Source organism: Myxococcus sp. MH1 (assembly GCF_059738865.1).
The window spans coordinates 10639010-10694967 of sequence record NZ_AP026947.1; the positions used below are offsets into that span (position 1 = coordinate 10639010).

Consider the following 55958-nt stretch of genomic DNA (forward strand, 5'->3'; position numbering starts at 1 on the left):
ACCGACCGCGAAGACCCGGTTGAGCACCATCGTGACGGACAGGACGTTGCGCTCCGCGCGCATGGAGCCGCTCCCGGTCGACCAGGTCCCTCCGAACACCGCGTAGCGCGCCGAGTCGCCGAGGCCCGTCTCCCCGTTCGCCCCGCCTCCCATCACCAGGACCTCGTCCCCGTCCGGCAGGAGCACCGCCCCGTGGCTCGCGCGAGCCGATATCGGCAGGTCCGGTCGGGGTGAGGTGCCCGAGGCCGGGTCATAGAGTTCCACGCTCTTCGTCGGAGTGGCCCCCGCGCGGCCGCCCACCACCAGCACCTTCCCTCCGGAAATCAACGTGGCGGTGTGCTCACCCCGAGCCACCTGCAGGGGCGGCAGGCTCGTCCACGAGCCGCCATTCCGGGGGTCGTAGAGCTCCACCGAGGTGAGCGCTCCCGTCCCACTCGCGTTCGAGAACCCGCCCACCACCAGCACGCGCCCATCCGCCAGCAACGTCGCGGTGTGCCCCGTCCGCGCCGTGTTCGGCGTCCCCGCCGCGTCCCATCGGGGACGCCCCGCGTCGGGACCTCCGTCAGGGCCCGCGTCACCCGCGTCGGGGCCTCCGTCAGGGCCCGCATCACCCGCGTCGACACCTCCGTCGGGCCCCGCGTCCCCGGCGTCTCCTGCATCGTGGGCGCCCGCGTCCGCGTCACAAATCTCCGGGTGCTCCCGGCAGAAGCGCGAGGTCCGCTCCTCCACGTCGACGCACGAGACGACGGCCTGGAGGCCGAGCACACACGCCACCGCCACCACGAACCGCATCCCCGTCCTCACGGCCACCTCCCGGACACGAAGGCGGACGTCCCATCCGTCCCCACCGTCAGCGCCAGCGGTGCCCGCGGCGCCCCCAACAGGTACATCCCCGTCCCCACCCCCAGCCCCACCACGCCGCCCACCAGCAACCCCACGCTCACCGACTGGAGCGACCGCGCACGCGACGCCACCTTCCGCGCATCGTCCCGGGAGCGGAGGTCCGGTGAGGGCTCATCCAGCTTCGACTCCTCCCGCGACGCCAACCACCACATCACCCCGCCCCCCGCCGCCAGCGCCCCGCCCACGGCCGCCGGAATCCACGCCCGCTCGCGCAGGGAGACGGCCCGCCCGGACAGCGCGCCGTCACCGCCAGGCAGCACCCGGTCCGAGTTCCCCGTCGCGGACTCGTCGTCCATGCGCGCACCCACGCCCTCCCCGTCCTCCTTCCTCAACGGCTCGGGCCGCTCACCCCGCGCCGCCAGCTCCGCGAGCACCTTCTGGCGCACCGCCTCGAAGCGCGTCCTCAGCTTCGGCGACACCGCCAGCGGCAGCTTCGCCTCCGGGTCCAGGAAGAGCGCCGCCTGGAACGCCGCGTCCGCCTCCTCCTTCCCGCGGCTCAGCTCCGCCAGCACCACGCCCTCGTAGAGCGACACCGCCACGTCGTCCTCGGGCCCCTTCGACACCTTCTTCGCCCGGGAGATCTGCTCCAGCGCCCGCTCGTGCTCCAGGTCCTCCACCAGCCGATGGATGGACAGCAGGTAGCGCTTCACGTCCGGGGACACCTCCGCCCTCGACCCGAACGGCAGCAGACACAACCCCAGCAACAGGACCCCGACCCCCACCCTGCGAGCCCAACCCACGCAAATCCTGCTCATTGAGATGGATTCCATTTCCAGGACATCCATGCTCGATTTCCCCGAGGGGTACAAGAGGCCCCATGGGCTCTCACGCCCCGGGAAAACGTCAAGGGCCCCGAGAGTCTCCACCGAGTGGAGACCCGCGAGGCCCTCGAGCCGAAGCCGTCACTCGCGCGCGCGTCACCGCGCGCCGGACGTCACCGCACGCCCGTCACCACCACCGCGTCCGTCGTCTCCGTCACGGTGAACTTCTTCAGGGGCAACGTCGCGGGCCCTCTCGTCACCGCACCCTGCAGCGTGAAGGTCGAGTTGTGGCAGAAGCAGATGTAGTCCTGCTCGGCCTGACGCGCGGACACCTCGCAGGCCTGGTGCGTGCACAGCGCGTCCACCGCGGACAGCGAGCCATCCGAGGCGCGGGCGATGAAGATCTTCTTCCCGTAGCCGCCAGGGACACCCTCCACGAAGCTGCCGTTGTCCTTGAGCGTGGGGAACTGCGAGAAGGGCAGCCGCACCTCGCCGTTCACCGCCGAGGGGAAGCCGCCCTGACCCGCGCGCAGCTCGATGGTCAGCTCGCGGTTGCCCGGGTTGTACGTGGAGGCGAACTTGCGCAGGCCCACCGTGGCCGGCCGCTGCGTCACCGCGCCGTCGATGGGGTTGAACTTGGACAGGTGGCACGGGCACACCACCTCGCGCCCGTCGAAGCCGAGCGGGCACGCGGCGTGGGTGCACAGGTTGGACAGCACGGAGAAGGTGTCCTGCCCGGAGTGCGTCACCAGCAGGTCCGTCTCCTCGCCCGCCACGCGCAGCGTAATCGCGCCGCCCACGCGCTCCAGGTCCGGATAGCGCGAGACCTGCAGCGTCACCACGCCCTCGGCACTGGCCGTCACGTCCGTCACCGGCGCCGGGTCGATGTCCGGCGCGCAGCCCGGCAGCGCCGTCGCGGCCGCGCCCGCCGCGCTCGTTCCGAGGATGCCCTTCAGGAAGCCACGTCGCGACGTGCTCACGTCCCCTCCACCACGAAGACCAGCTTGGGCTCCAGCACCAGCTTGTCGTCCACCTTCACCATGAGCAGCGACGGGCGCTCGATCTTGAACTGCTCCAGGCTGACGGTGAACGAGCCCTCCGTCGTCACCTCCGTGGCGGACTTGAACAGCACCGTCACCGGCACCTCCACGCCCTGCTTCTCCCCGTGGAAGAGCAGCTGGCCCTTGAGCGTCACCTGCACCTTCGAGGGGAAGGTCGCGGGCAGCTTCACCCCCGTCGCCACGCCCTTGAAGTCGACGATGGGGTGCTTGGCCACCTCCGTCACCTCCCACATGTGCTGGTCGCGGTTGGCGTTGCCGGAGTCGAAGTCCTTGATGTTGGCGCGCACTGCCACCTGCAGCGTGCCGTCCGCCTTCAGCAGGGCCTTGCCGTCGCTGGGCTTCGCGGTGCCGACCACCTCGTGCGCGGGGTGGTGCAGCTTGTAGGTGAGCGTGCTGGCGTCCTTCTTGAGCGCGTACGTCTTGGCCCCCCCCTGGGCCAGGGCGGGCACGGAGAGCAGCAGGGTGGTGAGCAGCGCGAGTCGTCGAACGGTCATGTCCGTCTCCAGGAGATGCAGAGGTCGTCCCTCCGAGGCCAACGGCGCCCGGGGGAAAAGATTCAGAAGAAGAGGGTGAAGATGCCGGCCGTGACGGCCCCGAGCGTGGTGTAGCCGACCACCTGGTGCGCGGTGGCCAGGTCCGTCTCCGACAGCCGGCCGAAGCGGTCCGTGGCCATGATGCCGAGGATGATCTGCGCGATCATCCCCGCGGTGGCCAGGGACATGAAGAGCTTGTGGAAGGAGATGGTGTCCCACTCGGCGTTCTGCTTCTCGAAGGGCTCCGGGGCGAGCAGGCCCAAGAGGCCCACCGAGGCGAAGACCACGGAGGTCCCCACGGCGAAGCCGCGGTGGAGCCCCAGCAGGTTGCGGTCATCGCCGCCGCCGCGGAACGAGTCGTTGAACTGGAGCTGGCCAATCACCGTGGTGGTGACCAGGCCCGCGGCCAGCGCGAAGCCCAGGCCCTGGTGCAGCTTGAGCATGGTGCGGCGCCGGTCCAGGCGCTTCTGCAGCTCCGGGTCCACCTGGGCGGCGGCGACGTCCTCGGCGGGCTCCAGCAGGTCGAAGTCCAGCGAGGGGTCCTCCGCCGGAGCGGCCTGCTCCTCGGCGGGGGCCTGCTTCGTGGGCGCGTCCTTGGCGGGCGGCGACTTCTTCTGTTGGGCCTGGGCGGTGGTGGTGGACAGCAGCGACAGGATGACGAGGACGGCGGCGAGGCGGTTCATCAGTGGGTATCCGTGAGGGGCTCGTGGCGGAGGGGCGGACAGGTGCGGCAGGGGTGCCGGGGGCCTGCTTCCATCATGCCGACGTGACTCACGAAGAACCCGGAACCGATTGCAAAGTCGCCGCAACGGGGACCGGCCAGGGGTTTCGTGGACGCGATGTGGAAGACGAGAGGCGGCCGGAGACGGCCTGCATGAGGGGACCCGAACGAAACCTCCCAACCAGGTGGTGACCCCGGAAGCATGACTCCGAGGCCCAGGGGCGACGGTAGCGCCACACTCCGCGTTGCGGAAGCCGCATGACGGGCGGCGGACTCTGTCCGACAGCCACCTTCCTCCGGGCTCGGGGTCGGAAGACCCCGGCCGGTGTGTTCACTGCCCGCGCGGGGGACTGACGGGCGCCCGACAATCATCCGCCCGGGGCCGGAAATCCGGCTCCGGATGCGTTTCAGTGGAGGCAGCCCGGGGTGTCACCTGCGCCATCGGGCAGCCGCGCATGGAGAAGCATTCGTCCGTCAGCCTCCGCTTGCCTCCTCCCGACGAGGGCCCGGGTCCCAGCGTGGAGCTGCTGGCGGAGAGCCGCCGCGCTCGCGCCAGCGCCGAGCTCGCCAGCGCGCGCATGCGAAGTCTGCAGTCGCTCACGCTCGCCCTCTCCGGCGCCCTCACCTCCGAGGACGTCGCCCGCGCCGTCGTCGTGGAGGCCGTGCGCACCCTGGAGGCCCAGACCGGCGGCCTCTACCTGCTGGAGGCCCGGGGCTCCACCCTGGAGCTGGTCCACACCGTGCGCTGCCCCCCGGCCATCGAGGCCGCCTTCACCCACGTCCCCCTGGGCGCCAACGTCCCCGTGGCCGAGGCCGTGCGCACCCGCGCGCCCCTATGGCTGTCCGACTTCGCCACCCTGGCCGAGCGCTTCCCCATCGCGGCCGACCCCGCCCGCCCCGAGCACGGAGACCTGTCCATCGCGTGCCTGCCCCTCATCGCCCGCGACAGGACGGTGGGCTGCCTGGCCTTCATCTGGGGCCGCGCGCACGACTTCGACGAGGAGGAGCGGGCCTTCATCGACATGCTGGCCCAGCAGGCCACCATGGCCCTGGAGCGGGCCCGGCTGCTCGCCGCCGAGCGCAGCCAGGTGGAGCGCGTGGGCCTGCTCCAGCACGCCACCGCCATGCTCGCCACGTCGCTGGACCTGGGCCACACCCTGCGCGGCGTCGCGCTGGGCCTGGTCCCCACCCTGGGCGACTTCTGCATCATCGACGTGATGGGGCCGGACCACGAGGTGCGCCGCACCTTCCACGCCGCCACCCCCGAGTGCGCCGGCCTGCTCGCCGCCAGCCACTGGCGCCCCCCGGAGCGCCCCGGCACGCCCATCTGCGCGCTCGCCAGCGGCCAGCCCGTCTTCGCCCCCCAGGTCGACGCGGCCTGGGTGGAGTCCACCGCGTGCGGGCCGGAGACGCTCGCCCTGCTGCGCACCCTGGCCCCCACGTCCTGGCTGTCCGTCCCGCTGGACACGCCCGAGGGCGTGCTCGGCGCGCTCACGCTGGGCCACTGCCTTTCCGGCCGGCACCACACGGCCGAGGACCTGGAGCTGGCCATGGAGCTGGCCCGCCGCGCCAGCGCCGCCGTGCAGAACGCCCACCTGTTCCACCAGACGCAGCAGGCGCTCCAGCTGCGCGACGAGTTCCTCGCCATCGCGAGCCACGAGCTGAACACGCCGCTGACGGCGCTGAAGCTCCAGCTGTCCCGGCTGCGGCGCATGTCCTCGGACGGGGAGGTGCGGGCGCGCACCACGTCCGCCGTGCAGCAGGTGGACCGGCTGGGCCGGCTGGTGCACGAGCTGCTGGAGGTGGCCCACCTGTCCGAGGGCCGGCTGCACCTGACGCCCGAGCCCGTGGACCTGGTGGACGTGTGCCGGGAGGTGCTCACGCGCTTCACCGAGGAGAAGGAGCGCGCGGGCGCCACCATCTTCCTGCGCGCCGACGGCGCCGTGTCCGGGCGCTGGGACGCCTCGCGCGTGGACGGCATGGTGACGCACCTGCTGTCCAACGCGCTCAAGTACGGCCTGGGCCGCCCGGTGGAGGTGGAGGTGGCCTGCATCCCCGGAGACCTGGCGCGACTGGTGGTGAGGGACCGCGGCATCGGCATCCCCGCCGAGCAGCTCGCCCACCTGTTCCAGCGCTTCGGCCGCGCGGTGCCGCTGAGGCACTACGGCGGCTTCGGCCTGGGGCTGTGGTTCTCCCGTCAGGTGGTGGAGGCCCACGGCGGGCACATCCACCTGGAGAGCTCACCGGGGCTGGGCACCACCGTCACCGTGGAGCTGCCCAGGACGCCGGAGACGACTTGAGCCCCAGGCCCGCTCACGCCGGAGCGGTGGAGGGCACCTGGGAGCGCTGCGCGGTGCCGTGCGCCAGCTCCTCCCCCAGCGCGTGCGGGTCGAAGTACGCGTAGAAGCGGCGGATGTGCTCGCCATCCCACTCGAGGATGGAGACGCCCTCGTAGGCCACGGCCGCGCCGTTCTGCGCGGTGCCATGGGACTCCCACTCGAGCGCCACCCGGTCCCCCGCCTCAATCATGTTCCGGAAGGACGACTTCACCTGGCGCAGCGTGGCCTTGTACTCGCGCCAGAACTGACGCGCGCCCTGCTTCCCCTTGAACACCCGGGAAGAGGCCAGGTTGCTCACCTGGGCATCGTCGCTGAAGAGCGCGACGAGCGCCTCCAGGTCGCCGTCCTCCTCCAGGCTCGACAGTGCCTCCACGAACCGCTGCGCTCGCTCCGTCGCCATGCGCGTGTCCTCGCTCGCCCCTGGGTGGAAGGGGGCCGATGGAAGGAGACTGCGCATGCGCCATCCCGGGTGCCTCCCCCTCCCGCCTGCCCTCCGGTACGACGGGGGAGCCCCGGTCAGCACGCTGTCCAGGCACTCAGGTGCCCCGGGCCCGGGACCACTCCTCGCGGTTCCAGCCGTTGCGCAGGTAGCGTTCACGCTTCGACTCGGGGAGCGCCTCCCAGGCCACTCCCCGCGCCAGCTCCGGCGGCGTGTCGAAGAGGCCCACGTGCTGGCGGTCCACGGCCTGCGTCGCGCGCTTCGCCGTGAGGCCCTTCATCTCGTAGCCCAGCCGCAGCTCGGCCTTGTTGCCCTGTCCCTTCACGTCGACGAAGACGCCCCCGCCGAACTCCGCCTCCCTCAGGTTCAGCTTGCTGTAGCTGCCCGCGTGCTTGCCCACGCCGACGGACAGCTTGAGGTCACCGTCCGAGGAGTGGCTCACCGAGAACAGGCCCAGGTCCACCTTCACCTCCGACTGGAGCTGGCCCTTCGAGTCGCGCGTCACCTCCAGCCCCACGGGTCCGCCCTTGAGCGCCACGCCGCCCGAGGACTTCAGGTCCACGCGGCCCCGCGAGTCGAGCCGCGCCTCGCCGCCCACGAGGAGGTGGTCGTGCTGCAGCTCCGCCTTGCCATTCAGGGAGAAGGTGCCGCCGGGGCGCTCGCCGAGCAGCTCGCGCTGACGGGCATTGATGGCCTGGTAGACCCAGCCCGTGGACCCCGCGGTGCCCACCGCCAGGCGCCACTCCTTCGCGAGCGCCTCCCGCCGGGGGTCCTCGCGCGACAGCCCCAGCATCGAGTCCGACAGCCGCGCCTCCCGGGGCGGGCCCAGCTTGCGCAGCTCGTGGAGCCCCTGGGACTGCTCGACGGCCTGGACATAGCGACCGAGGTAGGCGGCGTGGTCGGCCAGGTACGTCCTGCCCGCGGTGACGGCGTGCTCGCTCACGGCCTGGCGCAGCGAGTCCGGCAGGGCCGCGTCGTGACGGAAGAAGGCGGGTCTGCCCGGGTAGCCCAGCGGCCCCGACGCGGGCTCCCCCGCGAGCCGCTGGAGCATGCCCTTGGCGTGGGCCTGCTCCAGGAAGGACGCGCGCGCCTGGGGAGACTGCTCGGCCAGGAAGGTCTTCAAGAGGCCCTCGCGCTCCATCCGCTCCAGGGTGGCGCGGTAGCCCTCCGGCGGGAGCTGTCCCAAGAGCGTGTGCACCGTGCGCACGTCCGCGTCGCTGACCGTCCAGTCGCCGAGGCTGCGCGTCAGCCTCGCCTGGAGGTCCGGGTAGACGTCCGCGGGGACCTCCGCGCTCCGGGCCCGGAGCCTGCCGCCCAGCGCCGTCAGCTCTCCGGCCGACACGGTGGGGCCGGTGTCCCGGGACGTGCTCCCTGGCTGCGGAGGGGACGGGGACTTCGAGGTGGGTTCCTTGAACGGCTGCACCGCGTTGCGCTCACGGGCGGCCGGGGTGGGGGGATGAGGAGGGGGCCGCGCCGGCGTGGGCACCTCGTCAGGGACCAGGTCGAGGGCCAGGGCGTTGCTGCCTGCTGTGTCGATTCGGGACATGCGCTCGCTTCCGCAAAGGGGACCTCCGGCCGCACTGCACCGGGCACACCAGGGTCCACTCCGAGCGGCGCGCGGGCCCTCGGCGCCTCACGCCATCGCCAGTTCCGGACGTGAAATCTCCCGGCACGGACGTCCTCGCGCGCGAGGTCGGCGCGAGTCAGGCGACCACGGCGGCGACGGCCCGGGAGTCGAGCGGCAGCTCCAGCGTGAAGGTCGTCCCGGTGCGATCCCCGCTCTCGATGCTCACCCGTCCACCATGGGCCTGGGCACAGCCCCAGACCAGGGTCAGCCCCAGGCCCCAGCCCTTCGAGGGCCCCTCGCGCGCGGAGCGCGTCCTCGAGAACGGCTTGAAGAGCAGGTCCTGGTCGGACTGGGAGAGGACCCGGCCCTCGTTGTGGACGGAGACCCTCGCGCCTGAAGCCGTCCGCGCGACGGTGAGGGTGACGGGGGAGTCGCTCGCGCCGTACTTCACCGCGTTGCTGGTCAGGTTCCAGAGTGCCCGGCGCAGCTCGTCCTCGCTCCAGAAGCCCTCGACGGGCGCCTCGGCCACGAGGAGGAAGCGCTCGCCGTGGATGGTGCTCAGCTCCTCGATGACCTCCCGGGCGATGGCCCGCAGGTCGCACGGCGCGAACTGGAGCGAGAGCTGCTCCCCAGCGCGCAGGCGGTTGGCGTCGAGCAGGTCCCGCACCATGCGGTCCGTGCGCTCGATGTTCTGGTCGATGCGCCGGGCCAGGTCCCGCCGCTCCTCCATCATCTCCGGCCGGCGCAGGAGCAACTGCGCCGCCACCTTCGCCGCCGACAGCGGCCCCCGCAGGTCATGGGCCAGGACGGAGACGAAGCGCTCCCGGAGCACCCGCTCCTCCTGCAGGGTGTCGACCTTCGTCTGCAGGTCCGCGTACAGCTTCGCGTTGTCCAGGTGGATGGTGAGCCGCTCGCCCAGGGACTCGAGCCGCCTCCGCTCCCGGGCAGTGAAGTCGCGCGACGCGGCGGCGCCGACGTACAGCACGCCCCTCAGGGCGTAGTGCGTGGCCAGCCGGATTCCCAGCAACGAGGAGAGCCCCTCGCGCCGCAGGTCCTCGCTCACCGCCATCGGCGTGGCCTCCGCCTCCTCGCCCGAGCCGGGGTCCTCGTCCACGACGCCTCGAGTGGTCGCGTATCGCGCGAGGGCCTCCATCGCCACGCCCGTGGAGACCACCGTGCCGAGACCGGGGAGCGGGGTCTCCTTCAAGAGCAGGGCCGCGCCCTGTCCCCCCAGCGCCTCCATGATGAGCTCGAGGACCTCCCTCAATCGCTCCTGGAGGGAGGCGGCGTCCACCTCCAGGGCCTCGTTGGCCACCTTCTGGATGAGCCGCAGGTAGCGCTTCTCCGCCTGCTCATCCTCCCGCATGTGCTCGCTGAACAGCGCGATGACGCTCGCCGAGGCCGCATGCAGCTCACCGAGCAGCCGCTCGACGTCCTCGACGTCGGGCCGCGCCTGGGGCGGAGCCTCGGCCCACATCCTGGAGATGCACCTGCCCAGGAGCGCGAACTCCTCGACGACCTCCGCGACGTGGAACCCCTGGCGGAGTCGCGCGGCCACATGGCCCTCCACATACTTGCGCCGCTCAGCGAAGGTGGTGGCCGGCGCCTTCGCGTCCTCCGCGAGCGAGGCCAGATAGGTCGGCATGATGTTCTTGAGCTCGGGGGCGTCCAGGCCTCGGGCGGAGGCGGCCCGGGTCGCCTCCTCGGTCCACAGCCGGACGATGGCGTCGTAGTGCCGGTGGATGATGTCAGCGATGCGGTTCATCGTGTGGCCCCATCGTTCTGCCGCACGGAGACGCCATCCCGTGCATTCCTGGAGAGGGGATAAGGCCTGGGCCTCCCGGAGGTGAGCGGGGAGAGCGCCGGGCCCGCGGACCACCGTTCGCTGGCATACACGCCCCGGGGAGGTCGCGACGGGTGCCCGAGTGGGGGAGGGCATCCCGCCCCGAGGACCGAGGACCCATCCCCGAGCCCCCTCGGCGGGCGAGTGGCCCGCCGCTCCATGTCCGCGGCCGCCTCCGTGTCCATCCTCAAGAAGCTCAACCTTCCCCTTTCAAGCTGTCCTTCTCGCGAGTCGCGCGGCGGGCCGCCCGAGGTCCGCCATGCCTTCGTACACGGTCGACATCCCGCTCCATCTCCACCACGCATACTGGCAACTGCCCAATGAGATGCGCATGGCCGTCGCGCTGCATCTGCTGGCGATGGCGGAGCTGGCGCCCCGGAGATACTCCGCCGTGGACGGGGGGCCGAGCCGCAGTGACATCGCCGGCCTGGACGCGGGCGAGCACCTCGTGGAGCTCGGCGGGCTCTGGTTCTCCTATCGCATCACCCCTCAGGAGAACCTCTTGCGGTTGCTGGATTTCGGGGGCACGACGCGGGGTGTCCCCGCCCCCGCGCCCTCCACCTGGAGGAACCACCTGCTGGACCAGGATGTCTGGACCAACGAGGGCGGCGGCAGCCATGCCCTGGCGCGGGGTGACGACGTGGCGGGGACCTGAAGCCTCCCGCGCGCGGAGCACGCGCGTGGGCCCGAGCGGGCGTGGCCTCCTCTTCAGTTCATCGTGGAGCCGCGCAGCCGCGCCCTCAGCACAGCGGCCTCGTCCGTGTCGCGCAGCACCACCAGCGTCTGCACGTAGTACGCGAGCGCCCACAGGTTCTCCTCGGGAATGGCTCCCTTCCACGTCGGCATGGCCGCGCCGCCCACGCCCGCCGCGATGACCCGGTAGAGGTCCTCGCGCTGACGCTCGGGAGTGTACGGCGCGCCTTCGATGGTTTCTCCCACGGGCCAGATAGTGCGCAGGGGCTGGAAGAGGAAGTCTGGCGGGAGCACTTTCTGCGTGCGCGTGGGCTCGCCGTTCGCGTCCACCTCCACCGGGTGGTCCGACTCGCGGACCTGTGCGGTGTAGGGGTCCACCTTGGACAGGTCCACGTCGCGCCCCGTGGCCTTCTTCATCAACGCGGCGAGCTCCGCGCGCGGAAGGTACGCGACATGACAACTGGAGCAGCCCGCGTTGCCCGCGCCCGACACGTGATAGGCGACGCGGCCCCGCTCGATGGCCTCCGCTTCACGGCCTCGCCACGGGTCGGGTGACATCTCCAGCGGCTTGCCGGGGACCTCTTCCTTCCAGCGAGGGCTGAAGGTCTTGAGGTATTGCACCACCGCGTCGAGGTCCGCGTCGGGCACATCCCACGCGAACATCGGCGTGCCATGGAGCCCTCGTCGCAGCGTGCGCTTCAGCGCCTCGTCCGTGGGCAGCTCTCCCACGGAGACACCGCCGAACTTGAACAGTCCCTGACGGAAGCTGCGAGGCACGGGCCGCATGCCCCGTCCCGCCGGGCCTTGTCCGTCGCCCTGCGCTCCGTGACAGGAGGCGCAGTAGTACGCGTACACCGAGTGCCCACGCACCAGCGTCTCCGCGGAGAGGACGCGGCCGTCGGCGAGCTTCAGGGGCTCGAACGTGGGCGAGCTCTTCGAGCGACACCCCGCGAGCGACACCAGGAGCAGCAGGGCCGACAGCACACGAGAGGTCATGGGAGGTACACCGCGATGAAGAGGAACACCCACGTCACCGTCACGAAGTGCCAGCCCAGGGCCCAGGTCCGCCACGAGGCTCGCACGTCCGCTCCGCGCAGCTGACGCCAGCAGCAGGCGAAGAGCCCGACCTCCACCGCGAGCACGTGCAGCGCGTGCAGCGCGGTGAGGCCATGGAAGGCCGACGCGGACACGCCGCTCTCGGGGATGCGCAGGTGCTCGGTCCACCAGGCCCGGTGCATCCACATCGCCTGGAGCACGAGGAACCCGAGCCCCGCGGCCCACACTCCCCAAGTTGCCCACAGGGGACGAGGGCCCTCGCGGCGTGAGCCCAGGTGCAGGGCCGCGCTCCCCGCGACGAGCAGGAGCCCCGTGAGGCCCAGACCCCACGTGGGCACCCGCGGCGACGGCCACGCCTCGCGCATCCGGTACCAGCCCACCGCGAACACGAGCGCCGCGAAGAACATCGCCCACGCGGACAGGCCCAGCACCGTGCCGAGCCACTGTGTGGCCTCGGCCCGGGTGTCCGCTTCGGGCCGCGGGCTCATGACGTGCGCTCCAGGAGGGGCAGCGGGCTGCTGATGGCTGGAGACTCCGCGGGCAGCACCTCCGCCTGTCCCACCCAGTCGCGGCCCAGCTGCTCCAGCACCTCCGGCTGGGACAGGGCATGCGGCCCGCGCAGCACGACGGGGAGCTGCTCGAAGTTCTCGTCGCTCGGAGGGCTGGCCGCGCACGTCCACTCGAGCGTGCCCACCTGCCACGGGTTCGCGTCCGCCACGCGCCCGCGCCAGAGCGTCCACACCAGGTTCACGACGAACAACACCTGCGCGGCCCCGAGCAGGAACGCGCACGCCGTGGTCCACTGGTTCAGCGGCAGCAGGTGCTTCAGGTACGTGTACTGGTACGGGTCATAGAGCCGGCGCAGCTGTCCCGCGTAGCCCGCCGCGAGCTGTCCGCCGAAGACCCCGAGGAACAGCACCGCGCTCGACACCACGTGCGCCTTCGCGAGCCCTTCGTGAAGCTGTCGCCCGAACATCTTGGGGAACCAGAAGTACAGCCCCGCGAAGACGCCCAGGAAGCTGGCCGCGCCCATGGTCAGGTGGAAGTGCCCCACCACCCACAGCGTCCCGTGCAGGGGCACGTCCGTGGCCACCGCTCCCAGCGCGAGCCCGGTGATTCCGCCCAGTCCGAACACCCCCATCGTCGAGAGCGCCGCGAGCATCGGCGAGGTCAGCCGCACGCTGCCGCGCCACAGCGTCATCAGCCAGTTGAGGAACATCACCTCCGCCGGCAGCGAGATGAGCAGCGTCAACACCATGAACGTGCGCCCCAACAAGGGCGACATCCCGCTGGTGAAGAGGTGGTGCGCGTAGACCAGCCCGCTCAGCGCGGACACCCCGCCCATGGCCCCCGCCGTCAGGCGATAGCCGTGCGCGGGCTTGCGGCTGAAGAAGGACACCAGGTCCCCCACCATGCCCCACGCGGGCAGGATGAGGATGTAGACCTCCGGGTGGCCGAACAGCCAGAACAGGTGCTGGTACACCACCGGGTCCCCGCCGCCGCCCACCGCCGCCGCGCCCGCGATGAAGAACTGTGTCCCCAGCAACCGGTCCATCAACAGCAACACGGTGGCGGCCGCCAGCACCGGCACGAAGAGCACGTTCAACACCGACGCGAAGAACAGGCCCCACACGGTGAGCGGCAGTCGGCCCCAGGTCATCCCGGGCGCTCGGCATCGCGCCACCGTGACGACGAAGTTCAGCCCGTACGTGAAGGCCGAGACACCCGCGCACAACACCGCCACCGTCACCAGCGTCTGGCCCAGGCCCGGGGTGAACGCGGTGGTCGACAGCGGAGGGTAGGCCGTCCACCCCGCGCTCGCGGGCCCCAGCCGCACCGCGAACGAGAGGAGCACGAGGGCTCCGCCCAGCGCGTAGACCCAGAAGCCCAGCGTCGACAGCCGGGGGAACGCGAGCCTCCGCGCGCCGATGGCCAGGGGCAACACGAAGTGCCCCAGCGCGCCGAAGAGCAGCGGCGTCACCGCGAAGAAGATCATCACCAGGCCGTGCATGGTGAAGACGGAGGTGTACGTGGGCGGCGTCAGCGCGCCTCGGGACTCGGGCAGCGCCCACGCGAGCCCAGGCACGGGCTGCCCCGGCCACGCCCACTGCCAGCGGATGAGCAGCGCCAGCAGTCCGCCCAGGAGGAGGAAGCCCAGCCCGCTCCACAGGTAGCGCCGGGCCACCTGCTTGTGGTCGACGCTCACGGCGTCCTCCAGTCCCAGCCCCAGTGGGCCGCGACGTCGTCCGCGTCGTACGCCTGGAGCGCCTGTCGCCCCGCTTCGCGCAGCCACGCGGCGTACGCCTCCGAGGACAGGGCGCGCAGCTCACCGCGCATCCGGTAGTGGCTGGTGCCGCAGTGCTGGTAGCAGGCCACCTCCCACGTGCCCTCGCGCTCGGCCTGGAACCAGGTCTGGTTCACGCGGCCTGGAATCGCGTCCACCTTCACGCGGAAGTGCGGCAACGAGAAGCCGTGCACCACGTCCGTGGAGACGAGCTGCACCCAGACGGGGACGCCGGCGGGGACCCGCAGGTCGTTCCACGTCACCACGTCATCGGGCGTGTTGAAGCGGCCGTCCTCGCCCGCGTAGCGCGCCTCCCAGGACCACTGGTGCGCGTTGATTTCGATGCGCACCGTGCGCGGGTCCTCGGCGGGGACCTGGAGGTTCCACAGCACGTCCCGCAGGTAGCCCTCCGAGCCCACCAGCAACGTCCCGTCCACGATGAGGAACGTGGTCAGCGCCAGGCCGAGGACGAAGGCGATGGAGCGCTTGGTGCCTCCGTCCGAGGCCGCGCGCTTCGCGCCCCGGAAGCGCCACACCGCGATGAGCATCCACCCGAGCGCAATCGCCGCGAGGCCCGCCTCGAAGCGGTGACTCCACCCGAGCAGCGCGTCGATGCGAGGGCCGTGGGTGCTCGCGTTCTCGGGCAACGCGAGGGTCTTCAGCCCGGAGGGCGCTTCCGTGTCCGTCGAGACAGGGGAGGACCCTTCGACGGGGGTGCTCATGTCGGGTCCTTCCGGCTGTCCTCATGGCTGGCGCGACGCACGGCCCACACGCCCACGCCCAGGACCACGAAGGGCGTGAGCATCAAGCCCACCACGAGCAGCACCGAGCGCACCGCGGACTCCGGCTCCCTGAGCGAGCACGTCGCGCAGGCCCAGGCCTCCACGGGCAGCAGGGCCAGGAGTGCCAGCGCGAGGGCCGCGGCGGCGTGCGCCTGGCTCGCGACACATCGACGAGACGTGGTGCTCCGTGAGGGCTTCACGCCCGACATCGAAGACCGGGCGGTCCACCGGCGCCAGCCGCCTCGAGGGGACTCGCCGCCTCGGCCTTCCTCGGGCGTCGGGTGGAAAGCCAGAGGCGCGGTGGCATCTCGGAAGGACTCATCGTCCCGGCAGTCCTCCCAGGTTGGGGCGAGCGACGGGCGCGCAGAGGCGCCTCGATGAGGCTCGTGGCCTCGGCCTCCTCTGGGGATTGAGCGTGGCGCGGTTGCGTTTGTTCGGGGGAACTCGTCGACCCAGCCGTCCTCGGGGCAGCACGCCGGTCGAGCCTCGGACCGGACGAAGATGCCTCTGCCCGCTCCCGGGAGGCGGGATGCGGCTCGTCGACCCTGGTTGGAGCGCTCACCGTTCATCACCGCCCTCCCGGCTAGCACGCGGGAGTGACCGTCTCAAGCCGAGGCCCTCCTGGGCTCGGCTGCCCACCGGGGTGACCTGCCACCGGCTACACCTCGCGAGTAGGCGGGTTGGCCCCTGCGACACCTCGGCGCTTGTGCGCACCCAGGCCTTTCGTTAGTCCCAGGCCCATGTCCGCCGAATCGCCCCTCGCGCTCCCCCAGGCCCGTCTCACCCAGCGCCCCGCCTTCTGGGCCGGCCTGGCCGTCATCGCCCTGGGACTCACCGCCGCCCTGGGCCTGTCCCTGGTGCGCGGAAGCAGCGAGCCGCTGCCCCGGCTCGGCACCCTCCCGGACTTCTCGTTCACCCGGCAGGACGGACAGCCCTTCGGCAACGCCCAGCTCCGCGGGCATCCCTACATCGCCAACTTCATCTTCACCCGCTGCCCCACCATCTGCCCCGCGTTCACCCGGAAGATGGCGCACGTGCAGAAGAGCACCGACGCCCACGGCACGGGCCTCCAGCTCGTCTCCTTCTCCGTCGACCCGAAGTACGACACCCCCGAGCGCCTCGCCGAGTACGGCCAGACGCACGGCGCCAACTTCGCCCGCTGGAGCTTCCTCACTGGCGACTACGCCGTCCTCCAGGACGTCATCGTCCAGGGCTTCAAGGTCAGCATGGGCCGCGAGGCCGGCGCCCCCGAGGATGACCTGACCTCCATCTTCCACGGCTCCCACTTCGTCCTCGTGGACTCGAAGGGGGAGATTCGCGGGTACTACGACAGCGCTGACAGCGACTCGACGGACCGGCTCCTCGTCGACGTGAAGCGGCTGATGCGCGAAGAGGCGTGAGGCGGGCGGGGCCCGTGGATCCGGGATGATTGATCCGCGGAGCGGCGCTCCCATCGCGCGTGTGAGGCCGCGAGTTCGCCGCTCCCCTCCGGCCACGCCACGAATCACCTGACCTCGCGAGCCGGGCGGACTCAATCACTCACAGTATGACTCTGGGCTCCCGATTCTCGAGGAATGAGGATCATCAGGTCCGCCCTGCCGCGTGAGCCGAGCCCGAGCGACAGCTCGACCCTCGCGGGTATCGGCCCGTCCGAAGCGCAGGCCGCGCTCCGCATGGACCCAGGACGGGCCCCGTCTCCTGCGCGGGACCCGCTCCCGCCTCCACCCCGTGAAGCCGAAGGTCCGGCGCCTCCCTCTCGAAGGTGCGGCCCTCGTCGCATGCCCACGAACCGAAGGGCGGCGCCTCTCGCTCGGAGGTCCAGCCTCTCGCAAGCACAGCAAAGCCGAAGGTCCAGCGCCTCCCTCTCGGAGGTGCGGCCCTCGTCGCATGCCCACGAACCGAAGGGCCGGCACCTCTCTCGGAGGACCGGCCCTCGTCACATGCCCACCAACCGAAGGGCCAGTCCTCTCTCGGAGGACCGGCCCTCGCATCCGCCCCGCAAAGCCGAAGGGCCGGCCCCGCGTTGGCGGAGGACCGGCCCTCTGGCTAGCCACCTCATCGCGCCAGGGGCGCGAGGTGCCTTACTCGATGAAGGCGGCGTGGCGCTGCGCGATGATGTTCTGCACGTTCTGCTGGCCGAGGACGTTGTCCGTCCACGCGCCCACCTTCTCGGCGCCAGCGCGAACCTGCTCGGCGACCTTGGTCACGTCCTCGATCTTCGAGGTGGCCTTCGCCAGCGCGCCGATGCCGCCGATGGGGCCCTCGCCGACCAGCGACGTCACGCCCTGCTTCAGCAGGCCGTCCACCACCGGGGCCAGGAACTTGCCCACGTAGGGGATCTTGTTGATCTGCTCGCTGATCTTGTTGGTGATGGGCTCGATGATCTCCGAGGCCGGCTTCTTCAGGAAGCCCAGGAGCTTCTCACCGAACTTCGCGATGCCACCGGCGATGCCGCCGACCTTCTCCGCCGCGGTGCCAACGGTCTTGATGACGTTCTGGAACAGCTTCGCGGGGTTCAGCTTGTCGAACAGGCCCATGGTGACACCTCAAAGTTCGCGGGGGACGCGGAAGTTTTTTGGGAGAAGGAAGACTCGAAGTGATTCTCGACAGAGCGGCTGAATAGTTTCCGCCAGAATTTCCGTGAGAATTTCTCCGGACTTCCGCCCCCCGGGGCAGGACCTCAGGCCCTGCCACCACCGCCCCGCTTGATCTGATCCAACATCGCCTGCCGGGCCGCGGCGTCCTGGTTCCCCCCCGTGGAGGGAGCCTGGGTCGTCGTCGACGGAGGCGCGTCCGCGTTCAGGGAGGGCTTGCCCGCGGTGCCCGGGGTGGACTTCTCGAACTTGGAGTTGTCGAAGTCCGGCGCCGACCCGGGCAGCTCGCCCTTCATGCCCCGGATGAGCAGATCCGCGGCCTCATCGGAGGTCACCGGGGTGATGCCGTTCTTCTTGAGCTCCTCGTCGGGGACGATGTTGAGCTCCGGCTCCAGGTCCTTGTCCTGCGCGTACTTGAGGACCAGCTCGACGTAGTCCTCCAGCTTCATGCCGACAGCCTTGGCGATCTTCTTGGTGTCCGCGTCGTTCAGCAGCTCGGCGCGAACGACCTCGATGGGCCGCTTGAGCCCGCGCTTGGGCTTGGCGGGGGCGTTATCCTGAGACATGTGATGCTCCGACGAAGAAAGGACGTGGGCGAAACTCTAGCCCAGTTTTTCTCGTTCACACATTCTCGCCCCCGCCTCCCTCTGACGACAGCGCCGTGAGGGCTCGCTGGTAGGTCTCCAGGTCCGCCTGGGAGAAGAGCACCACCGTCACCTTCTCCAGCTGGGGCAGCCGCCCGAGCGCCGCCCGGATTTCCCGGAGCGCGATGAGCGACGCCCGCTCGATGGGGAAGCGATACACGCCCGTGGAGATGGACGGGAACGCCACCGAGCGCAGGCCGTGCTGCTCCACCAGGGCGAAGACGCTCTTGTAGCACCGCGCGAGCGTGGCCTCCTCGCCCCGAGCCCCCCCGCCCCAGACGGGCCCCACCGTGTGGATGACGTGGCGGGCGGGCAACCGGTAGCCCTTCGTCAGCTTCGCCTGGCCCGTGGGGCAGCCATGCAGCAGGCGGCACTCGGCCAACAGCTCCGGCCCGGCCGCGCGGTGGATGGCGCCGTCCACGCCGCCTCCGCCCAAGAGCGCGCTGTTCGCCGCGTTGACGATGGCGTCCGCGTCGACGCGGGTGATGTCACCTCGGATGAGCTCCAGGGTCATGGCCTCTCCTCTTGCCACGGGTGGGCCACGGACGACGCCTCCGGCGACCGCGCCTGACTCGAGGCGCGGCGGGCCGGGAGCACGGGTCCTCAGCGCGGCGAGGCGTTGCGAGGCGCCGACTTGCGCGTGCTCGACACGGGCTTGCGCGCCTTGGGGAAGGTGCGCGTCACCGTGCCGGGGCGGCGGGCCTCGGCGGCGGCGCGGGCCTTCTCCTCGGCGGCGCGGGCGGCGGCGGCCTTCACCGCGAGCTGCTCGGCCTGGAGCGCCCAGCGCCGACGCAGCAAATCCCGCAGGCCCTCCTTCTGGAGGTCCACCTGCGCCTGATGCAGCCGGTAGTGCAGGTCCTCGCGCAGGGTGCCGCGCGCGAGCGCCGCGTCCGCCGCGCCCGACACGCCCACCACCACCTTGGGCCGCTCCTCCTGCATCTGCAGGCAGCGCAGGATGAGCCCCTGCGCCTCGCGCCCCAGCTTCACCGCGTCCGGGATGAACACCACGCCGTTGCGCTGGCGGAGCGCGTTGGCCAGGTCCGCGGCCTGCCGCACCTCCACCAGCTCCACGTCGAAGCTGCGCGCGGCCTCCTGGGCCCAGCTGCGTCGCTCCTCCTCCGTGCCTCCGTGGATGATGAGCGAGGCACGATTGCAGACGAGCTCTTCTTCTCGGTAACCGCTGAGCGTCACCGGCAAACCCCCTGCTGCCTGAAGCGTGGAGGCCGGATTCTAACGCCCCCCCGGGTCCTCCATTCAACGCCCCGGGTATCCTGGCAGGTGGGGCTCGGAGCGACCCACCTGAAAGCCCTTTCATGTGTACCTGGGTGACAGCTGTCTCGGGGCTGTCACGAAGCAGGGACCACCATGACGGGGCGACGGCAGCGCGCCACCAGCTCCCGGGCCACCACCACGGGCAGCGCGTCCGGGGCCTGGGAGGGCACGCCCGACGTGCCCAGGCACACCAGGTCCACGCCCTCGCGCTCCGTGGCCTGGCAGATGGCCAGCGCGATGTCCTCCCCGGACACGCCCTCCACGCTCCAGCGCAGCGCCCGCGCGCCCTCGTCCCGGGGCACCAGGTCCCACAGCCGCTGGAGCGTCGCCTCGTGCTCGCGCGGGGGCTCGGGCAGCACGCCGGAGTGGTCCATGAAGCCCGTCTCGCCGAAGCGTCGACGGTGCACGTGCAGCAGGTGCACCCGGCCTCCCGGCCCCACCATCGAGCGCGCCTGGGTGATGGCGCGCAGGCACGCGTCGGAGAAGTCCACCGGCACCAGCACGCTCTTGGGAGGCTGCGCGCGACGGGGCTCGCGCAGCGTGTCCGGCACGCACACCACCGCCTGCTCCGCGTTGCGCAGCACGCCCGCGGACACCGAGCCGTGCCACCAGCGCTTCACCGGCCCCTGCGCGCGCATGCCCACGACGACCAGGTCCGCGCCGCGCGAGAGCGCCACATGCAGCAGGTGGTCCGCCGACCGCCCGAAGCCCGGCTCCAGCACCACCTCCACGCTCCCCTCGCCGAGCAGGTCGCCCACCTGCTCGCGCACCTCGCGCAGCAGCACCGTCTGCACGGCGGGGTCCAGCGCCTCCATGTCCCGCAGGCCGGGCTCCAGCACCTCCACGTGCACCGGCGTGTGGATGCCCAGCCGCTCGCGCGCCTCCAGGGGCGAGCACACGTACGTGGCCAGCACGTCGCACGGCCCCACCCGGCGCAGCTCGCGCAGGAAGCCCACCGCCGCGTCGGCCGTGGGGGACAGCGGATCCACGCCCACCACGACGAGCAGCCGCCTGCGTCCGCGCATCCAGTCCACCAGCGCGTCCGCGCGGCGCACCGACAGCACCGGTCCGCAGCCGTGTCGGGCCAGCCGCTCGGGCAGCGAGGCGCGCCGCCACGCCGACGTGCGCCAGCCCTCCGCCGCGGCCACCACCCAGCGCGAGTGCCTGCACTCCTCGTCGGCGAGCACCGCCTCGGTATCCGAGCGCACCCGGCAGCTCACCCGGCCCGGAGGCAGGTGCAGCCGCTCCGCCTGGGCCTCCAGGTCACGCTGGGCCTCCCGGCGCACGGCGTCGGTGAGGGGCTCGCCGTCCATCACGCCCACGAGCAACAGCGGCTCCCCCAGTCGCGCCGCCAGCGCCGCGGCGACCTCCACTTCGCGGGACTCCCGCGCCATCAGCGGGCTCGCACAGACGATGGCCATGGCCGCCCTCCTCGGAAGGGATGGCCGAGACTCCACCCCTGGAGGACAGATGCGCACGCCGCGCGCGGACGGGGCCCCCTCGGCGGACGGGGAGGAGCGCGGGGACCACCGCACGCCTGCTCCCCTCACACCGCGCGGACGCCTGTCCGGACGGCTACTTCACCTCCGGCCGAGGGTGGCCGTCGTGGTTGGTGTGGTCCTGCTCCTCGCCGTTGCCGCCCCGGTCATCGCTCTTGCCGAACGTGGCGAGGAACACCTGGCTGCCGTTGCTGGTGTAGCGGTAGTGCCGGCCCCACGGGTCCAGGGGCAGCGCGGGCAGGTACTTGGGGACGAGCAGCGGCTCCAGGTCCGCCTCCTCCGGCAGCACGTTGCCGTCCGCGTGGTAGCGGTTCAGGGCGTCCTCCAGCACCGCGAGGTCCTGATGGATGCGCTCCGCGTGCACCGCCTTCGAGCGCGTCAGCGCCCCCACCAGCACCGCCCCGACGAGCGCGACGGCGAACACCAGCCCCACCCAGAGGACGGGGGAGCGGCGAGAGGGCGGAGGGTGGGCATCGGAGGCGGGTGCTGTCATGCCCCCACCCTACCCGTTGAGACGCCCCGGGGCGCGAAAGACTTCGCGTGGGGCCCGGCGGCTAGAGCGCGCGGTAGAGCGGCACGGGCTGCTGCTTGCCCTTCAGGCGCACGGGAGGCAGGTCCTCGAAGGCCGTCTCCCGGGCGTCCACCAGGTCCCGGGTGCGCTCGCCCACCAGGATTTCCCCGGGGCCGGCCAGGGCACACAGGCGCGCGGCGACATTCACCGCGTCGCCGATGCAGGTGTACTCCGAGCGCACGGTGCTGCCGATGTTGCCCGCGACGACGACGCCGGAGTTGATGCCCACGCCCAGCTCGAGCACCAGCGGATGGCCCTCGCGCCCGTTGGCGGCCCACTCGGCCTCCGCCTCCACGCGCAGGTCCGTCATCGCGTCCATCATCATCTTCGAGCACTGGAGGGCGCGCAGCGCGTCGTCCGTGCGCGCCACCGGGGCGCCGAACACGGCCATCAGCCCGTCGCCGAGGAACTTGTCCAGCGTGCCGCCGCACGTCAGCACCGCGTCGGACAGCCGGCCCAGGACCTGGTTGAGGACCCCGACGACCTGCTCGGGAGGCAGGCTCTCCGCCAGGCCCGTGAAGTTGCGGATGTCCGCGAACAGCAGGGTGACTTCGCGCTTCTCGCCGGTGAGCACCACGCCGTCGGCGCTCTTGAGGATTTCATCCACCACGGCCGCGGAGGTGTAGCGCGCGAACAGCTTGCGCATGCGCTCCGTCTCGCCGGTGCGGCGCACGACGCTCTCGATGCGCGCGGCGAGCTCGTCCATGGACGCGGACTTGTTGACGTAGTCGTCCGCGCCGGCGCGCAGGCCGCGCACCTTCTCCGCCTCGCGGTCGTTCGCGGTGAGGATGATGACGGGCAGCCCGCGGGTGGGGCCCTCCTTGAGGCGGCGGCACAGCTCCACGCCGTCCAGGCCGGGCATCTCCAAATCACTCAGGACGATGGCGGGCTGCAGGCGGCTCATGCCTTCGAGGGCCTCGAACGGGTCCTGGAAGCAGAGCACCTCGTAGCCCAGGGCGACGAGGCCCTCCTGCACGAAGGCGCAGGCGAGCGGGCTGTCATCGACGACGACGACGCGGCGGCGCCCGTCGATGAAGGGGCGGGGGTTCTCCTGGCGGCCGGCGATGCGGTTCTGCAGGCCCAGGGCCTCGTAGATCTGCTTGTAGGTGCAGTGGCCCAGCTCCACGAGGATTTCGCCCAGCTTGCGGCCGTCGCGGCGCTGGCGGGCGAGCGCCTCCTCGAGTTGAGCGAGCGTCACGTACTTGAGGCCCACGAGCAGCTCGCCCAGCGCGGGCTGGGAGGGGCCCTTGTCGTGGTGCAGGCCCAGGGCCTCGCCGAGCGCGTCCTGAATCTGCTCCCGGGTGACGTAGCCGAGGGAGATGAGGGCCTCGCCCACGCGCTGACCGGTGAGGGCCTGGAGGGCCAGGGCCTCCTGCACCTGCACGGGCGTGACGATGCCCAGCTTGAGCAACAGGTCACCGAAAAGGGGGCTGGATGCGCTCATGTGGGGGCGGCCTTCCGCGTCCAGGAAGCCAGGGACGCAAGGACCGCAGCGTATCCGACCTGCCCCCGGTCCGGGAGGACTCCCACCACCGTGACCAGGACCCTCACGTCCGGAGCGGGCGAGGCATCCAGGACCCGCCCGCGTCGACGCTCAGCGCGGGGCCACGTCCGGCAACGGCAGCTCCACGGTGAAGGTGGAGCCCCGGCCGGGCTGGCTCTCCACGCGGATGCCGCCGCCGTGGGCCTCGACGATGCGCTTGGTAATCCAGAGCCCCAGCCCCAGGCCCTTGAAGTGCTGCGCGGACTCGGTGCGCTCGAAGCGCTCGAAGATGCGCTCCTGGTCCTCCTGCGCCACGCCGATGCCCTCGTCGCGCACCGCGAGCGCCGCCACCAGCCCCCGCGCCTCCACCTGCACCGTCACCGGCCGCCCCGCGCCGTACTTGGCCGCGTTCGACAACAGGTTCACCAACACCTGCTCCAACCGCAGCTTGTCCCAGTGCCCCAGCACCTCCACGTCCGCCACCAGCCGCACCTCGCTGCCCGCGCGCGCCAGCTCCTCGGACATCCGCGACACCAGCTCGCGCGTCAGCGCCGCCAGGTCCAGCTCCTCGCGGTTGAGGCTCAGCCGCCCCGCGCTGATGCGCGACACATCCAACAGGTCGTCGATGAGCAACCCCAGCCGCTGCCCCGCCCGCGCCGCCTTCTCCGCCCGCTCCGCCAGCCCGCTCGCCGCCATCGCGTCCTTCGCCATCCGCGCCAGCAGGTGGATCTGCAGCTGCAGCGCGTTGAGCGGCGACTTCAGCTCGTGCCCCGCCACCGACAACAGCTCGTCACGCGCCTTCACCGCCTGCGTCGCCGCGCCGTACAGCCGCGCGTCCTCGATGGCCAGCGCCGCCCGCGCCGCCAGGCTCTCCAACAGCGCCCGCTCCTCCGCCGTGTACTCGCGCCCCCGCGCCTCGCGGATGACCCCCAGCGTCCCCAGCACCCGCCCCCGCGCGCCCAGCGGCACCACGATGAGGCTCTGCGGCCCGTACCGCTCCAGGAATCCCACCCCCTCCGGCGAGCGGTCCCCCCGCAGCTCCTCCGCGCTCAGCCGCGGCACGAAGAGCGTCTTGCCCGTCGCCACCACCCGGCCCGACAGCCCCTCCCCCACCCGCGCCGGGTCCCTCCGCAACGCCTCCTCCAGCACGCCACGCGCCCGCGGATCCGGATGGTGCGCCGCCACCACCTCCAGCTGCTCCCGGTCCTCCCCGAGCAGCTGCAGCACGCACCCACCCCCCAGCGCCTCCGACACCTTGCTCGCCAGCACGTCCAGCACCGTGGGCAGGTCCAACCCCGCCTCGGCGATGAGCTGGCTGACCTGCACCAGCACGTGCAGCCGCGCCGCGCCCCGGCGGCTCTCCTCCTCCGCCGCGCGCGCGTCCCGGAACAGCCGCGCGTTGTCCATCGCCAGCGCCGCGCGCCGCGCCAGCTCCTCCGCCAGCGACACGTCCGTCACGTCGAAGGGCGCCCGCTCCGAGTCCCGCACGAAGGTCAGCGCCCCCAGCGTGCGCTGCCGCGCCACCAGCGGCGTGAGGATGACCGTGCTCGCGCGCCAGGACGCGCCGGGCTTCGCGTCCCCGGGCGCTCGCATCCCGCGGGTCTCCAGCCGGGACTGCCCGCTCGTCAGCACCCGCGACAGGAGCGACGGCTGCCCCGCGTCCAGCGGGAAGCTGGTCAGCTCCAACACCCGCTCCGCCTTCTCCGGGTCCGCGTGCAGCACCGCCAGCCGGCGCACCACGCCGTCCTCGTACGAGTCCACCGCGCACCCGTCCGCGAAGTGCCCCAACGCCAGCCGCGCCACCCCCGCCACCGTCTCCTCCCAGCTCAACGAGCCGGACACCAACGCGCTCGCGTCCGCCAGCAGGCTCAGCCGAGCCCCCAGCGCCTCCGCCTCCAGTCGCGCGGTGTGCTCGCGCTCGTACAGCCGCGCGCGCTCCAGCGCCTGCCCGCACTGCCGCGACAACCCCACGAGCGACGCGCGCTCCAGCGCGGAGAACGCCTTCTCCCGCTCGAAGCCGAAGGCCAGCGTCCCGAACACCCGCCCCTCCACGAACAACGGCAGCAGCGCCAACGCGCGGGGCGGCCCCTCCCCCAACGGCCCCGCCAGCGTCGGGTAGCGCTCGCGTATCGCCGCCACCGTCTCCAACCACACCGGCGCCTCCGCGCGCTTCGCCGTCTGCGCCAGCAGCTCCTCGCCCCCTCGGGGCAGCTCGCGCAGGGGCTCCACCAGCGCGTCCGGAACGCCCACCGCCGCGACGAGCTCCGAGGCCGCGCGCCCCTCCGCCGTCAGGTGCACGATGCCCGCCGTCGCCTCCACCGCGGGCAGCCCCAAATCCAGCACGACATGGGCCACCTCCTCGCGCGTGAGCGTCTGACCGAACGCCTCCGTCACCGCCTGGAGACGGCTGAGCCGCAGCACCTCCGCCTGCTCCACCTCCGCGCGCGCCCGCGCCACCGCCTCGCGCGTGCCGACCACCGCCCACTCGCGCTCCAGCGCCAGCCCCGCCAGTCGCGCCTGCAATCCCAGCCGCGCCAGCTCCTCGTCCGTCGGCCCCCGGCCCTCGGGCAGCACCGCGCACAGCACCCCCACGCCGCTGCCCGGATCCACCCCCGCGAGCAGCGGCAGCGCCACCAGCACCTCCCGCTCCGCGTCCAGCGCCACGTACGGCAACAGACCCCCGTCGATGTCCCGCAGCCCATCCAGCAGCCGCTCGCCCCGCGCGCGCGCGGCGTCGACGGACAGCCCCGGCGTGACGAGCACGTGCGCTTCGCTTCCGTCCTCTCGCCAACACATGAAGACGTCGGACACGGCGAGGGCGGACGCGGCCTCACGCAGCAGCGCCTCCAGCACCGCCTCCACGGACGGCGCGAGGGACAGCCGCTCCAACGTCCGCGTCACGCGGTCCTCGGCGGCTCCCCGGTTGCTCTCGGGCACCTTCATGCCCACACGTCCCCCCAGCCAAGGCCCACCGGCGGGCCCCACCGCGAATCCCCAGTGTCCCATGTCCGCTGTGCCCGCGAAACCCGCGCGCGCCTTGTACCCGGGAACAAGTCGTCCGGGCGTTCAGTGGACGAACACTCGGCCCTCAGTGGGCGAACACGTTGAAGAAGGCGAAGAAGATCTCCAGGACGATGAGCAGCACGATGACCGCCTCCAGGGTGTGCGAGCGGTCGATGTCCACGTCGCCCTTGAGCAGGCCGTACGTCTGGGCGAGCAGCTGCTGCTTGCGCGTCACCGAGCCCTGCCACGCGGGGATGCGCATGCGGCGCACCGCGGCCTCGTAGACCTTGGCCAGGTAGAAGTCGCCGATGATTTTCAGGCTGTTGTCCACCCGCTCGATGAACTCGTTCAGGTCCACCAGCGTGCCCAAGGTCTGCCGCGTCAGCGTGCGGTACGGACTGCGGAACAGCCGCGTCCACCCGTGGCGCTTGGCCTGCACCTCGTCGTGGATGCGCGCGATGTGCTCGTCCAGCTTCTCGTCGAAGTAGCGGAACTCCAACAGCTGCGCGTTGGCGATTTCGAGCAGGTCCGGGATGTCCCCCGAGCCCGACGGCTCGTAGACGAACGCGCTGTTCCAGTCGATGACGACCAAATCATTCACCGTGTAGCTGAAGCGCACCTGGGTGACGGCCTCGCTCTCCCGGCGCGACAGCGGCGTCTCCCCGTTCTCCCCCAACAACAGCCGCGCCAGGTCCGCCTTCTCCAGGAGCTCCTCCGCGGTGGGGTTGCCCCGGATGCTCTCCGCGAAGATGACCGTGTAGCTCTCGTTCTGGTCCCACAGGTGCGCGCCCTGCACCGCCGGCGCAATCGTGCGCCGCACGCCCTCCACCCAATCCAGCGCCAGGTCCTCCAGCGCCTGGCTGTCGTAGAGCTCGTCCGCCACCCGCGTCAGCTGCTCCAGCGACGTGCCCGGCACCACCGGCACCCTCAGGATGATGGACGCCGCGCCATGGTCGAACAGCCGCGCGGTGGCATCCACCGTGACAGGACCGTCACGAAGCGCCAGCGCCCGGCGCCCCAACTCATACGCCAGCGGCGGATTGGGCAGCTGCAGGTACTGGCCATTCTCGCGCGACAGCTTCAGCCGGCGGGTGTCCTCCGAGACGGCCCTGCGCGCCCGCTCGAGGTTGATCTCCTCCGCGATATCGAAGGTCCGGTAGCACAGGATGTGCGCCTTCTCGAAGAGCAGGGGAGACTCGGCGGCCATGGTGCGCAGAAGCCTAGCCGCTGCCTCCCACCCTTCCGCGCGCCAGGTGCCCTTCCTCGCCCGCATGTCCGGGAGGCGTCATTCCACCCACGGCCACTTCACGCAGGGGCCCCCGGGGGACCACCCCACCCGTCCTCCCACGTCACATTGTCGATGTTTCAGCGGCCGAAGCCTGTCACCCCCGGCTTCGCCTCATTCCTCTCACCCTCTTGGATGTCAGGACAGGCGCGCAACGCCTGCCATGACCGGGGAAGGCTCACCGCGTGGAGGACGGGGGCCGGGCGCCGGGCGGCAAGAGCTCCGTGCGCACGTCCCATAGCTCCGGGAAGAAGCGCAGGTCCAACGCCTTGCGCAGGAAGGACACGCCCGTCGAGCCACCGGTGCCCTGCTTGAACCCGATGATTCGCATCACCGTCATCATGTGACGGTAGCGCCAGAGCTGGAAGCGCTCCTCGGTGTCCACCAGCTTCTCGCACATCTCGTACGCGTCCCAGTGCGCTTCGGTGTCCTCGTAGATGCGACGGAACACCTCCACCACCGCGGGGCTCTTCTCGTACGGCTTCTTCCAGTCGCGCTGGGCGTGGTCCTCGGGAATCGCGTGGCCCTTGCGAGCCAGGTAGCGCAGGAACTCGTCGTAGAGGCTGGGGGACTCGAGCAGCCGCTCCAGCTCCCCGTGCACGTCCGGCTGGTGGCGGAAGGGTCCCAGCGCGTTGGCGTCCTTGTTGCCCAGCAGGAACTCCACCGCGCGGTACTGCCAGCTCTGGAAGCCCGACGCGGGCCCCAGCGCGTCACGGAACTCCAGGTACTCATTCGGCGTGAGCGTCTCCAGCACGCTCCACTGCTCGAAGAGCATCCGCTGGATGTTCCCCACCCGCGCGAAGATCTTGAAGGAAGGCTCCAGCCGGTCCGCCTGGACATAGCGGATACACGCGCTCAGCTCGTGGATGAGCAACTTCATCCACAGCTCGCTCGTCTGGTGCTGGATGATGAAGAGCAGCTCGTCGTGGTGCGGTGGCTGCGAGCGCGGAACCTGCGCCGACAACACCCGGTCGAGCTGTAGGTATTCACCGTACGTGGTCCGTCCGGCCAGGTCGGTGATGATGCCAGGCTCCAGATCTCGTTTGTTCATGGGCCCGGGCATTCATGCCCCTGCGAGCCCCCGCGGGCAAGACTTCCCGTACGGGCGTCCCTCGAACCCTCTCCCGACGACGGAGCCTGGGTTGACGAAGGTGCGCGGTCACTCTCTGCCCGGGCCGGGGCAGCGTGCCGCTGTTTAACCGTTCGCGGCTTGCGCTGCTGCTGCCAGGGCCTTCGACGCGGCGCGGCCACGCGGAAGCTTGATGTCCTCGACGCTGTCAGCGGGGGCGTAATCCACCCACGCGGAGGGCCGGCGGTTGGTCTTCTCCAGCATGCGCAGCTTCTGGTAGTGCGCCGCGCAGTAGCCCTTGGTCCGGCTGGGCTTGCCGCAGCCGACGATGGCGCACGCGCGCGAGCCATCCGCCGCCGCCGCCGCGGGCTTGCGACCCCGGCGCTTGCCACCCACGGGGGCCGCCGCGCTCACCGCGCCACGCGCCGCCGCCGCCGGGCGACCCACGGCCTTGCGACCGGGCTTCGCCGCGGGCAGCTGGGCGCCGAACAGGGGACCCACCACCTCGGCCAGGGGGGCCAGCCGCTCCGCCACGTTGCGCAGCGCATCCAGGTCCGCCGTACCGGACTCCAGGCGGGAGACCACGTCGCGCAGCGGCTTGAGCTGGACCTCGATTTCGTTACGGATCATGTCCCGAAACGCTTTATCCACGGACATTCGTTCAATCCTCGTCTTGGCTAGTCTGGGTGTTGAAGGTCTGGAAGGGGGAGTTGATTTGTGAAGCCGTCCATACCCATACCTTCCAATTTAGGATTTGTCTAAAGGAAGCGATAAAAGGTGTGACTGAAGGACGTATCACCCCCCCCGCCGTCCCAGGTCGGGTCCCATTCCAGTGAGGCGGGAACGGCGCTCAACCCTCCCAGCGCAGGTCATCCAGGAAGGGTCCGGAGCCCGAGAAACCGGCCTCGGAGCCCGAGGAGCGCGTGTCCCGCCGGCACCGGGACAGCTCCTGGGCGAGCGCCTGTTGCTCGCGTGGAGCCATCACCGCGGTGAGCCGGGGCAGCAATGAGGACTCCACTTCTTGGAGATGCGCGACCCACAGGTCCTCGAGCGTGAGGAAGCGGGCCTGCCATTCCGCGCTCTGGAGGGGATGCTCCTCCAGCTCATCCAACAGCTCATGCATGGCCTGCCGATCCCCGGCCTGCTGCCGACCCCGGGCACGCCCCTCCACCCGGGTCACCCAGGGCTGAAGACAGCGCTCCTCCAGCCAGAGGTGGTGTCGCAACAGCGCCACCAGCTCCCGCACGACACCGGATGACCCAGACTCATCGTCACCCGCGCCCAGGGCCTCGAAGCGCTCCTCGAGCTCCCGGTGCTGCTCGACGAGGATGTCGAAAGGGCCTCCCATCCCTGAACCATCTGCACGACGGGGCAGGCAGACAACCAAAGGCGGGCTTCATCCTCACATTATCGAAACTCAAACGATGGGTGGATCGAACGTTCGACAGGGGTGAAACAACCACATGGAATCGTGCCGTATCCGGGGGCTGAAAGCCCATGGGGGTCGACGCCAAGCGTTGCCTACTCAAAGCAACCTGGGGGGTGGGCCGGGAGCATCCCCCCGGGGACGGTGCGTGGGTTTGGGGCGTCTGGGGACATGGAGTGCAGGGGCCCGACTGCCCGGCCGGTCCGGCTGACGTGGCGCCCGGGCGTCTCCATGATGTGTCCCCGTGGAAGCCTCGCTCGCCACCGTGCGCAGGGCCGTGTTCCGCCTCGCCGAGCGGGGGGCGGCGCTGTCGGCGCTCTACCATCGCGCGCGGCTGATGGGGGCCGAGCACGTGCCGACCCGGGGCCCCGTGCTGTTGGTGGGAAACCATGGCGTCTGGGGTTACGAGACACCGGCCTTCTTCCACCTGCTGCACCGGGCGACGGGACGCCGGGCGCTGGGGCTGGCCGAGCGCGGCTTCTTCCGCATCCCCGTCATCCGCACGGTGTTGCCGTGGCTGGGCGGGGTGGAGGGGACGAAGGACAACGCGCTGGCGGCGCTGAAGGAGGGGGCGCTGGTGGTGTGCTACCCCGGCGGCGCGCGCGAGGTCTTCAAGCGTCCTCCGGGCCGCTATCAACTCCGGTGGGAGCAGGCCCTGGGCTTCGCGCACGTGGCGGCGCGCGCGGGGGTGCCGGTGGTGCCCTTCGCGGGCTTCGGGGTGGATGACACGTTCCTGTTCCCCCCGGGCGAGGCGAAGCTGGGCGTGCGGCTCACCGACGAGGAGAAGTACCGCGTGCCCCTGCTCGTGGGGTTGGGGCCGCTGCCCTTTCCGGTGCGGCTGACCTTCGCGTTGGGAAGCCCGCACATGCCGCCGCCGGCCGGTGCGTCCGAGTCCCGCCTGCGTGCGTTTCGCGACCGGGTGGCCACGAGCGTGCACCGGTTGATGGTGAAGGCCCGCCATGCTTGAGCCGCCCTCCTCTTCCCTGCAGCGCCGTCGCGCGGCACCGCTCGTCCCGGACGTGGAGGACATCCCCTCCGGCTACGAGCGACTGGTGTGCGAGGAGCGCCCGGTGAAGGGGACATCGGTGCGGCTGTTCACCTTTCCCGACGGCGACACGGACCCATCGCGCACCGTGGTGTGTCTGCCGGGCCTGGGCGCCAGTGGCCGCTCCTTCGCGCCGATGGAGCCCTTGTCCCGCCTGTTGCGTCTGCTGTTGTGGACGCCGCCCCTGCACACCCCGGCCACGCACTCGCCGCTCGCGTGGAACCTGGCCGTGCTGGACCATGTCGAGGCGCGGCTGCCGGAGCGCTTCGCGTTGGTGGGCTCGTCCTACGGGAGCCTGCTGTCCATCGCCTTCGCGCTGGCGCATCCGGAGCGGGTGCGGGCGCTGGTGCTCGTGTCTCCCGTGGCCAGCGTGCGTCGGGTGAGGCGGCTGGCGGTGTCGCTGTCGACGCTGGTGCGCGCGCCTCGGCCGCTGGCGTACCTGGTGGCGCCCATGGTGGCGCGGGTGCTGGGGGGCGCGCGGCTGCCGCCCGAGGGGCGCGCGGAAATCGTGCGCGAGGCGCGGCGGCTGACGCCCCTGGAGCTCTTGCGTCGACTGCGGGACGTGCTGGCCGCGGACTTCCATCCCCGGCTGCACGAGCTGCGCGTGCCCACGCTCGTCATCCAGGGCGGCCGGGATTTGCTGGTGCCGCCCGAGGCCGCGGTGGACGTGGCCCGGCACATCCCCGGAGCGCGGCTGGAGCTGCTGCGCGACGCGAGCCACCTGCCGTACATGAGCCACCCGGAGGCGTTCAACGCCCTCGTGGGGGCCTTCCTCGAGGAGTATGGGGTCGCCCCCCGGGAGCTGCGTGGATGAGCGCCATCGCCGAACAGTGGTCTCGCGGAGCGCTGATGTTCCTGTCGCGGCGGACGGGCCTGAAGGACTGGGCCACGCGGCTGCCTCCGCTGAAGAAGCTGTCGCGGCGCTTCGTCGCGGGCGAGACGCTCGACGAGGCGATGGACGCGGTGAAGGCGCTCACCGCGCAAGGGCTGTCGGCGTCCTTCGACCACCTCAACGAGGCGGTGAAGGACGCGGCGGAGACCCGCGAGGAGGTGCGCGAGTACCGCCGGCTGCTCGCGCGCATCGACCAGACGGGGGTGCGGGCCAACGTGTCGCTGAAGCTGACGCAGTGCGGGCTGCTGCTCGATGAAGCGCTGGCGCTGGAGAACGCGCGACAGGTGGTGGCGGACGCCACGTCACGCGGCTCGTTCGTGCGCATCGACATGGAGCACGGCGCGGTGACGCAGGTCACGCTGGACATCGTGCGAAAGCTCCACGCGGAGTTCGGAGAGCCGCACGTGGGCGCGGTGCTGCAGAGCTGCCTGCGGCGCACGGAGGCGGACACCCGCGCGCTGTGCGATGAGCGGGTGCGCATCCGTCTGTGCAAGGGCGCCTATCTGGAGAGCGAGGCCATCGCCTATCCAGACAAGGCGGACGTGGACGCGAGCTTCGTGCGGTGCATGAGGGTGCTGCTCGACAGCGGCGTGTATCACGGCATCGCCACGCACGATGAGCGGATGATTGACGCGACGCTGGAGCACGCCGCGCGGCGGGGACTGCCTCGCGGTGCGTTCGAATTCCAGATGCTCCACGGCATCCGCGCGGACCTGCAACGACAGCTCGCGGACCAGGGGCATCCGGTGCGCGTGTATGTCCCGTACGGCCGCCACTGGTATCCCTATCTCATGCGCCGCATGGCCGAGCGCCCGGCGAACCTGGCCTTCGTGCTGAAGAACCTCGCGCGAGGTTGAAGCGGACACCGTCCCTCCTCGTGGCCGATTGAACAGACGTCCCGTCCGCGAGTCGTGAGCGCTCAGGATTCGCGGGCCGCGTGCGTCCTCCTCCCACGGGAATTCCTGTCGTCCCGCCACCACGACGCCGTGCCAGGACACCCGGGTGCGCCGCACCCGGCAGGGGGAAGCACATGGCCATCATCCATCTCCGATTCCGGAGCCGTGCTCGCGCGTGCGGCGCGCTCCTCTTCGCCCTCGGGCTCGCATGCGCGGGAGGCGGCACGGGCGGCTCGGGTCGACCCGACGTGTTCGTCGAGCAGGACGCGGCCCGACTCCACGAGGCGCGGCAGGTCGCCGTGCGCGTGGCGGCGCTGGCCGGCACCGTGCGCGAGGTCGGCGCCAGGCTGGAGCTCACGTTCTGGTCGGAGCAGGGCGCGCTGACGCTGGTGGGCTACCAGGCCCAGGAGCGCGGCGGACGCGCGGGCCGGCCCGTGGACGCCGCGGAGCTCCAGCGACAGGTGGCCACGCGGCTCCTGTCCACCACGCGACAGCCGCCGGGAGAGGTGGTGCTGACGCTGGAGCGCGGGGCCTCCTCGTGGCGGGTGGAGCCGCCCCTCCTGCTCCCGGCCGAGCGTCCCCTGGGAGCCCGCCGCGCCCCGGGCCGACGCGAGGCCGGAACGCCCGAGCCCGGCGCCGTGGTGGAGGGACTCAAGAAGCTGCTCGCGCCGGTGCGAGTGCCGGCGGGAGGCAGCGCGTGGGCGGACGTGACGGTGCGCCTGCGGGACGGCCGCGTGGTGGGCTGGGGGCTGAAGGACTGGCGCGAGCTGCGGGGTGGCCGGGACGACGCGACGCGACCGGTGTCCCGAAGGGTGCTGGAGGAGACGGCCTCCGTGCTGCTGCTCCATGCGCCGGCGACGGGGGAGCGCTCGCTGCAGCTGGGGCTGCGCCTGGTGCACGAGCCGGGCGCGGCGGCCGCGGGCGGCTGGGTGGAGGTGGCGGCCCCTTGAACGACACGAGCCCCGACGCGCGGTGGAGACGTCCAACCGCGCGCGGGGCCCGTGGGTCCTGCCGACGACCGCCGACTAGAAGTAGCCGCCGAGCGTGGTCGCCACGCCGAACGTCACGTCCACGTCGTCACCCAGGCCGATGGCCAGACGGGGGCCGGCGCCGATGAAGAAGTGGCTGGTGACGTGGTACAGGAACGGCGCGTAGCCATCCAGGATGACGGTGGACGCAGCCCCCGTCCCGTCCTGCGTGGCGATGATGTCGTCACCGACGAACAGCGTCACGCCGGCCTTCGGCCACACGGAGATCTTCTCCGCCAGCGCGATGTTGTAGCCCACGCGCCCGCCGATACCGAAGGCGGCCACCGTGTCTCCCTCACCGAAGAGCACGCGCAGCTGCACGTTGGCTCCGACGGAGAGGTTCTCCTTGAGGAAGTAATCGGCGCTCGGCGCGATGTGGAAGTAGCCGTACCCCGCACCCTCCGTCGTGTAGCCCAGGTTACCGAACGCATCCGAGCTGACGACAATCTGCCCGGCGTTCCCGAAGCTGCCCGAACCGCCACCCGTCTCCTGCGCGCTCGCCGTCGACGCCACCATCAACCCTGCCGCCACGGCCATCGCCTGCCACTGATTTGCCTTCATGAAGCGTCCCTCCGTTGCGTTAGCCCGCGGTCATTCCCGGGCGCTCGGCGGCCCCTTCTAGTCAATGGGCGAAAGCGTGCATCCTTTTTTCGTTCTTCATGTGTCGGCTATCGCATCACCACTCCTTGAGAATTCGCGCAGGAGCGTACGACCAGGGTCCCATGGCCCCGGAGAACGGGGAGTTGGCGGAGGCCTCCCGTGGTGGGCGCGCGCGGTGGGGCCCGGCGTGAGACATCGCTGAGACACGGCGCGGAGCACACGCGTCACGCCGCGAGCCCGCGGACGAGAAGGCACGGCCGGGCGGAGGAGTCATGGTTCCCGGCCGGCCTCCCCATTCGCGAAGTCCCGCGCACCAGGCGGCCCTGACCGCCCGGGAGGAGTGCGCGGCACGAAGCGTTGGATAGCAATCACCGAGCCACCCGCGCGCCCGGGCGAAATCAATCCCTTGTCACCCCGGGGCCCTCGGCGGACGCGCGGAGGTGGGACCCGCTCATCCCAGAAGCGAACAGTCTTGCAATGATTGGCATGACTGACGTTGCCGTGCTTCTTTAGGATTCCAGCAGGTGCCCCGTTCGCGGTGGGAGGGGACCATGCCTCGAGTGCGCACGCCCGCGGTCGCGGGCTCCTTCTATCCGGCCCAGCCCTCCACGCTGTCCACCCAGCTGGACACGTGGCTGGAGCAGGCGCGTGTGCCGGGGGACGCGTCGCCCGCGGCGCTCATCGTCCCCCATGCCGCGTATGTCTATTCCGGCGGGGTGGCGGCGGCGGCCTACGCCACGCTGTGGCCGCGCCGCGCCGCGCGCACGCGGGTGTTGCTGCTGGGCCCCAGCCACTTCGTCCCCCTGCGGGGCGTGGCGTATCCGGAGGTGGACCTGCTGTGCACGCCCCTGGGGGACGTGCGGCTGGACGAAGGGCTGCGCGAGCGGGCCATGCGGCTGCCCCAGGTGACGGCGTCGACGGGAGCGCACGAGGCGGAGCACGGCTTGGAGGTACAGCTCCCGTTCCTGCAGCGGGTGCTGGAGCACTTCACGGTGCTGCCGCTGGTGGTGGGCCGGGGCGCGTCGGACCAGGCGGCGCAGGTGCTGGAGGCGCTGTGGGACGAGGACGTGCTGCCCGTCATCACGTCGGACCTGTCGCATCACCTGCCCTACGAGCACGCCGCGCGGGCGGACCGGGTGACGGCGGCGCGGGTGCTGTCGTTGGAGGAGCCGCTGGACGCGGGGAGCGCGTGTGGCGCGGAGGCCATCAACGGGCTCTTGCGCGTGGCGAAGCGGCGGGCGCTGCGGCCCCGGATGGTGGCGCTGCGCAGCTCCGGGGATGCGTTCGGCGCGCACGAAGGCGTGGTGGGCTACGGGGCCTTCGTGTTCGACGCGCCGTGAGTCAGTCGTCCCAGGAGAGGGTGTACTCGCTGTCGAGCAGCGACGTCTGGCGGCCCCGCACCTGGATGTCCTGGGCGCCCACGGCCTGGAGCGCGCCCTCGAGCATGCCCTCGTTGTAGGCGACGGGGGTGAAGATGCGGCGCATGTGGATGCGGCCCGCGCGGGCGCTGGTCCACTCCACCACCAGCTCACCGAAGTCGATGGCCATGCGGTAGGCCTCCGGCAGCATGTTGACCAGCTGCTTCGGGTCGCCGCCCACCTGCTGGCGCACCTCCGAGCCGAACATGGAGTGCACGAAGGCGAGCGTGCCCTGGACGCCAATCTGGCGCATGGCCTCCTCGAAGCCGCCCAGCTGGGGCGCGAGCAGGTGGGCCGCGGCGAAGAACAGCCGCATGAAGGGCGGCACCGGGTACAGCTCGGTGGGGTCCAGGTCCGCGGGCATGTCGCCCGCGTCGACGATGCGCTTCACCGCCTGCTCACCGCCCAGGAAGCGCACGGTGTCGAGCACGGCGGCGAAGTGCATGCCCCGGATGTGCTCGGAGGGCTGCACGAGCGCGAGCCGCGCCTCCAGCTCGCGCTGGACGTCCTCGGGCGTGTTCCAGATGCCGCGTTCCATGAGAGCCGACCTCCACCGTGAAAAAATCCGCGCGGAATGCTCGCACAGCTTGCTCGCGCGCGCGAACTCCTTGGAGGGCTCGCACCCGCTCCGCGTGGAGCACGAGCCGACGTGTGAGGTCGGGTGACGCCCTCGGCGGAGCCTCCAGCGCTCTGGGTTCAGGAACCAAGGGGGCCGGCGGCACGGGGGGTGGTGGAGGCTTCCTCTTTCCGGAGCTTCGCGTCGAGCAGGAAGTTGCCGAACGGCACCAGCGACGCGCCGAACGCGAACACCACGCGCGAGAAGGACCAGCGCAGGGCGATGGCCACCTCCATCAGCGCGAAGAGGTACAGCACGAACAACAGCCCGTGGGCCATGCCCGCGAAGCGCACCGCCAGGGGCATCCCCGCCGCGTACTTCAGGGGCATCGCGATGAACAGCAGCGCGATGAAGGACAGGCCCTCCAGCAGGGCCACGGCGCGGAATCGTCCAAGAGGGGTCTTCAGCATGAGGGTCTCCTCGTCCTCTCTCCCACCCCCAGGCCTGTCCGTCCATGCGTCAGTGTGACGCACCCGGTGGCACGCTCGCCCGCCAGGTGTGCCCGGCGCATACCCCGCCGCCTTCGAGCCGTGTCATGCCGGGCGCTAGAATGGACGGCGGGCAGGACGTCGGCGTCCACCCAGACCCACGAGGGGGGAACATCATGTCGGGAAACGACAAGCTGGAGTCCACCATCCAGGTGCCTCGCGCGGACCGGAAGGGGGCGAAGCTGGTGCTGGAGCGCCCCTCCGGCACGCTCAACACCGTGGCCATGCGGCTGGTGGTGAGCGGGAAGATGCAGGGCCAGGAGCGGCGGCAGCTGCACTCGGCGACCTTCGCGGGAGAGACCACGCTGCCCCTGCCGGATGACTTCCTGACCAGCGCGGCGCAGGGCTTCGTGCGCGTGGTGTTCTCCGTGGCCGACCCCGCGGGCGTGGGGGCGCGGTTCCTCCAGCGCGCCTCGCTCGTCTTCGAGAAGGGCGGCAAGGAGGCCCTCTGGGATGACTTCTCCCTGGAGAAGGGCTCGGTGGCGGACTTCATCACGCTGACCTGGACGGTGGTGGAATGAGGGCGGCGCTCGCGCTGCTCACGGCGCTCTGCGCGGGGGTCGCGAGTGCCCAGGCCACACCGCCGAAGCCGAACACGGTGGAGCTGGACTTCCCGAGCATCCTGCGCGGCGGCTCGGAGGCGGCCGCGGGGTTGGATGTCGCCACGGCGGGAGAGCTGGTGCACCCGGCGAACCCCACGGCCCTGGTGGCGAGCCTGCGCGGCGTGGGCGCGGTGCTGAATGGAACCCAGGCCTCGTTCGCGCTGCAGTTCAATCCCTACCTGCTCACCGAGGGCTTCGAGCGGCTCTACTCGGAGGCCGTCGCCTCTCGCAATTCGTCGCTCGTCACGCGGCTGCTCCAGGACACGGCCATCACGCTGGGCATCGGACAGGACACGCCGTTTCCGGACGCGGCGCCCCAGAAGGGCCGCTTCGCCACGGTGATGGCGGGTGTGTCCATGGACGTGCTCGGAGAGCGCAGCATCTACGGCGCGCGCTACAGCCAGTGCATCGCCAACGTGCTGGCGGACCCGACCCTGTACGAGTTCCCCGACAAGCCCCTGCCCGGGGACTACGACAGCGCGGAGGACTTCAGGAAGGCGGACGCCGAGTACCGGGTCGCGATGGAGGCCACGCGGCAGGCGGGCATCGCGCGAATCCGGCAGGGGCTCCCCGCGTGCACGAAGGAGTCGCGCGCGTCGTCCAGCGCGCTGTTCCTCTCGGCGGGGGGACGCTGGGTGACGCCGGGGCTCGAGTCGCAAGACGGGGATGGGGTCGCCATCCAGCGCGGGTTCGGCGCGGCCACGTTGGAGTTGTTGAGCGACGCGGACGCGAACCTGGAGGTGGCCCTGCAGGTCCGCGTGCTGCAGGAGCGCGCGCGGCCGGAGCTGTCGATGGAGAAGTGGGTGGACGTCGGCCTGTCGTTCGGCGTCGCGTCGCCGCGCTTCCAGCTCAAGCTGGAGGCGACCCAGTCCCTGCTGAAGCTGGGGGGCACGGAGTCGAGGCGGGCCAGCGTGGTGGCGAGCACGCGGGTGCGCCTGGGCGACAACTTCACGGTGGGCCTGGGCGTGCAGGGGCAAGGCGAGGACATGTCCGATGCGCTCGGACAGATTCGCCCCAGCCTCGTGCTCGACCTGGCGGAGCTGCCCACGCTGCTCCAGTCCGTGCCGACGCCGAGGTGAACCGTGGCTCACCGTGGCGGCAGCGAGACACCGTGCCGCGCGAGGTCCTCGGGGGTGTTGACGTTCACCAGGGAGCGCAGCGTGGGGTCCACCGCGCGCAGTGCGCTCTCGGGCAGGACCCGGGAGCGGAAGCGTGAGAGCAGCCGTCGCAAGGACGGGTCCTCCGGGAGCAGGGTCCTCCAGTGGGGCGCCAGCTCGGCGCGATACACGGCGAGGAGCGGCTCCATCCGTCCCTCGGCCTCGAAGCACACCGCGTCCACGTCCTCGCCGCGCGCGGCGAGCAGCACCCGCAGCGCCTCCAGCGACACGAAGGGCATGTCGCACGCCACGGTGACGACCCAGCGCGTGCGCGACGCCGTCAGCGCCGCGTGCACACCCCCTGGAGCGCCCTTGTCCGGGATCGGGTCCGCCACCGTGCGCAGGGCATATGCCGCGTAGGGAGCGGGGGCGTTCGCCACCAGGAGCACGTCGCCGAAGTGGGGGGACAGCGCGAGCTGCCGTGACAGCACGGTGCGCCCCTCGACCTCCAGCAGTCCCTTGGGCACGCCCGACAAGCGACGCCCCTGACCGCCCGCGATGATGGCGAGCGTCACGTCCGGGAACTCGGTGCCAGGGCGGGGGGCCATGAAGAAGGGCGCGTGTCCGGCGGAGGACCGTGGGGCCCGCGCGGCTGGAGCATGACATACACCGGGGGCCTGTCGCGGACAGGTCCCGCGCTTCCACCTTCGGACCATGACGCAGGCCATCTCCGGGGCACGTCTGCGCTGCTCATCGTGCCGTCGGGAGGCCGACCATCGTGGCCTGCAAGACCTCCCGACAAGCGCACCGGGCGCGTCCCTCGGAAATCCCTCACCCAACACCCCGTGGAGCCACCCGCCAGACAGGATCCGCAACCCGACCGCTGGCCCCCGCGCCCGGCGAGGTGTCCATCCATCGTGGTCCGCAGGGCCTCCCGACAAGCGCACCGGGCGACCCTCGCTACTTCTTTTGAGTCAGGTGCCTGGTGAGTCTCTTCCTGCCCAGCACTCCGTCCGATGAACTTCGCATCCGCCGGTGTCGTGGTCTTCCGCGCCTGGCCTCGCGTCGAGGCATCGCCCGAACCACCCTCCGGACGCCACGGCCAGTCCCCTGGCGGTCACCCGCCAGCCAACGCCCTCCGGATGACGCACCGGCCCACGTCGTGTCCGGCAGGCGGGCAACCGGCACGGGGTACGATGGACAAGGCGCCGCTCCCTCGACGTAGTCTGCGCCGCGTCGATGCCGCTCACGTCCCTTCACACCGCCCGGCAGGCCGCGCTCGAAGCCCTCTCACCGACGGCTCCCGAGTCCGTGCTGCTGCTCGACGCCCACGGCCGCTTCCTCGCCGAGGACGTCCGCGCGGTGCGCTCGCTCCCCGGCTGCGACAACTCCGCGATGGATGGCTGGGCCGTGCGCGCCGAGGAGACCCGCGGCGCCAACCGGGACCGCCCTGCTCGACTCCGGGTCGTCGACACCGTCTACGCGGGCGCCCTGCCCTCGCGCGCGCTCCAGCCCGGAGAGGCGGCCCGCGTCTTCACCGGCGCGCCGATTCCCTCCGGCGCGGATGCCGTCATCCGACAAGAAGCCGCGCGCGCGACGGAGGACCATCGCCACGTGGACCTCTTCATCACCGTCCCTCCGGGCCATGACATCCGCCGCACGGGCGAAGAGGTGCTCGCGGGCACGCTCCTGTTCAGCGCGGGTCAGCGCTTGAGCGCATCGGTGCTCGGGGTCCTCGCATCCCAGGGGGAGACCCACGTGCGCGTGAGGTCCGCGCCTCGTGTGGCGGTGCTCGCGACGGGGGACGAGCTCATCCGCCCGGGCCAGCCCGCGCTCTCGCATCAGGTATACGAGAGCAACTTGATTCTGATAGCGGCGCTCGCTCGCGAGGCCGGCGCGGACGTGCGCCACCTCTCCCGCGCCCGTGATGACGAGCAGGCGCTGCGCGAGTCCATCGAGCACCTCGCGCCACAGGTCGATGTGCTCATCACCACCGGTGGGGCCTCGGTGGGAGACAAGGACCACGTCAAGCGGGTGCTCACGCGCCTGGGCGCGCGCTTTCTCGTGGACGGCGTGGCGCTCAAGCCGGGCAAGCCCGTGGCCGTGGCGAGGTTGGGCACCGCCGCCGTCGTCGTGCTGCCGGGCAACCCGGGCGCGGCGAGCGTCGCGTTCGACCAGCTCGCGCGGCCCCTGCTGCTCCGGCACCAGGGAGTCCTCGAGCTGCGCCGCCGCGTCCGCGCGCGCCTGTCCGAGCCGCGGCACAAGCAGGCGGGCCTCACGTACCTCATCACCGCCCTGCTCGAGCACGACGACACGGGCGCCCGCGCGGTGCTGCGCCCCCAGGGCGCCGGACAGATTCTCCAGAACGTCCAGGCGGATGGTTGGGCCGTCCTGCCTCCAGGCCAGGCCGACTTCGCCGAGGGAGACGTGGTCGAGGTGGAGCTGTTCGACCGTCCGACACATGTCGCCGTCGACGCCCCCACCGGGGGACAGCCCACATGAGCCGCGTCCCCACCATGCGCATCCACGTCGCCGAGGACGACCTCGCGCGCCGCATCCACCCCACCCAGGTCGACGCCACGGCTGCGGGGCTCCACCCATGAGCCGAGTCCCCGCGGTGAGCATCATCGGCTGGTCCGGCGCCGGGAAGACGACGCTCCTCGCGCGCCTGCTCCCGGAGCTCGCCTCGCGCGGCCTGCGCGTCGCCGCCGTGAAGCACTCCTCCGACGCGCACCCGCTCCACCGCCCCGGCAGTGACACCGCGCGCTTCCAGCAGGCTGGCGCCGTGCTCACCGGCTTCGCCACCCCCGAGGGCGTCCAGCTCACCCACGACCAGTCCCCCGCGGACAGCCTGCCCACGCTCCTCTCCCGCCTCGTCGGACGCCTGGACCTCGCCCTCGTCGAGGGCTGGAAGGACGGCCCCCTGCCCAAGCTCGAGGTCTGGCGAGAGGGACTCGGCCCACCCCTGGCTCCGTCACGGCCCGAGGTCTTCGCGCTCATCACCGACTCGCCCCCCCCGAGTCCCACCAGCCCACGAGTCCTCTCCCCCGAGGACCTCGGTGCCATCGCGGACGCGGTGCTCGAGCACCTGCACCCGCCCCGCCCCGCACCCCTCTCCCCCGCCGACGCGCGCGGCGTCGCCTCCAAGCCCGTGCGTCGCTGGAGCGGCGCCACCTTCCAGCCCACCGAGGACGACGCCCTCGCCGTCGAAGAGCCGCTCGAGCTTCGCGTGAATGGCGAATCACTCGTCACCACCATGCGCACCCCCGGACACGACCGGGAGCTCGCCGTGGGCTTCCTCCTCGCCGAGGGCCTCATCCGGGGCGCCGAGGACCTGGGCACCCTCGCCCACTGCGGACGGCCCGGAGAGGAAGGCTGGGGAAACGTGCTCGAAGTCACGCCCGCCCCAGGCGTCTTCCTCGACCCGGAGCCCCTGCGCGCCACCCGTCGCGGAACTCTCACAACCTCAGCATGTGGAGTGTGCGGGAGGCGCAGCGTCGAGGACCTGCTCACCGGCTGCACGCCCCTGCCGCCAGGCCCCGTGCTCTCCCCCTTCGCCGTGGCCCGCGCCACCGAGCGCCTGCGCGACGTGCAACGCAACTTCGCCCGCACCGGAGGCGTCCACGCCGCCGCCGCGCTCGACACCGAGGGGCGCCTGCTCGCCGCCTTCGAGGACGTGGGCCGACACAACGCCGTGGACAAGGTCGTCGGCGCGCTCGTCCTGGCGGGCACACTCCGCGCAAATCTCGCGCGCCCCGCCGATTTGACGCGTCAGCCCGCGCTCCTCGCCGTGAGCGGACGCGTCAGCTTCGAAATCATCCAGAAGGCCGTCCGCGCCCGAATCCCCGTCGTCGCGGGCGTTTCCGCGGCCACCACCCTGGCCGTGGACCTGGCCCTGCGTTCCGGCGTGACGCTGGCCACGTTCGTGCGGGACGGCCGCTTCAACGTCCACTCCCACGCGGAACGCCTGGCGGGCGCATAAACCCATGAATTCCCGGCGCACGTCTCGCATGCATCCAGCCCCCCCTCCACGCCCGTACCCCTTCACGTCAGACCGGCACCGTAGATGCAGTATCCCGCACGGCTCCTTCGCAGCGGGGAAGCGAAGGGAGCACTCCCGGTGTTCGCTGGGACCCCGTGAGATGCGACGAGAGTCGGATGATCCAAAGATTTCACACCATGTCACGTCTTACTCACGGTGCGGGGGGTTGCAACGCACCGCACAAGCATGGCAAAAAGCAGTTCTTTCCGACTTGAAGATTTTCAGCCTCAACGGCAGCCTCTATCTGGACTGAACGCTCGGTCGAGCAGGTAGAGGGGGGTGGACACGATGAGCAGCGCAAGTACTGGTGCGGCGGTCGGTGCTCCTGGGTCGGCATCCGCTCAGGGCAACGTGGGGGTCGTCGCGGCGGAAGAGCAGGTTCCGGGGCCGAAGCTGGCGCCTGGCTTCGCGGCGAAGTTGAACCTGACGGTGGACCTGGTCCTGATGACGGTGGTCCTGACGGCCTCCGCGTGGATGGACGGCCAGCTGCGGGCGGAGCCCGGGTGGCTCTTGCCCGCCGTCGTGCTGGCGTCGCTGGTGGTGTGGATCATCACCGGCACGGCCCTGTGCCTGTACGACTCGCGCTTCGCCGAGCGCAGCCGGCTGGACCACGTCGCGCTGGTGTCGGTGACGACGCTCGCCGTGGTGACGGTGCTCGCGGTGGCGAACCTGGCCCTGCCGGAGACCCTGAAGGTCCCGGGCCTGGCGCCCCTGCTCATCCTGTTCTGGCCCGTGGCGCTCTTGCTGCGCCTGTTCGTCTTCCGTCCGGTGGCGGCGCAGGAGCGCCCCATGGACGCGGTGCTCATCGTCGGCACGGGGGCCATGGGCCGCTACTCCGGCGAGGACCTGACGCGCCGCGGCCGCCGGCAGATTCTGGGCTACGTGCGCTTCCACGACGACACGGGCTCCATCGGCGAGCTGCCCTCGAAGGTGCTCGGCACGGTGGATGACCTGGAGCACATCCTGCGCAACACGGCGGTGGACGAGGTCTACATCGCGGGCAACACGCTCAAGCAGGGCGAGGCGATGCAGGCCGCCATCAAGCTGGCCGAGCGCTTCGGCGTGCCCTTCGCGCTGCCGGCGCACACCTTCCGCCTGGACCGCGCGCGCCCCGTCGACAGCCGCGCGGTGGCGGACGGCTTCCTGCACTTCGCGGCGGTGAGCCCCAAGCCGCACCAGATGGCGATGAAGCGCCTGTTCGACATCTGCGTGTCCGCGGTGGCGCTGTGGATGCTGCTGCCGCTCCTGGGCTTCGTGGCGCTGATGGTGAAGCTCACGTCGAAGGGGCCCATCTTCTTCAAGCAGTACCGCGTCGGGCAGAACGGCAAGCCGTTCTACATGCTCAAGTTCCGCTCCATGGTGGTGAACGCGGAGGAGCTCAAGGAGAAGCTGGCCGCGCTCAACGAGCAGTCGGGCCCGGTCTTCAAGATGAAGAACGACCCGCGAATCACGGGCATCGGCCGCTTCATCCGCAAGTTCTCCATCGACGAGCTGCCCCAGTTCATCAACGTGCTGCGCGGGGAGATGAGCATCGTCGGCCCTCGGCCGCCGGTGCCCAGCGAGGTGGCCAAGTACGAGACGTGGCAGCGCCGCCGGCTGTCGGTGCGCCCGGGCCTGACGTGCATCTGGCAGGTCTCCGGCCGCAACCAGATTTCCTTCGAGGAGTGGATGTACCTGGACATGCAGTACATCGACCACTGGACGCTGACGAGCGACCTGCGCCTGCTGCTGCAGACGGTGCCGGTGGTCATCACGGGTCGCGGGGCCAGCTAGGCCTCCAGGCGACCTGACTTCCCGCGGGGGTGGCATTGACGTGCCGCCCCCGCTCGTCTTCTATGCACCCGGGCCGTCCGGCCGACGCCGGGAGCGCCCGACTCCCCACCGTGACTACCCACAGCGAATCCTCTCAGCAGAACGCCCAGGAGCATGAGCGCTCCCACGAGGCGATGGGCGCGGTGCGCAACGGCCTGCAGCTCGGCGGCTCGCTGCTGGTGACGTACGCCATCGCCTTCGGCATCCGTCCGCTGCTGACGCACTACCTGTCGCCGGAGGCCTTCGGGCGCTTCAACTGGGCGGACAGCTTCTCGGCCATCTTCTTCATCGCCACGAACCTGGGCCTGGAGATGTACATCCGCAAGGAGGTGTCGCGCAGGCCGGAGCACGCCAGCGACTTCTTCGGCGCCTCCATGCTGCTGCGGCTCATCCTCACCGTCGTGCTGATGGGCGCGCTGTCGCTCGTGATGGCGTGGCGCGAGGACCCGCCGGAGATGCGCGCGCTGGTGTACGTGTTCGGCGTCGCGCAGCTGCTCGTCATGTGCAACGCGTCCATGGCGGCGCTGCTGCACGCCAAGGGCAAGGTCGCGGGGCTGTCCATCTCCAACGTCGTCACCAAGGTGGTGTGGGGTGGCGGCCTGCTGGCGGTGGGCGTGCTGGGGCTGCCCTTGCCCTGGCTCGCGGTGCCCGTCGTCGCATCGGAGGCCATCAAGCTGGGCATCGGCTGGTACCTGGCGCGCGTGCACATGGGCCTGGTGTTCCGCGTGGACTTCCCCGCCACGTGGAAGGTGTGCAAGGCGGGCCTGCCCTACTTCCTCACCGCCGCGGCGCTCGCCACCAACGGGCGGCTGGACATCATGATCCTGGGGATGCTCGGCAGCCACGAGGAGGTGGGCTGGTACTCCGCCGCGTGGAGCATCTCCAACGTCACCTTCGCGCTGAACCCCGTCATGGGCTGGGTGCTGCTGCCGCTCATGTCGCGCGCCGCCGCGCGCTCGGAGGAGGAGGTCAGCATCATCGCCCGCCGCGCGCTCGAGGGGACGCTCGCCGTGACGGTGCCCATGATGATGCTCATCGTGATGGGCGCGCCCTTGTGGATTGGCCTCCTGGGCCGCGACTACTCGCTGGCGGTCAACCTGCTGCGCCTGCAGTCGCCGCTGTTCGTGCTCGCGTTCGTGACGATGACGTGCGGCGCGTGGCTCACCATGACGAACCGCGAGTGGTGGGTGACGGGCACCAGCATCTTCGGCAGCCTGCTGCTCAACCCGCTGCTCAACCTGCTGCTCGTGCCCTGGCTGTACGCGAAGTACGGCGACGGCGGCGGCGCGGCGGGCACGGCGATTTCGCTGCTGCTGATGGAGGTGGTCATCACCATCATCATGCTCGGCCGCATGGGCCGCTCCGCGGTGGACCGGCGGCTGCTGGTGCGCGTGGCGAAGACGGCGGTGGTGTGCGTGGCCATCGTCGCGCTGGACCGCACGGTGCTCGCGCCGCTGTCCGACTGGCCGCGGCTCATCGTCGAGGCCTCGCTGTACGTCGTGGGGGTGCTGGCGCTCGGCGCGGTGAAGCCGGGCGAGGTGCTCGCGGTGGTGAAGCTGGCGCGCCGCCGAGGCAACCCCGAACCGGAGCCGGCCGTCGTGGCCGTCGCCCCCGCGCCCTGAAGGAGCCCCATGACCTCCCCGCTCCGCTCCCTGCTCCGCCCGGCCTCGCGCGTGCTCGCCACCGCGGGGCTGGTGCTCGTGGCCTCCGGCTGCACGGGGCTCGGCAAGTACACCTGGGTGGACGAGTACCAGGAGAAGCCGCCCCCGCTGGACGCCAGCTACCGCATCGCCGCCGGCGATCTGCTCAACATCCGCGTGTGGAACCAGGAGTCGCTCACCACGCAGGCGCGCGTGCGCGACGACGGGCGCATCAGCCTGCTGTTCCTGGACGACGTGGAGGCCGCGGGCCACAGCCCCGCCATGCTGTCGCAGCAGATCCAGACGCGGCTGAAGGACTACATCAACCACCCCGTCGTCACGGTGGCGCTGGAGATGCCGCGCCCCATCAAGGTGACCATGGTGGGCGAGGTCAACCGCATCGGTCCGCTGGAAATCGATGTGGGGGCCAGCCTGCTGCAGGCCCTGGCCGGCGCGGGCGGCTTCACCGAGTACGCGCACAAGGACCGCATCTTCGTCATGCGCCAGGACGACGGGCAGGCGCCCGTGCGCATCCGCTTCCGCTACCAGGACCTCATCCACGCCGAGGGGCGCGCGCCGTCGTTCCGCCTGCGCCCCGGTGACGTGGTGGTGGTGGAGTGAGCGGTGCTGGGGGCGGCGCTCACCGCGATGTGGCTGGAGGTCTGTGGGGCCTCCGTCTCCTACACCGCGTCGGTGCGGGTGGACTCGCGCGTGCGCTCCAACGAGGACCCCGCCGAGGACGCGCCCACCCTCGCCGCTGACACGGACTTCACGCCGATTCTGGGCCTGGAGCGGCGCGAGGGGAACACGTCGCTCCAGTTGGACTACGCGCCGCGCATCAGCCTGCGCGAGGTGACGGCCAGGGCGCGCACCGAGATTCAGCACATCGGCCGCTTCGCCGCGCTCTGGCGCCCCGAGCGGGGCCTGTCGTTCCGGCTGAGCGAGGAGCTGGTGCTGGGCAGCGTGAACCTGCTCACGCTCGACGCGCTGCCCTCGCTGGACCCGGACCCCATCGACCCGGACGGCCCCATCCGGCCGCCGCAGGGCGGAGGTCCGCTGCAGCCCCTGCCCGAGGCGGACACCGTCCACTTCCTCTCCTCCGCCACGTCGCTCACCGGCGAGACGGGCTGGCTGGGGCGGCGCTGGCAGCTGTCCGGCACCACGGGCTTCACCGTGAGCGGCGGCCTGGACGGCCCCGCGCGTGAAGCCGTACCCCTGCAGTACGGCCCGCGCCTGGACGTGTCCCTGAGCCACGCGCTGTCCCCGCTCAGCGCCATCACCACCTCGGCCGCCGCCACCTACGCGCGCTTCTCCACCGGGGCCAACAACACCGTGGTGACGCTGACGGAGAGCTGGACGGGCCGCATGACTCGCCGCACGGGCCTGGAGGCCGGCGTGGGCGCGAGCATTGTCCACACCGTGACAGCGGCCGGCGGAGTCGAGCCGGACCCGGCACCTCGCACGGAAGTGCTGCCCAACCTCACGCTCGCGGTGGGGCACCGCATCCCCTCGCGCACGGCGGACTTCGACGGGCGGCTGGGCGTGCGCGTCTCCCCCTTCACGGACCGGCTGACGGCGCGCGTCTATCCGCGCGCGGACCTCACCGCGACGGGGACGTGGGCGCTGGGGCCCCGGGTTCGCGTGGGCACCACGGCGGGGACGGCCTTCGCGGTGGGCGGGGCCACGGGTGACAGGTTGGTGTCCGGCGGGGTGACGGCGTCCTGGATTCTCAACACCTGGATGTCGGTGGACGCGGATACCCGGGGGACGTGGAGCCGCTCGCCCGAGTTGCCGGCGGCCCGGTTCCAATGGGCGGCGGTGCTGGGCCTGTCGCTGCGGCAAACTGGTATCCTCTGAGCCAAAGCGAAGGCCATGGCGAAGCTCATCCTGATGTCCGTCCTCATCCTCACGATTGCCCTTCCCGCGAAGGCGGCGAGGGACCCGAATCCGTCGCGAGGACTGAAGAAGGCCATCCTGTGGGTGATCCTCTTCAACGCGGCATACACCTACGGCGTCATCGTCTGGGTGCCACGGCTCGGCTTCCACTGAGCGCGACTGAGAAGAAAGGCTGACGACGCAATGGAGCCCCAAATGCACACGGTCCTCCTGGTGGAGGACGCGCCCTTCTTCCGGAAGATGCTGGGCGACTACCTGCGTGCCATGGGATTCAAGCAGGTGGTGGAGCTGCCCAACGGGCAGGCGGCGCTCAAGCACCTGGCGAGCGCGGAGCGTCCGGACCTGGTGTGCCTGGACCTGACGCTGCCGGACATCTCCGGCTACGACTTGTGTGAGCACATCCGCAAGAACCCGGGCATGACGGACGTGCCGGTGCTGGTGGTGAGCGCGCGGGATTTGCCCGAGGACAAGGCCCACGCCGAGGAGGCGGGCGCCAACAGCTACCTGGGCAAGCCCTTCACGCAGGAGGAGTTCTCCAAGCGGGTGAAGCACCTGCTCAAGAACGCGCCCGTGAGGAGGACCTCGTGACGGCGCCGGCCCTCGGGCCTCGGGGCCCCCGGGCCGCCCCCGCTGCTCCGGCGTACACGCCCGAGCGGGTGGAGACGAACGCACCGTCGGACCTCATCGACTGGGGCTTCGCCATCGACGCGGTCTTCTATTTGAAGAACGCGGTGCTCAGGCATTGGTTCCTGGCGTTGGTGGTGATGGTGGCGGTGTCCGGCCTGGCGGCGGGCGTGACCAAGATCATGCCGCGCAAGTACCACGTCGAGACGCGGATGCTCACGCAGCGCAACTTCATCATCGCCTCGCTGGCGAACCCGGGCCGCTCCATTCCGGTGGACGCGGACCAGCCCACGCGCGCGGCGTGGGAGATGGTGATGAAGGCCGACAACCTGAAGGCCGTGGTGCGGGACGCGAAGCTGGTGGAGTACTGGGAGCTGCAGCGCTCGCCCATGAGCAAGCTGAAGGAGAAGCTCTTGCGCAAGCCGCCGCCGCCCATGTCCGACGAGGACAAGGCGGACGCGCTCAGCGCCATGCTGGAGCAGTCCATGCTGGTGATGGTGGAGGGTGGCACGGGCACGGTGACCATCGGCGTGGACTGGAGCGACCCGCAGCTGGCGCTCAACATCGTCGAGGCGGCGCAGAAGAACTTCCTGGAGATGCGGCAGCAGGCGGAGATGGGCGCGGTGGCGGAGGCCATCACCATCCTGGACAAGCAGGTGGTGGACGAGGCCGAGGGCATCAAGCAGGCCATCGCGTCGCTGGACGCCACGGTGAAGCGCGTGGAGGCCAAGCGCAAGCGCGAGGAGGCCAAGCAGAACAAGGGCCGGGGCGGCGCGGCGGCGCAGGCGGCGGGCGCCTTGGGCATCAACACGAACCACCTGCTCGCACAGATGCGGTTCATGGTGCAGACCAAGCGTCGGGCCATCTCGGACGTGGAGGAGTTCCGCGCGCGGCGGCTGACGGAGCTGCGCAACCAGCTGGCCGAGCAGCGCGTCATCTACTCGCCGCAGCACCCGCTCATCACGGACCTGGAGCAGCGCATCGTCGCGCTCCAGGAGGACTCGCCGCAGTTGGTGGCGCTGCGCTCGGAGTTGAACGAGCTCATCAACGAGTACATCCGCAACGGCGGGGACCCGGGGGAGCTGGAGCAGGGGACCACGGGCGGGCCGCTGTTGGGCGCGGCGGCGTTTGGTGGGCCCGCGACGGCGGACAACCCGGAGGTGTCGGTGGCGGCGGACCGGGTGCGGATGCTGGTGATGCGGCACCAGGAGAAGATGCGGCGGCTGGACCAGGCGAAGACGGAGCTGGAGATTTCGCGCGCGTCGATGAAGCACCGCTTCAGCGTGCTGTCGCCGCCGACGTTCCCGGAGAAGCCGTCGAAGCCGAAGGTGCAGCTCATCCTGGCGGCGGGTGTGGTGGGTGGCATCGCGATGGGCATCTTCGCGGCGGTGGCGCTGGACATCATCCGTCGGCGCATCCTGGAGAAGTGGCAGGTGGAGCGAATCCTGAAGCTCCCGGTGCTGGCGGAGCTGGAGCGGCGCTAGGGCGCGTGCTCGGGGGAGACAGTCGTGACGGTGTGGACCTGGGTGGACCTGGCGCTGTGCGTGGCGCTGCTGCCGGTGGCGGTGGCGTGCGGCTATCTGCTGCTCCTGACGGTGCTGTCGTGGCGACGCGCGGCGCCGGTGCCGCCCGCGCCCACGCGCAAGTTCGACGTGGTGATTCCGTCGCACAATGAAGAGCTGGGCATCGCCCGGACGGTGGCGAACCTGTCCGCGGTGGACTACCCGGCGTCGCTGCGGCGCATCCTGGTCATCGCGGACAACTGCTCGGACGCGACGGCGCAGAAGGCGCGCGAGGCGGGCGCGACGGTGCTGGAGCGGCATGACACGCAGAAGCGCGGGAAGGGGTACGCGCTGGCGCACGCGTTCGAGTTCAGCCAGAAGGATGGTTTCGCGGACGCGGTGGTGGTGGTGGACGCGGACACGGTGGTGTCGCCGAACCTGCTGCACGCGTACGGGCGCAGGTTGGAGGACGGGGCGCACGCGGTGCAGGCGCACTACGGGGTGATGAACCCGACGGCGTCGTGGCGCACGCGGCTGATGACGATTGCGCTGGGCATGTTCCACAAGGTGCGCTCGCTGGGGCGCGAGGCGCTGGGGGTGTCCTGCGGCCTGCGTGGCAACGGGATGTGCTTCACGCACGCGGTGCTGCGCGAGGTGCCTCACGACGCGTTCAGCGTGGTGGAGGACCTGGAGTACGGCATCCGGCTGGGCCGCAAGGGGCACCGCGTGCACTACGCCTGGGAGGCGGAGGTGCAGGGCGAGATGGTCTCGGCGGAGAAGCAGAGCCGCTCGCAGCGTCAGCGCTGGGAGGGTGGGCGCGCGCAGATGCGCAAGCTGCACGGGTGGCCGCTCTTGAGCGATGCGCTGAAGCAGCGGAGCGGGTTGTTGTTGGACTTGTCGATGGACGTGCTGGTGCCGCCGTTGAGCCAGTTGGTGCTGGCCGCGGTGGGCAGCGCGGTGGCGGCGGCGGTGTTGGTGTGGCTGTCGGGCGGGACGGCGGTGTGGGCCTCGGCGGTGGCGGGCTTCGGGCTGATGAGCCTGGTGGCGTACGTGCTGCGCGGGTGGTGGGTGTCCGGCGTGGGGCCGCGCGGGCTGTTGGACCTGGCTTGGGCGCCTGTGTACGTGGTGTGGAAGGTGGGGTTGATGCTGCGCGGCCCTGGAGCGGAGAAGCGCGGCGAGTGGGTGCGCACCGAGCGCGAGGCCGAGCGGCGCTGAGTCGTTGACGGAGGACCGGGCCTCACGAGGCCCGTGCTGAAACCATGATGGAGCCGGGAGCCTCGCGTGCGATGCGAGGCCCGCTCCGCCTGGATGATGGCCACCTCTCGATGCACCGAGGTGGACCTCATGAACGCTGTCCTTTCACGACTGCTATGCGGGCTGCTGGTGCTGCTGGCCCCGCTGGCGCTCGCCCAGAACAGCAACATCGTCGGCACCGTCATCGACGTGAAGAGCCGTCAGCCCCTTCCCGACGTCGTCATCACCGCGACGTCGCCCAGCCTCGTGGGTGAACGGACCGCCGTCACCGATGCCAAGGGCGAGTACCGCATCCCTCAGCTCCCTCCGGGCGTCTACACCGTCCGATACGAGCGGGAGCATTACCAGCGCTACGAACGCGGGGACGTGCAACTGAGGCTCGACCGCACCCTCCGCATCAAGGTCGAGATGCTCGCCGATGACGCGCTCATCGTGCCCATCATCAGTACTCCGCCGACCCTCGGCCCGGGCTCCACCACCACGGGCGTCAACGTCGACCAGGAGTTCATCAAGCGCATCGACAAGGCTCGGCCTCCTGAACCGTCGCGCTCCTTCGAAGCACTGGCGGAACTGGCCCCGGGCCCCGCGCACGACGCATACGGCGTCCCCCTCAACGGGCAGGTTGCCGTCGCGAGCCCTCCACCCCAGGACAACGTCGCCCCCGCCAAGCCCAGCATGTCGATGACGCTGCGACTCCACCCCGCCCCTCCGCACCAGGCGCCCACCCAGCCCCACCACGGCGAGCCGATGCCCCGCTCGCGCTACTCCGACATGTACTTCAAGGGGTACGGGGTGAACCCCACCGTCAACACGGAGGAGGAGCGCTTCTCCACGTTCTCCGTCGACACGGACACGGCCTCGTACACACTCACGCGCAGCTACCTGAAGCGCGGCGCCATGCCGGACGCGCGCGCCGTGCGCGTGGAGGAGTTCGTCAACAGCTTCGACTACGGCTACGCGAGCGCGAAGAGCGCGCCCTTCGCCGTCCACGTGCAGGGCTTCCCCTCGCCCGTGCGCAAGGGCTACCAGGTGCTGCGCATCGGCGTGAAGGCGCGCGAGGTCTCCCGCGCCGAACGCAAGCCCAGCCACCTCGTCTTCGTCATCGACGTGTCCGGGTCCATGGCCATGGAGAACCGGCTGGAGCTGGTGAAGCAGTCCCTGCGCATGCTGGTAGCGGAACTGGATGAGCGCGACCTCGTGTCGCTCGTCGTGTACGGCTCACGGGCCCGGCAGGTGCTCCCGCCCACGAGCGCGCTCCACGCGTCACGACTGATGGACGCCATCGACGGGCTCCACACCGAGGGCTCCACCAACGCCCAGGCGGGGCTGGAGCTGGGCTATCGCATCGCCGTCGAACACCTGCTCGAGGGCGGCATCAACCGCGTCATCCTCTGCTCGGATGGCGTGGCCAACGTGGGCATCTCCGACGCGGATGGCATCTGGGAGAAGGTGAAGTCGCTCGCGGCCCGGGGCATCACCCTGTCCACCGTGGGCTTCGGCATGGGCAACTACAACGACGTGCTGATGGAGCGGCTGTCCCACGTCGGCGAGGGGAACTACGCCTACGTGGACGAACTGAAGGAAGCCCACCGCGTCTTCGTGAAGAACCTCACTGGCACGCTCCAGGTGGTGGCCAAGGACGTGAAACTCCAGGTGGAGTTCGACCCGAAGGCGGTCTCCCTCTACCGGCTGCTCGGGTACGAGAACCGCGCGCTGACGGCCGAGCAGTTCCGCGATGACCGCGTGGACGCGGGTGAGGTGGGCGCGGGCCACTCCGTCACCGCGCTCTACGAAGTGAAGCCTCTCGAGAACGCCCGGGCACTGGGCACGCTGCGCATCCGCTACAAGTCGCCCGAGGGCGGCACATCGAAGGAGCTGGCGACCCCGTTGCCCCGAGCCACCCTGCGCCCGAGCTACGCCCAGGCTGGCGCGTCCACCCGACTGGCCTACGTGGCCTCCGCCTTCGCCGAGAAGCTCCGGGGCTCGTACTGGACGCGGCCGCTGACCTACGACTCGCTCCTGGAGCTGTGGAGCGAGGTGGGCCCGGAGCTGAAGGCGCGCGAGGACGTCCGCGAGCTGGGTGACCTCATCCGCCGGGCCGGGGGCCTGGACCGGAGAGTGGATCCATTCGAGGCCTTCGCCCCCCTGAGGACCATGGACTTCGACCGGCCGCCCACGGGTTCCTGAGGAGGCCCCTCCCGTTCGACCCGAAATGACGCCTTGGGTCGTATCTCCATCATGCCCACGGCCTCGCATCATGACCGAGCCATGATGAACCCAGGGAGCTGCGTGGGAGATTCTGCCGTCGTGGTCCCGGATGATGGGGTTCGTTCTCCCGAGGCCTTGGAGTCGAGCACGTGACGCCCTTCCTTCGCGGTGTGCTGTGTGGACTCGTGTGGATGCTCTCCCCGGCCGCCGGGGCGCAGGAGGCCGGCCCGAGCGCCGAGGCACAGACCACGGCCTCGTCCCAGGCCACGGAGGCATCCTGTGCCACGGCCGAGGAGGAAGCTCCGCCCCGGTCGCAGGTGATTCGCAAGCCCAGCCGTCCGGTCGTCACGCTCGACGCGGGGCGCAGCGCGTGGCCTGTCGAGACGCTGCGCCTGGAGACGGGCGGCCCGACGGTGGACGTGGGCTCGATGACCCCGGGCGTGCGGGTGGACCAGGAGTTCCTGGAGCGCATCGCCGTGCGCCCCGCGGCAATGGAGTCGCACGAGGCGTCCGGAGCCACGAGGGAGACGTCGGCCCTGGAAGACGCGCTGAGCGGAGCCTCTGCGCGGCGTGACACCGCGGAGCCCAAGCTCCGCTTGCGGCGCTTCCGGTCCCTCGCGGAGCTGGCCCCGGGGACTCCCGAGCAGGTCGTCCTCGAAGCCTCGGAAGGGCACCACACCCACGAGCCCGAGGCACGCGTCGTGAGTCGGTGAGCCGAGCTCCCGACTCGCAGGACCACGAAGCTCACTCGGCGGCCCACGTCACCACGATGGGGAGCGCCATGCCGGAACGGTGATGGAGCGCGGAGCCGCGCATGCGGTTCGCGTCAGCCCGAGCCGGGAGAATGGCCCCTCTCCCCGAGCCACACCGAGGCCGCCTCCGTGCTGACGCACTTCGTGCCCTACCTGCTGTGCATGTTGGTGCTCATCGTCACGGTGCCTGTCCTGGCCCGAGCGGAGAGCCGCGAGTACGCGCCACCGCCGGGAGTGCTGCTGGGCATCGTCATCGACGGAGACAGTCGCGAGCCGCTCGTGAGGGTGAAGGTCAGCGCCAGCGCATCGGGCCACACGGGGGCCCATGTGACCTGGACGGACCCGGCGGGACGCTATCGGCTGCCCTTGCTCCCCGCGGGGACGTACACGCTGCGGTTCGAGCACCCGGACTACGCACCCTCGTCCCGCGCGGACATCCTGCTGCGAGCCAACCGCGCCATCCGCTCCCGGGTGGCACTGCGCCCGAGCGGCACCCAGGATTGAAGCCCCCGCGGCCTGGACATGGACGTCCAGGCCCTGAGTGACACGGGCTCAGTCCGCCAGCGGCATGCCCCAGTCGGGCTGCCCGCGCTCGCCCAGCACCCAGCGGTACACCTCCAGCACCTGCTCCGCCTTCGCCTTCCACGTGAAGTGCTTGAAGATGCGCTCCCGCGCCCGCTCCCCCATGGGACGAATCACCGACGGGTCCTCGACCAGCTTCGTCAGCACCCCGCGCACCCGCGCCACAATCTCCTCCGGCGTCCCGATGGGCACCGCGAACCCCGTCGCCGGGCTGACAATCTCCCCCGGACCGCCGTAGTCCATGACGATGGGCACCAGCCCCAGCGCCATCGCCTCGCACACCACCGCCCCGCCGAACTCGCGCACGCTCGGGAACCCGAACACGTGGTTCTTCGCCAGCCGCCCCTGCAACTCCTGGTGCTTCACCCACCCGGCGAACGTCACCCCGGACTCGATGCCCTCCCTGGCCGCCTGCGCCTTGAGGTTCGGCATCTCCTGCCCGTCGCCGATGTACTCCAGCACCACCTTGCCCTCACGGATGAGCGGCGCCGCCGCCTCCATCAACATCGCCATGCCCTTGTACGGCACGAAGCGCCCCACGAAGGCCACCCTCAAGGGCAGCTCCACCGGCCCCTCCGACTTCGCCGTCCCGAAGCGCCGCGTGTCGATGGCGTTCTCCGGCACGTACACCGTCTTCCCCTGCCACTCCGGCGCCACCTGGCCCCGCGTCGCCCGCGAGCCCGTGATGATGGCCGACGCGTTCTCCCGCGTGGACTTGTAGAAGGGCATCAGCTTGTACGCGTCCCGCACGTAGCTCAGCCACTCCTTCTCCCGCCGCCGCGCGCCACCAAACCCCTTGGGCCACGGCAACCCGCCATTGAGCGGCCCCATCACGAACGGCACCCCCGCCGCCTTGCAGCGCCGCGCCAGCGTGCTCGGCGTCGTCGGGCTGATGGGCGTGTAGCGATGCACCAGGTCGAACTCCCGGGCCTTGATGCGCGCGCCGAAGCGCTGCCACAGCACCTCCTCGAAGTAGTAGTACGGCAGCACGCTCAACGCCGTCGCCGTCGTCCAGCCCACGCCCGCCTTGCCCCGCAACAGCTCGCCCACCTTGTCGAGCGGCTTCTCCACCGGCGTCGAGTCCAACGCCGTGAACTGCGAGCCCTCCTGCACCCCCTGCTTCAGGATGTTCTCCC

The 55958-nt window shown here is 71.1% G+C and carries 53 protein-coding genes and 1 pseudogene (2 of these 54 running past the window's edge); 24 read left to right on the plus strand and 30 right to left on the minus strand.

What is annotated here, in order from left to right; translation table 11 throughout:
- The 5 genes from AC6JA9_RS42205 to AC6JA9_RS42225 form a co-directional block, all read right to left on the minus strand.
- Positions 1-804, minus strand: partial view of a Kelch repeat-containing protein gene (locus tag AC6JA9_RS42205; RefSeq protein ID WP_223750993.1) — the 5' portion only. It extends 525 nt beyond the left edge of the window; 804 of the gene's 1329 nt are visible here — the first part of the coding sequence; it begins with the start codon at positions 802-804; the stop codon falls past the left edge of the window.
- Positions 801-1658 (minus strand): hypothetical protein, encoded by an 858-nt coding sequence (locus AC6JA9_RS42210; RefSeq protein ID WP_497958848.1) that lies wholly within the window; start codon positions 1656-1658, stop codon positions 801-803. Before AC6JA9_RS42210 ends, AC6JA9_RS42205 begins: the two co-directional genes overlap by 4 nt.
- A gap of 179 nt (positions 1659-1837) precedes the next feature.
- A complete protein-coding gene (locus tag AC6JA9_RS42215; protein WP_223750991.1) occupies positions 1838-2644 on the minus strand; it encodes a Rieske (2Fe-2S) protein in 807 nt (268 codons plus the stop codon).
- Positions 2641-3219, minus strand: a complete 579-nt coding sequence (locus AC6JA9_RS42220) for a YceI family protein (protein WP_223750990.1) — start codon at positions 3217-3219, stop codon at positions 2641-2643. The genes AC6JA9_RS42215 and AC6JA9_RS42220 overlap by 4 nt, the downstream gene beginning before the upstream one ends.
- Before the next feature lie 62 nt (positions 3220-3281).
- On the minus strand, positions 3282-3941 hold the full coding sequence (locus tag AC6JA9_RS42225; RefSeq protein WP_223750989.1) for a hypothetical protein: 660 nt from the start codon (positions 3939-3941) through the stop codon (positions 3282-3284).
- 493 nt (positions 3942-4434) lie between these two features.
- Here AC6JA9_RS42225 and AC6JA9_RS42230 point away from each other — a divergent pair, with 493 nt between their 5' ends.
- Positions 4435-6279, plus strand: a complete 1845-nt coding sequence (locus AC6JA9_RS42230; RefSeq protein ID WP_497958849.1) for a sensor histidine kinase — start codon at positions 4435-4437, stop codon at positions 6277-6279.
- A gap of 13 nt (positions 6280-6292) precedes the next feature.
- Here AC6JA9_RS42230 and AC6JA9_RS42235 read toward each other — a convergent pair whose 3' ends face one another.
- The 3 genes from AC6JA9_RS42235 to AC6JA9_RS42245 form a co-directional block, all read right to left on the minus strand.
- Complete coding sequence (locus AC6JA9_RS42235) at positions 6293-6718, minus strand: nuclear transport factor 2 family protein (RefSeq protein WP_223750987.1); 426 nt, start codon at positions 6716-6718, stop codon at positions 6293-6295.
- 136 nt (positions 6719-6854) lie between these two features.
- Positions 6855-8303 carry a hypothetical protein gene (locus AC6JA9_RS42240; protein WP_497958850.1) on the minus strand — a complete coding sequence of 483 codons (1449 nt, stop codon included), beginning with the start codon at positions 8301-8303 and terminating at the stop codon, positions 6855-6857.
- A gap of 157 nt (positions 8304-8460) precedes the next feature.
- Positions 8461-10089 carry a GAF domain-containing sensor histidine kinase gene (locus AC6JA9_RS42245; RefSeq protein WP_223750985.1) on the minus strand — a complete coding sequence of 543 codons (1629 nt, stop codon included), beginning with the start codon at positions 10087-10089 and terminating at the stop codon, positions 8461-8463.
- A gap of 337 nt (positions 10090-10426) precedes the next feature.
- Between AC6JA9_RS42245 and AC6JA9_RS42250 the strand changes: the two genes are divergently transcribed.
- Positions 10427-10822, plus strand: coding sequence for a hypothetical protein (locus AC6JA9_RS42250; protein ID WP_223784159.1), 396 nt, complete (start codon positions 10427-10429; stop codon positions 10820-10822).
- A gap of 53 nt (positions 10823-10875) precedes the next feature.
- On the opposite strand, the gene AC6JA9_RS42255 is transcribed toward AC6JA9_RS42250, so the two are convergent.
- The 5 genes from AC6JA9_RS42255 to AC6JA9_RS42275 are packed head-to-tail and all read right to left on the minus strand — an operon-like array spanning position 10876 to position 15182.
- Positions 10876-11856, minus strand: a complete 981-nt coding sequence (locus tag AC6JA9_RS42255; RefSeq protein ID WP_497958851.1) for a c-type cytochrome — start codon at positions 11854-11856, stop codon at positions 10876-10878.
- Positions 11853-12404: a cytochrome c oxidase subunit 3 gene (locus AC6JA9_RS42260; protein ID WP_497958852.1), complete on the minus strand. Its 552-nt coding sequence runs from the start codon at positions 12402-12404 to the stop codon at positions 11853-11855. The genes AC6JA9_RS42255 and AC6JA9_RS42260 overlap by 4 nt, the downstream gene beginning before the upstream one ends.
- Positions 12401-14122: a cytochrome c oxidase subunit I gene (locus AC6JA9_RS42265; protein ID WP_223750982.1), complete on the minus strand. Its 1722-nt coding sequence runs from the start codon at positions 14120-14122 to the stop codon at positions 12401-12403. The genes AC6JA9_RS42260 and AC6JA9_RS42265 overlap by 4 nt, the downstream gene beginning before the upstream one ends.
- Positions 14119-14922, minus strand: a complete 804-nt coding sequence (locus AC6JA9_RS42270; protein WP_223750981.1) for a cytochrome c oxidase subunit II — start codon at positions 14920-14922, stop codon at positions 14119-14121. The genes AC6JA9_RS42265 and AC6JA9_RS42270 overlap by 4 nt, the downstream gene beginning before the upstream one ends.
- Positions 14919-15182, minus strand: a complete 264-nt coding sequence (locus AC6JA9_RS42275) for a hypothetical protein (RefSeq protein WP_497958853.1) — start codon at positions 15180-15182, stop codon at positions 14919-14921. The genes AC6JA9_RS42270 and AC6JA9_RS42275 overlap by 4 nt, the downstream gene beginning before the upstream one ends.
- Positions 15183-15722: 540 nt before the next feature.
- On the opposite strand from AC6JA9_RS42275, the gene AC6JA9_RS42280 reads away from it, so the two are divergent.
- Positions 15723-16382, plus strand: coding sequence for an SCO family protein (locus AC6JA9_RS42280; protein ID WP_223750979.1), 660 nt, complete (start codon positions 15723-15725; stop codon positions 16380-16382).
- Positions 16383-17063: 681 nt separating this feature from the next.
- Here the strand turns inward: AC6JA9_RS42280 and AC6JA9_RS42285 are convergent.
- The 12 genes from AC6JA9_RS42285 to AC6JA9_RS42340 form a co-directional block, all read right to left on the minus strand.
- Positions 17064-17519 (minus strand): hypothetical protein, encoded by a 456-nt coding sequence (locus AC6JA9_RS42285; protein WP_194869542.1) that lies wholly within the window; start codon positions 17517-17519, stop codon positions 17064-17066.
- 143 nt (positions 17520-17662) lie between these two features.
- Positions 17663-18142 (minus strand): hypothetical protein, encoded by a 480-nt coding sequence (locus AC6JA9_RS42290; RefSeq protein WP_141332586.1) that lies wholly within the window; start codon positions 18140-18142, stop codon positions 17663-17665.
- Between the two features lie 55 nt (positions 18143-18197).
- Entirely contained in the window at positions 18198-18734 is a 537-nt protein-coding gene (locus AC6JA9_RS42295; protein WP_223750978.1) for an O-acetyl-ADP-ribose deacetylase, read from the minus strand.
- Between the two features lie 89 nt (positions 18735-18823).
- A complete protein-coding gene (locus AC6JA9_RS42300) occupies positions 18824-19411 on the minus strand; it encodes a Fis family transcriptional regulator (RefSeq protein WP_141333031.1) in 588 nt (195 codons plus the stop codon).
- Between the two features lie 155 nt (positions 19412-19566).
- Entirely contained in the window at positions 19567-20913 is a 1347-nt protein-coding gene (locus AC6JA9_RS42305) for a universal stress protein (RefSeq protein ID WP_223750977.1), read from the minus strand.
- A gap of 154 nt (positions 20914-21067) precedes the next feature.
- Positions 21068-21484 (minus strand): type II secretion system protein GspG, encoded by a 417-nt coding sequence (locus AC6JA9_RS42310; RefSeq protein ID WP_223750976.1) that lies wholly within the window; start codon positions 21482-21484, stop codon positions 21068-21070.
- A gap of 61 nt (positions 21485-21545) precedes the next feature.
- Positions 21546-23006, minus strand: coding sequence for an adenylate/guanylate cyclase domain-containing protein (locus AC6JA9_RS42315; RefSeq protein WP_267698580.1), 1461 nt, complete (start codon positions 23004-23006; stop codon positions 21546-21548).
- Between the two features lie 150 nt (positions 23007-23156).
- Positions 23157-25988 carry a GAF domain-containing protein gene (locus AC6JA9_RS42320; RefSeq protein ID WP_497958854.1) on the minus strand — a complete coding sequence of 944 codons (2832 nt, stop codon included), beginning with the start codon at positions 25986-25988 and terminating at the stop codon, positions 23157-23159.
- A 145-nt stretch (positions 25989-26133) separates the two neighbouring features.
- Positions 26134-27255, minus strand: a complete 1122-nt coding sequence (locus AC6JA9_RS42325) for a hypothetical protein (RefSeq protein ID WP_497958855.1) — start codon at positions 27253-27255, stop codon at positions 26134-26136.
- Positions 27256-27511: 256 nt separating this feature from the next.
- A complete protein-coding gene (locus AC6JA9_RS42330) occupies positions 27512-28396 on the minus strand; it encodes a tryptophan 2,3-dioxygenase (protein WP_267698583.1) in 885 nt (294 codons plus the stop codon).
- 132 nt (positions 28397-28528) lie between these two features.
- Positions 28529-29059, minus strand: coding sequence for a cell wall protein (locus AC6JA9_RS42335; protein ID WP_223750973.1), 531 nt, complete (start codon positions 29057-29059; stop codon positions 28529-28531).
- 193 nt (positions 29060-29252) lie between these two features.
- Entirely contained in the window at positions 29253-29750 is a 498-nt protein-coding gene (locus AC6JA9_RS42340) for a hemerythrin domain-containing protein (protein WP_223750972.1), read from the minus strand.
- Between the two features lie 322 nt (positions 29751-30072).
- Here AC6JA9_RS42340 and AC6JA9_RS42345 point away from each other — a divergent pair, with 322 nt between their 5' ends.
- The 4 genes from AC6JA9_RS42345 (at position 30073) to AC6JA9_RS42360 (ending at position 33611) form a co-directional block, all read left to right on the plus strand.
- Positions 30073-30795: a lysophospholipid acyltransferase family protein gene (locus AC6JA9_RS42345; RefSeq protein ID WP_267698584.1), complete on the plus strand. Its 723-nt coding sequence runs from the start codon at positions 30073-30075 to the stop codon at positions 30793-30795.
- The gene (locus AC6JA9_RS42350) at positions 30788-31687 is read left to right on the plus strand and encodes an alpha/beta fold hydrolase (protein ID WP_497958856.1); all 900 of its coding nucleotides are present in this window, start codon (positions 30788-30790) and stop codon (positions 31685-31687) included. Before AC6JA9_RS42345 ends, AC6JA9_RS42350 begins: the two co-directional genes overlap by 8 nt.
- Positions 31684-32622: a proline dehydrogenase family protein gene (locus tag AC6JA9_RS42355; RefSeq protein ID WP_223750969.1), complete on the plus strand. Its 939-nt coding sequence runs from the start codon at positions 31684-31686 to the stop codon at positions 32620-32622. The genes AC6JA9_RS42350 and AC6JA9_RS42355 overlap by 4 nt, the downstream gene beginning before the upstream one ends.
- A gap of 173 nt (positions 32623-32795) precedes the next feature.
- Complete coding sequence (locus AC6JA9_RS42360) at positions 32796-33611, plus strand: hypothetical protein (RefSeq protein WP_473571210.1); 816 nt, start codon at positions 32796-32798, stop codon at positions 33609-33611.
- A 75-nt stretch (positions 33612-33686) separates the two neighbouring features.
- On the opposite strand, the gene AC6JA9_RS42365 is transcribed toward AC6JA9_RS42360, so the two are convergent.
- Positions 33687-34250 carry a hypothetical protein gene (locus AC6JA9_RS42365; protein WP_223750967.1) on the minus strand — a complete coding sequence of 188 codons (564 nt, stop codon included), beginning with the start codon at positions 34248-34250 and terminating at the stop codon, positions 33687-33689.
- A 590-nt stretch (positions 34251-34840) separates the two neighbouring features.
- On the opposite strand from AC6JA9_RS42365, the gene amrB reads away from it, so the two are divergent.
- On the plus strand, positions 34841-35629 hold the full coding sequence (gene amrB, locus AC6JA9_RS42370) for an AmmeMemoRadiSam system protein B (protein WP_497958857.1): 789 nt from the start codon (positions 34841-34843) through the stop codon (positions 35627-35629).
- Position 35630: 1 nt separating this feature from the next.
- On the opposite strand, the gene AC6JA9_RS42375 is transcribed toward amrB, so the two are convergent.
- Complete coding sequence (locus AC6JA9_RS42375) at positions 35631-36245, minus strand: TIGR02265 family protein (protein ID WP_046717182.1); 615 nt, start codon at positions 36243-36245, stop codon at positions 35631-35633.
- Between the two features lie 158 nt (positions 36246-36403).
- Entirely contained in the window at positions 36404-36733 is a 330-nt protein-coding gene (locus AC6JA9_RS42380) for a DUF3817 domain-containing protein (protein ID WP_046717183.1), read from the minus strand.
- 194 nt (positions 36734-36927) lie between these two features.
- Here AC6JA9_RS42380 and AC6JA9_RS42385 point away from each other — a divergent pair, with 194 nt between their 5' ends.
- Positions 36928-37332: a hypothetical protein gene (locus AC6JA9_RS42385; protein ID WP_223750964.1), complete on the plus strand. Its 405-nt coding sequence runs from the start codon at positions 36928-36930 to the stop codon at positions 37330-37332.
- A complete protein-coding gene (locus tag AC6JA9_RS42390; RefSeq protein ID WP_223750963.1) occupies positions 37329-38492 on the plus strand; it encodes a hypothetical protein in 1164 nt (387 codons plus the stop codon). Before AC6JA9_RS42385 ends, AC6JA9_RS42390 begins: the two co-directional genes overlap by 4 nt.
- An 8-nt stretch (positions 38493-38500) precedes the next feature.
- Here AC6JA9_RS42390 and mobA read toward each other — a convergent pair whose 3' ends face one another.
- The gene (gene mobA, locus AC6JA9_RS42395) at positions 38501-39118 is read right to left on the minus strand and encodes a molybdenum cofactor guanylyltransferase (RefSeq protein ID WP_497958858.1); all 618 of its coding nucleotides are present in this window, start codon (positions 39116-39118) and stop codon (positions 38501-38503) included.
- A 631-nt stretch (positions 39119-39749) separates the two neighbouring features.
- Here mobA and AC6JA9_RS42400 point away from each other — a divergent pair.
- The 14 genes and pseudogenes from AC6JA9_RS42400 (at position 39750) to AC6JA9_RS42465 (ending at position 54744) form a co-directional block, all read left to right on the plus strand.
- Entirely contained in the window at positions 39750-41012 is a 1263-nt protein-coding gene (locus AC6JA9_RS42400; protein WP_497958859.1) for a molybdopterin molybdotransferase MoeA, read from the plus strand.
- 97 nt (positions 41013-41109) lie between these two features.
- Positions 41110-41508, plus strand: a pseudogene (mobB, locus tag AC6JA9_RS42405) (molybdopterin-guanine dinucleotide biosynthesis protein B); the annotation flags it as partial.
- 90 nt (positions 41509-41598) lie between these two features.
- A complete protein-coding gene (locus tag AC6JA9_RS42410; RefSeq protein ID WP_497960838.1) occupies positions 41599-42492 on the plus strand; it encodes a formate dehydrogenase accessory sulfurtransferase FdhD in 894 nt (297 codons plus the stop codon).
- A 339-nt stretch (positions 42493-42831) separates the two neighbouring features.
- Positions 42832-44325, plus strand: coding sequence for an exopolysaccharide biosynthesis polyisoprenyl-phosphate hexose-1-phosphate transferase EpsZ (gene epsZ, locus AC6JA9_RS42415; protein WP_141329052.1), 1494 nt, complete (start codon positions 42832-42834; stop codon positions 44323-44325).
- A 110-nt stretch (positions 44326-44435) separates the two neighbouring features.
- On the plus strand, positions 44436-45986 hold the full coding sequence (gene wzx, locus AC6JA9_RS42420; RefSeq protein WP_223750959.1) for an exopolysaccharide biosynthesis flippase: 1551 nt from the start codon (positions 44436-44438) through the stop codon (positions 45984-45986).
- Between the two features lie 9 nt (positions 45987-45995).
- Positions 45996-46625 (plus strand): exopolysaccharide export protein EpsY, encoded by a 630-nt coding sequence (gene epsY / locus AC6JA9_RS42425; protein WP_223750958.1) that lies wholly within the window; start codon positions 45996-45998, stop codon positions 46623-46625.
- A 3-nt stretch (positions 46626-46628) separates the two neighbouring features.
- Entirely contained in the window at positions 46629-47861 is a 1233-nt protein-coding gene (gene epsX / locus AC6JA9_RS42430) for an exopolysaccharide export protein EpsX (RefSeq protein WP_141329057.1), read from the plus strand.
- Positions 47862-47876: 15 nt separating this feature from the next.
- Positions 47877-48053, plus strand: a complete 177-nt coding sequence (locus AC6JA9_RS42435; protein ID WP_170300513.1) for a hypothetical protein — start codon at positions 47877-47879, stop codon at positions 48051-48053.
- A gap of 30 nt (positions 48054-48083) precedes the next feature.
- Positions 48084-48488, plus strand: a complete 405-nt coding sequence (epsW, locus tag AC6JA9_RS42440) for an exopolysaccharide biosynthesis response regulator EpsW (RefSeq protein ID WP_141329058.1) — start codon at positions 48084-48086, stop codon at positions 48486-48488.
- Complete coding sequence (gene epsV / locus AC6JA9_RS42445) at positions 48485-50008, plus strand: PCP family exopolysaccharide biosynthesis protein EpsV (RefSeq protein WP_497958860.1); 1524 nt, start codon at positions 48485-48487, stop codon at positions 50006-50008. Before epsW ends, epsV begins: the two co-directional genes overlap by 4 nt.
- A gap of 24 nt (positions 50009-50032) precedes the next feature.
- A complete protein-coding gene (epsU, locus tag AC6JA9_RS42450; RefSeq protein WP_497958861.1) occupies positions 50033-51241 on the plus strand; it encodes an exopolysaccharide biosynthesis GT2 family glycosyltransferase EpsU in 1209 nt (402 codons plus the stop codon).
- 129 nt (positions 51242-51370) lie between these two features.
- Positions 51371-53467 carry a YfbK domain-containing protein gene (locus AC6JA9_RS42455; RefSeq protein ID WP_497958862.1) on the plus strand — a complete coding sequence of 699 codons (2097 nt, stop codon included), beginning with the start codon at positions 51371-51373 and terminating at the stop codon, positions 53465-53467.
- 170 nt (positions 53468-53637) lie between these two features.
- A complete protein-coding gene (locus AC6JA9_RS42460; RefSeq protein ID WP_497958863.1) occupies positions 53638-54201 on the plus strand; it encodes a hypothetical protein in 564 nt (187 codons plus the stop codon).
- Between the two features lie 168 nt (positions 54202-54369).
- Complete coding sequence (locus tag AC6JA9_RS42465) at positions 54370-54744, plus strand: carboxypeptidase-like regulatory domain-containing protein (protein WP_223750953.1); 375 nt, start codon at positions 54370-54372, stop codon at positions 54742-54744.
- Between the two features lie 48 nt (positions 54745-54792).
- Here the strand turns inward: AC6JA9_RS42465 and epsH are convergent, their stop codons facing one another.
- Positions 54793-55958, minus strand: the 3' portion of a protein-coding gene (gene epsH / locus AC6JA9_RS42470) for an exopolysaccharide biosynthesis glycosyltransferase EpsH (RefSeq protein WP_248543720.1). It continues 142 nt past the right edge of the window; only the last 1166 of its 1308 coding nucleotides appear in the window; its start codon lies off the right edge, out of view; it ends in the stop codon at positions 54793-54795.

What these genes read in the sequence shown, in the direction of transcription:
- AC6JA9_RS42220 (WP_223750990.1), bottom strand. Translation starts at nt 3,219, where the DNA reads ATGACCGTTCGACGACTCGCGCTGCTCACCACCCTGCTGCTCTCCGTG.
- AC6JA9_RS42270 (WP_223750981.1), bottom strand. Translation starts at nt 14,922, where the DNA reads ATGAGCACCCCCGTCGAAGGGTCCTCCCCTGTCTCGACGGACACGGAA.
- AC6JA9_RS42240 (WP_497958850.1), bottom strand. Translation starts at nt 8,303, where the DNA reads ATGTCCCGAATCGACACAGCAGGCAGCAACGCCCTGGCCCTCGACCTG.
- AC6JA9_RS42355 (WP_223750969.1), top strand. Translation starts at nt 31,684, where the DNA reads ATGAGCGCCATCGCCGAACAGTGGTCTCGCGGAGCGCTGATGTTCCTG.
- AC6JA9_RS42375 (WP_046717182.1), bottom strand. Translation starts at nt 36,245, where the DNA reads ATGGAACGCGGCATCTGGAACACGCCCGAGGACGTCCAGCGCGAGCTG.
- AC6JA9_RS42350 (WP_497958856.1), top strand. Translation starts at nt 30,788, where the DNA reads ATGCTTGAGCCGCCCTCCTCTTCCCTGCAGCGCCGTCGCGCGGCACCG.
- AC6JA9_RS42455 (WP_497958862.1), top strand. Translation starts at nt 51,371, where the DNA reads ATGAACGCTGTCCTTTCACGACTGCTATGCGGGCTGCTGGTGCTGCTG.
- AC6JA9_RS42230 (WP_497958849.1), top strand. Translation starts at nt 4,435, where the DNA reads ATGGAGAAGCATTCGTCCGTCAGCCTCCGCTTGCCTCCTCCCGACGAG.
- AC6JA9_RS42260 (WP_497958852.1), bottom strand. Translation starts at nt 12,404, where the DNA reads ATGAGCCCGCGGCCCGAAGCGGACACCCGGGCCGAGGCCACACAGTGG.
- AC6JA9_RS42400 (WP_497958859.1), top strand. Translation starts at nt 39,750, where the DNA reads ATGCCGCTCACGTCCCTTCACACCGCCCGGCAGGCCGCGCTCGAAGCC.
- AC6JA9_RS42385 (WP_223750964.1), top strand. Translation starts at nt 36,928, where the DNA reads ATGTCGGGAAACGACAAGCTGGAGTCCACCATCCAGGTGCCTCGCGCG.
- AC6JA9_RS42340 (WP_223750972.1), bottom strand. Translation starts at nt 29,750, where the DNA reads ATGGGAGGCCCTTTCGACATCCTCGTCGAGCAGCACCGGGAGCTCGAG.
- AC6JA9_RS42380 (WP_046717183.1), bottom strand. Translation starts at nt 36,733, where the DNA reads ATGCTGAAGACCCCTCTTGGACGATTCCGCGCCGTGGCCCTGCTGGAG.
- AC6JA9_RS42365 (WP_223750967.1), bottom strand. Translation starts at nt 34,250, where the DNA reads ATGAAGGCAAATCAGTGGCAGGCGATGGCCGTGGCGGCAGGGTTGATG.
- AC6JA9_RS42435 (WP_170300513.1), top strand. Translation starts at nt 47,877, where the DNA reads ATGGCGAAGCTCATCCTGATGTCCGTCCTCATCCTCACGATTGCCCTT.
- AC6JA9_RS42320 (WP_497958854.1), bottom strand. Translation starts at nt 25,988, where the DNA reads ATGAAGGTGCCCGAGAGCAACCGGGGAGCCGCCGAGGACCGCGTGACG.
- AC6JA9_RS42310 (WP_223750976.1), bottom strand. Translation starts at nt 21,484, where the DNA reads ATGACAGCACCCGCCTCCGATGCCCACCCTCCGCCCTCTCGCCGCTCC.
- AC6JA9_RS42235 (WP_223750987.1), bottom strand. Translation starts at nt 6,718, where the DNA reads ATGGCGACGGAGCGAGCGCAGCGGTTCGTGGAGGCACTGTCGAGCCTG.
- AC6JA9_RS42315 (WP_267698580.1), bottom strand. Translation starts at nt 23,006, where the DNA reads ATGAGCGCATCCAGCCCCCTTTTCGGTGACCTGTTGCTCAAGCTGGGC.
- AC6JA9_RS42245 (WP_223750985.1), bottom strand. Translation starts at nt 10,089, where the DNA reads ATGAACCGCATCGCTGACATCATCCACCGGCACTACGACGCCATCGTC.
- AC6JA9_RS42325 (WP_497958855.1), bottom strand. Translation starts at nt 27,255, where the DNA reads ATGGCCGCCGAGTCTCCCCTGCTCTTCGAGAAGGCGCACATCCTGTGC.
- AC6JA9_RS42280 (WP_223750979.1), top strand. Translation starts at nt 15,723, where the DNA reads ATGTCCGCCGAATCGCCCCTCGCGCTCCCCCAGGCCCGTCTCACCCAG.
- AC6JA9_RS42390 (WP_223750963.1), top strand. Translation starts at nt 37,329, where the DNA reads ATGAGGGCGGCGCTCGCGCTGCTCACGGCGCTCTGCGCGGGGGTCGCG.
- mobA (WP_497958858.1), bottom strand. Translation starts at nt 39,118, where the DNA reads ATGGCCCCCCGCCCTGGCACCGAGTTCCCGGACGTGACGCTCGCCATC.
- AC6JA9_RS42250 (WP_223784159.1), top strand. Translation starts at nt 10,427, where the DNA reads ATGCCTTCGTACACGGTCGACATCCCGCTCCATCTCCACCACGCATAC.
- AC6JA9_RS42295 (WP_223750978.1), bottom strand. Translation starts at nt 18,734, where the DNA reads ATGACCCTGGAGCTCATCCGAGGTGACATCACCCGCGTCGACGCGGAC.
- AC6JA9_RS42305 (WP_223750977.1), bottom strand. Translation starts at nt 20,913, where the DNA reads ATGGCCATCGTCTGTGCGAGCCCGCTGATGGCGCGGGAGTCCCGCGAA.
- AC6JA9_RS42290 (WP_141332586.1), bottom strand. Translation starts at nt 18,142, where the DNA reads ATGTCTCAGGATAACGCCCCCGCCAAGCCCAAGCGCGGGCTCAAGCGG.
- AC6JA9_RS42330 (WP_267698583.1), bottom strand. Translation starts at nt 28,396, where the DNA reads ATGCCCGGGCCCATGAACAAACGAGATCTGGAGCCTGGCATCATCACC.
- AC6JA9_RS42360 (WP_473571210.1), top strand. Translation starts at nt 32,796, where the DNA reads ATGGCCATCATCCATCTCCGATTCCGGAGCCGTGCTCGCGCGTGCGGC.
- amrB (WP_497958857.1), top strand. Translation starts at nt 34,841, where the DNA reads ATGCCTCGAGTGCGCACGCCCGCGGTCGCGGGCTCCTTCTATCCGGCC.
- AC6JA9_RS42335 (WP_223750973.1), bottom strand. Translation starts at nt 29,059, where the DNA reads ATGTCCGTGGATAAAGCGTTTCGGGACATGATCCGTAACGAAATCGAG.
- AC6JA9_RS42225 (WP_223750989.1), bottom strand. Translation starts at nt 3,941, where the DNA reads ATGAACCGCCTCGCCGCCGTCCTCGTCATCCTGTCGCTGCTGTCCACC.
- epsY (WP_223750958.1), top strand. Translation starts at nt 45,996, where the DNA reads ATGACCTCCCCGCTCCGCTCCCTGCTCCGCCCGGCCTCGCGCGTGCTC.
- AC6JA9_RS42285 (WP_194869542.1), bottom strand. Translation starts at nt 17,519, where the DNA reads ATGGGCCTGTTCGACAAGCTGAACCCCGCGAAGCTGTTCCAGAACGTC.
- AC6JA9_RS42255 (WP_497958851.1), bottom strand. Translation starts at nt 11,856, where the DNA reads ATGACCTCTCGTGTGCTGTCGGCCCTGCTGCTCCTGGTGTCGCTCGCG.
- epsW (WP_141329058.1), top strand. Translation starts at nt 48,084, where the DNA reads ATGGAGCCCCAAATGCACACGGTCCTCCTGGTGGAGGACGCGCCCTTC.
- AC6JA9_RS42210 (WP_497958848.1), bottom strand. Translation starts at nt 1,658, where the DNA reads ATGAGCAGGATTTGCGTGGGTTGGGCTCGCAGGGTGGGGGTCGGGGTC.